Consider the following 56,174-nt stretch of genomic DNA (forward strand, 5'->3'; position numbering starts at 1 on the left):
AGTACAAGAAGCTATAGGCGGTCAACGTACCGTGGGACACACGGAATCGGGCTTCTGAAATGGGGCGAAAGTCTGTGGACTCTGTGTAAGACAGTACATGGTTTTTTAACTGTGGTATGCGACGGTGGTGGAAGCAGAAACCTAGATCGTGAGGTTTAGGAATCGCCGCACTTTTAGGGCGGCGAGGATGTCAAAATCATAGAAAGAATTGAAAAAACAGGAAGCGATCGAGTCTTCCTGATTTTTGTCTCTAAATCGTGCTGAGACGAAATTCTTGCCCGAATCGAGTCAGGTTTCACTATTTACCCAATCTATGCTAAATCCTAATCTCGCGGCGATCGAACTTTCCAAAGAGGAGGTTCAACGCTACTCTCGACACATTATTCTGCCCGAAGTGGGCTTAGAAGGTCAAAAAAAACTAAAAGCCGCCAGTGTTCTCTGCATCGGCACCGGGGGACTCGGTTCCCCGCTTTTACTCTATCTAGCGGCGGCTGGCATCGGTAGAATCGGTATTGTTGACTTCGATATCGTCGATAGTTCCAATCTGCAACGTCAAATTATTCACGGCACTTCTTGGGTAGGTAAACCGAAAATTGTTTCCGCTAAGGACAGAATTCTAGAAATTAACCCCTATTGTCAGGTGGATTTGTACGAAACCCGCATAAGTTCCGAAAATGCCCTTGACATTTTAGCCCCCTATGATGTAGTTATCGACGGGACCGATAATTTCCCCACCCGTTATCTGACTAATGATGCTTGTGTTCTTCTCGACAAACCCAACGTCTATGGCTCAATTTTCCGCTTTGAAGGACAGGCAACCGTTTTTAACTACCAAGGCGGTCCCAACTACCGCGATCTCTATCCCGAACCGCCACCACCGGGGATGGTTCCCTCCTGTGCCGAAGGCGGCGTTTTAGGGGTTTTACCCGGAGTAATCGGCACAATTCAAGCCACAGAAGCCATTAAAATTATCCTCGGCGCTCCGGATACCCTCAGTGGTCGTTTACTGCTTTACAATGCTTGGGAAATGAAATTCCGCGAGTTAAAATTGCGTCCGAATCCTATCCGTCCCGTCATTGAAAAACTAATTGATTACGAACAATTCTGCGGTATTCCGCAAGCAAAAGCACAAGAAGCAGCAGAACAGCAAAAAATGACAGAAATGACCGTAGTAGAGTTAAAAGCACTAATTGACAGCAATGCCAATGATTACATTCTCATCGATGTGCGTAATCCCAACGAGTACCAAATCGCTAATATCCCCAACTCGGTGCTAATTCCCCTACCCGATATCGAAAATGGTGCGGCAATTCCCAAAATTAAGGAATTAGTCAACGGTTATCGTCTTATCGCCCATTGTAAGATGGGGGGACGTTCCGCTAAAGCCCTCGCTATCCTCAAAGACGCAGGTATCGAAGGAATTAACGTCAAAGGTGGTATCAGCGCCTGGAGTCGTGAAGTCGATTCCACTGTACCAGAATACTAATTTTGGCCCTTGGGTTTTAGGAGTCAGGAGCCAGTAGTCAGGAGCCAGTAGTCAGTAGTCAGGAGCCAGTAGTCAGCCTTTTTTCTCCCTTCTCCCTTCTCCTTTCCCCCATCTCCCTGTTTCCTGTTCCTCGTGAATCTGTTAAGATCAAGGCCAGTTAGCCTTAAAATCTTGGGTGTGAGCAAACAATGAAAAACCATATTAAAAAAATTGCTAGTTGGAGCGCGATCGCTACTATTTCCCTTGGCTTAGTAGAAATAAACCGAGCAGCGATCGCATTTGGCAACAATAATCAATTCAGTGCCTGTATCAGTCAGATTGTCCGCACGGGGGTGAGTCCCCAAGATGCCGCCACCGCTTGTTCAGAAGCATTAATTCCTAAAGAATTATCCCGCTGTGTGGTAATGATTAAATCCAAAACCCCGATCGATGGTAATCTGGCTCTGCAAGCTTGTTTTCAAGTGCGTCGTCCCATCGACCTAGGTAATTGTGTGGTCGATATCCATCGCGCTGCCCCCTTGTTTGCCGCTAATTCCCTCAAACAAACGGAAACAGCCAAGGAACCTGATAAATTAGGGATTTCTAGACAGGTTTTAGATTCCTGTCGTCAAAGTTTATTACCCGGGCGCTTTTCCCAATGCGTTATCGCTGTCAGTCGTGATGTGGACAAAAATAATCCCTCCCAAGCTTTACAAACCTGTTTAAGTGCCGAGGATTTCCCCAGGGATCTATTCCCCAGTTATCCCCAAAATCAAGACCAGAGACCTTAATCAAGATTATTTGGCTCTCTTATTTTGGGAATATATGGAAAAACCAGAAAACGTTAAAGATTGAACCATCAATCAGACGAGTTCGGCGGCTTAGGAAAGGTACACTTAACCGTAATATTTAAATTACTTTTAGCGGTTCCTTTAGTAATATAAGGGATTCCTACCTCACCGCCGATTTCCACACCAAATTGTAAAGTGACTTCCTCAATGTTGGCAATGGCTAAATTGCGAAAAGCGTTTAAAGTGTAAGTAGTGTAAGTACGAATTGTATCTTCAATTGTCTGAAAATTCTGTAAAATTTGCTGTTTATCTGGTACATTAATTACCCCTTTAGCAACTCTTCCCTCCGTTTTTAATGTCTCGGTCGGAATTTCCAGGTCATCGGTGGACTCTATATAAATTAGAGTGTTTTCGTCAATTTGGATCGGAGTTAGTCGAGTCATAAATAATGCAAAAATTGAAAATTAACTTTTTTCTTAACTATTTCTTGGCTCTCCCGTACTTGTGATGATAAGAAAAGATTATCTAAGAGAGGGCCTATGCTTTCCTTGCAGTTTATCAAAAAATAACCTAACATAAAAAACATTTCTATCCCTTGCTGACTGTCTATGGCTCGCTACGCCCTTGTCATCGGCATTAACGATTACGATGACCGAAATTTCCTGCCATCTTTGAGTAAACCCGCCAAAGATGCGGAAGCTGTTGCTCAATTCTTGGAGAATACCAAGACATTTGAGAATGTAGAACGCCTACCCAATCGCTGGATTGCCGCAGAAAAACGCTTCGAAGTTGTTTCAGGAAAGGTGACGGGGAATGAAGTCTTGCAGGCCTTACAGCAAATTTTATCGGGAGAGCAGACCAAAAATCAAGAAGTCTTGATCTACTTTTCAGGACACGGGTTTCGCCTGATCAATCGCATCGGTGACGGGGAAGCCTATCTCGCCACCTCCGATAGCCAACCCGACGGCAAAAATGCCATTTCTTTAGACCGAGAACTCAATCCTTTATTACGGCGTTCTAGTTTGAGTAATCTGGTGGTAATGCTAGACTGTTGCCATGCGGGGGCGTTATTGCCCGAAAATCGGGAACTAGATCGCATTTTGCTAGAACCTAGCCTCTCAGCATTTAATGACAAGCAAGATTACTTCCTAATCACCGCCTGTCGGTCAGAACAGGTGGCTTGGGAAGATGAGGAATACAGTTTGTTCACCGCCGCCTTACTCGAAGGACTGTCCCCACAACAGGCGGACCCAAAAACGGGAGAAATTAGTGCCGATCGCCTGTTTGATTTCGTTTCGCGGGAATTGCGAGGGAAGGGTCAAGAACCGATTCGCATGGGAGTTGGGCGATCGCTAATTCTGGTCAAATATGGGGCGCAACCTCAAGTTAAAGAAGTGAACCCGTTACTAGATGAGAATGGAAAATTGCGCTGTCCCTATCAAGGATTGCTGGCGTTTACTAAGAAAGAACGTGATTTCTTCTTCGGACGCAAGCGAGTGGTAGAAGACATCAAATCTAAGCTAGATCGGCTAAATTTTGTCCCTCTGATTGGTGTTTCTGGAAGTGGTAAATCTTCGGTAGTTCTGGCGGGATTGATGCCCTGGTTGGAAGAATTAGGATGGCAAATTCTCGAACCGATCAAGCCTGGATTTAAGCCGTTGTCAAAGTTAGAAAGCCTACTGTTATCCTATTTTCCAGATCGCGAAAAATTGCTGGATCAATGTATCAATAATCAAGACAGGGAAGGCTTAAAACCGCTATTAGAACTTTTTCCCCGCGAACACAAATTCTTGCTGGTGGTGGATCAATTTGAGGAATTATTCACTTTTGCTCTAGCGGAACAGCGCGATCGCTTTATTGAATTGATTACTCAAGTTGCCACAATTCCAGACTCTCCCCTAGCAGTTGTTGCTACCATGAGGGCGGATTTCATTGAACCCTGTTTGCGTTACGATGGGCTGCGACAACTGATTCAAAATAACGCCGAATACCTGCCAGATCTAAGGGGATTAGATTTGCTAGAAGCTATCACGGAACCAGCCAAACTGCAAGGCTATGAAGTTAAGAAAGAATTGCTCAATAAAATCCTTGAAGATATTAAACAAGAACCAGGATTTTTACCATTATTAGAGTTTGCTTTAACCCAGCTTTGGCAGAAACGAGATGAAGCAAACCATCGGCTGACTTTAGATACTTATGAGGCGATAGGTGGGATAGTAGGAGCGTTAAATTGTCAAGCTGATAAAGTCTATCAATACAAGGATTATGAAAAAGACTCACCGCAGCAGGAGCGAACGGAAGCAGAAAAAGCTTTAATTAAGCGAATTTTCTTGAATCTTCTGCAAATAGGAGATGGGGAAAAAGATACCAGATTGCGTCAACCGAAAGCCTTTATCTTGTCTCTAGCTGGAGATAATCAAGAAGGACAAGAAATCTTAACAGAACTAATTGAAGGAAAACAAGGATTAGTAAAAGGTCGCCTTTTAGTGACGGGAAAAAGTGAACGAGAAGAAGAAGCTTGGGTAGATTTGGTCCATGAAGCTTTAATTGAAAAATGGGACAAACTGAATCAGTGGCGAAACGAAAATCGACAGGGAAGAGAATTAGCCAAACAGGTGGATAAAGATGCCAAAGACTGGCAAAAAAATAACAAATCTCAGTATTATTTGTGGTCGGGTGACAAGTTAGCAGATGCAGAGAAAATTCTGCAAGAATATCAAGACACTGTGGAGACTACGCAATTGGCTAAAGAGTTTCTCGAAGCTAGTAGCCAGCAAGAATTATATAATTACCTCCGCAGTTCAGACATTGATAATTTAGAGCGAGAGACATTAGAAAAGGAAGCAGCCAATAAATCATTTTTAAACCGAGAAAAGTTGAGAAATTTACTCGAAAATGAGAAGGAAAAACCACAGATAAGGCTGTCAGCTTCCTGGTTGCTGAAGCAGTGGGGAGAGGAGGTTCCTATCTGGACAGCAGAGGTTAATAAGCAAGGAAATATTGCCCTCTCAATCATCGCAGAAAACGACCTGCCAACCACAGTAATCGAAGAGTTAGAAAGTGGAATAAACCTAGAAATGTTGGAAATTCCCGGTGGTGAATTTTGGATGGGTTCTCGTGAAGGAGAAGAAGGAGCATATCCAAATGAACGCCAGCCACATAAGGTCAAGATTTCTACCTTCCTCATCAGTAGGGATGCAATAACTCAGTCCTACTGGTGGGTGGTGGCTTCTTCTTTCCCCAAAGTTGAACTAGATCTCAATCCAGATCCCTCACAATTTAAAGGCGACCTTCGCCGACCTGTGGAATCTATCACTTGGTATGAGGCGGTAGAATTCTGCCAGAGGCTATCGCGCTGGTCTCTGGAAAAAGGCCAAGGCTATCAATACCGCTTACCCAGTGAAGCAGAGTGGGAATACGCCTGTAGGTCAGTTATCAGTGAAGAATCAATTCAAAATCTAAAATCCAAAATCCAAAATCCGGCCTATCCTCCCTATCATTTTGGGCAGAAAATTGACCCAGCTTTGGCGAATTATGCAGAAACCGCTCGTGGAAGGACGACTCCCGTAGGAAGGTTTCAAGCGGCGAATAGTTATGGACTCTACGATATGCACGGGAATGTTTGGGAATGGTGTGCAGACCACTGGCATGATAGTTATGAGGGTGCGCCTGATGATGGCAGTGCCTGGCTGAGTGAGAACGAGAATAATTATCGGCTGCTGCGCGGTGGTTCGTGGAGCTACAACCCGCAACACTGCCGTTCTGCCACCCGCCACCGCAACTACCCCGTCAGCAGGACCTACAACATCGGGCTGCGGGTAGTTGCGTCGTCGAGGACGGTTTATTCAGTTAACAGTTAACAGTTAACTGTTAAGTAGTCGTGCAAAATAAATTTCCTAGTGAAGATAGGCAAAAGGCAAAAGGCAAGAGGCAAGAGGTGGTTAGATATGTGTAATTAATTTTGCTTAGGTACTTAACTGTTATGCTTGTGCCGCTGTTTCAATCCAGTATTATGCTATACTTATTACAAGTATAAACTCGTAAATTGGAGGAAAAAGCCATCAATAATGATACCCACTCCCGAACAGATGTTTACTTGCATTAGAATGTGTCAAACCCTGTCTAACTTCTATACCGATATTTATCTATTTCGGTATGATGAAAATAGTAATGTGAGCATCTTGCTCACTAATGTGGAGTTTGAAGATGAATCATCAACCTGATTTTTACCAAATGTCTCGCCCAGAATTAAGAAAATATGTCCTCTCCCATCGAGAAGATGATGAAGCCTTAAGAATTTATATGGATAGAATGCGAACTGAATCAGGTGTAACTAGATTTACCCTTACTCCTAGTCAAGAAGACATGAAGAAATTAGAAGAATTTCTCAAGGCAAAAATGGATAAATAAAATCAATTTAACTTGCTTGTACCAAGGCTCTGCTTTAATGTATGCTTCAGGTAGAAACTGGGAACGAGATGAAAAAGACGAATCACCGATTCTTCAACAGTACCAAAATCGCTGCATCTCTAATAATCATCAGTTATAATAAAAATGCCAGCAAAAGATATTTATCATGATACCGTGAGAACTGCCTTAGACAAAGATGGCTGGACAATTACCCATGACCCCCTAATTATTCGCTGGGGAAAAAGAGATTTATATATTGACTTGGGAGCAGAAAAAATTATTGCCGCCGAAAAAGACAATCAAAAAATTGCCATTGAAATTAAAAGTTTTGTTGGCAAATCATCTATCGACGACTTAGAAAAAGCATTAGGACAATATATTTTATACTATGATTTATTGACAAAGTTAAAATCTGAAAGAACTTTATATTTAGCAATTCATCAACAAGCTTTTGCCGATATTTTTGAAGATCCTATTGGTCAAGTTTTATTAGACAATAAACGATTAAAATTATTAATTTTTGACGAAATTGAGGAGGTTATTTTAAGATGGATAGTTTAGAAAAAATGAGAAAAATTATTATTGAATCTCTCCGTTATTATGCAAACTTGCGCTATGCTACTGGAGAGGTAAACCGCCTCCTCATTATTGACAAAGACTCTGATAACTATCTAATTCTCTTAGAAGGTTGGGATAACCGAGAAAGAGTACATGGCTGTTTACTGCATTTACAAATTATTAATGGTAAAATCTGGATACAACGAGACGGAACCGAAGACGGTATTGCCACTGATTTATTAGCCGCCGGTATTCCTAAAGAGCAAATTGTCCTTGCCTTTAAACCCGAACATATTCGACCCTATACTGAATTTGCGGTAAAATAAGCTATAGAATGAAATTCTAGAAGGTTATGAGTATGGTTCTGGTATCCAACGGGCAATCAGCTATTATTCGTACAGAGCGTGGATTGACAATCGCCGGTACGCGAATTACCCTTTATGATGTTATGGATTACCTACAGGCTCAGTATCCCCCCAAGCTGATTCGTGAAAAACTTGGTCTTAATGATAGACAGATTGATTCAGCCCTAGCATACATTGAGACTCATTGTACTGAGGGGCAGAGAAATTTTCCGTCTTTATACCTTTATCCTCTTCCTACCCAACCCGATTCTTGAGGCTATTTTTTTCTCTCTTATCTTCCCTCAAAAACCCTATATATATGGGCGCACGGATTTCCATTATATAAAAAGTCTAAAACAAGTCTCGCCATTTGTCAAGGGTTTGGGTAATAATTTTCCGGTTGCCGTTTGCCAAGCTCAGAACTAGGATAGGAAAGAATAAGGTATTATTGCAGCCAGAGAGGCTTAGACTGTGACCAATGTAGCGATCGATGTCCGATTAACCGAGACTTCTCTGTGGCAATGGCAAACATGGCAAGGATTGCCCTATCTTACCTGTAATCTCTTAGAGGACTGGTCCCACGGCTTTTTTACCCGTCATTATTACCCCCAAACCCCGGAAGCTTTTACGGCTGCTCTAGGGGCAAATGTACCAGTTTATCGGGTCAAACAGGTACATGGCGATCGCCTATTAAATCCCCAAGGGATTACTAACCCAGAAATAGCCGAAGCGGATGGAATTATTACCGATGCTTCCGGTCAAGGGATTTGGGTGGCCAGTGCTGATTGTACGCCTGTACTAATAGGCGATCGCTCTAGCGGTGTTGGGGTGGCGATTCATTCTGGATGGAGAGGGACAGCTAAGGGAATAGTTGTCAAAGCAGTTAAGCAGTTATTAAACTCCGGTAGTTGTTTAGATAACTTAGTGTTGGCCCTGGGGCCGGCAATTGCCGGGGAAGTGTATCAAGTAGATAGAGAAGTTGCCGCAGAAGTGGGTTTAAGTTTATTTCCTCAAGAAACCAATCCCGACCAAATTCTGGCGAATTTATTTAACCTCTCCCCTTCCCCCTTATTTGCTGACGAGGAAAAAGGAAAAGTTCGCTTGGACGTGCGAAGGGTGATTTATCATCAACTACAACAGTTAGGAATTAGAGATCAACAAATTGCGATCGCTCCTTTTTGTACCTATCAACAAGAGGAGCATTTTTTCTCCTATCGTCGGGAAAAAGCCAAAAAAATCCAATGGTCTGGCATAGTTAGTCGTTAATGATTACTGCACACTGATAACTGAAAAATCCCCCCTCTCCCATGCGTATTGTTTTTTTCGGAACCCCGACTTTTGCCGTCCCCACCCTCAAAAAATTATTAGCCAATCCCGATATAGAAATAATTGCCGTCGTTACCCAACCGGACAAGCGCCGGGGAAGGGGTAATCAATTAATCCCCTCACCGGTGAAACAAATAGCCATAGAACAGCAAATACCAGTTTTACAGCCTAAAAGTGTGAAAAAAAATGCTAAAACCTTAGATTTTCTCAGACAATCGCGAGCGGATGCCTTTGTAGTAGTTGCCTACGGACAAATCCTCTCCCCAGAAATTCTAGAGATGCCGAGATTAGGCTGTATTAACGTTCATGGCTCAATTTTACCGAAATATCGGGGAGCAGCCCCCGTGCAGTGGTGCATCGCTAGGGGAGAAAAAGAAACCGGCATTACCACCATGTTAATGGATGCGGGCATGGACACCGGACCGATGCTACTGAAAGCCTACACCCCGATCGCTCTTTTTGACAATGCCGAACAGGTGGGAGCAACCCTAGGCCAAATGGGGGCGGATTTGCTCCTAGAAACCCTCTCTAAGCTCGATCAAGCAGAAATTACCCCAATTCCTCAAAATAACGATGATGCCACCTATGCCCCTTTAATTCAAAAATCTGACTATCTAATCCACTGGCAAGATTCAGGCCGGACAATTCACGATCGAGTCCGGGGTTTTTATCCTCATGCGCTGACCACTTTCCGGGGACAACCCTTTAAAGTGATGGCCACTATTCCCCTAGACGATCCGGAGCAACTGCCTCGAGAATTACAGACAAAAGACCTTTCTCATCTAAGCGGAGAAGTGGGATCGATCGTGGCTCTCTGGAAAAATTTCGGGCCGGTGGTGCAGACGGGAGCGGGTTTATTATTATTAAAAGAAGTGCAATTATCGGGAAAACCTCCGCGTTCTGGTGGGGATTTGGTCAATGGTTCCCGTTTAACTATCGGTGAGATTTTCGGTCAATAGTTTTCGGGGTATGGCTTTCCTTTGCTCCTCTATGCTTCACCGGTGAAGATTTTTTTCAACTTGCGAAAGCGATCGGAATAACTTCTTAATACTTCGATCGCAAACATGGGGGTTTCCTGCACGGCAAATAAAAACTGCGGTTGATTGAGATAGGCTAATTTACAATCAGTTTTGGCAATAGCTGTGGATTCTCGCAGTTTATCCCCATGCAGGAGCGCTCCTGCTCCGAATACGTCCCCTTTTTGTAGAGTTTCTATCAATTGCCCCTTGATATACATCTCCACCTCTCCACTAAGAATACCGTACATTAAATCGCCCTCCGTGCCATCGGCAAAAATAACTTCACCAGCTGGAAAAGTGCGATCAGGATGATTTTCGAGAATTTTAATCGTCTCTACGGGACTTAACATGATTTAACAAGAATTTTTCGGGTTATCTCTCCCATTTTCCAATAGATTGAACTGCCCGATCATCGTTTTTGTATGTAAGAATACTTGAAACTTCTCTACCTGACAAAGATTCGGTTTGACTCTCAGAAATGCTTTGTTTAATGCTTGTCGGGGAGGGAAAATTTCCCTCTTCATACCTTTGTCCTCTTCCTACCCAACCCGATTTTTGAGTCTATTTTTTTCTCTCTTATCTTCCCTCAAAAACCCTATATATATGGGCAAACGGATTCCCATTATACATAAAGTATAAAGCAAGTCTCGCCATTTGTCAAGGGTTTTTCTGAAAATCTCCCCACTGCCTTGACAAAACACTGGGGTTAAAACTGTTCGATCGCTGCTTGGGTGATTTCTGCGATCGCGGCTAAACTGGGACTAACTTGGCCGATATCGGTGGATAACCAGAGAAGATACTCCACATTACCCGCAGGTCCGGTAATGGGAGACCAAGTTAAACCCCGATAGAACCATCCTAAGACTGCGGCGGCCTGTAAAACCTGAAAAATTGCCCCTGCTTGGTCTTGGTGGTCGCGAACTACCCCTTTTTTGCCGACTTTTTCCCGTCCCACCTCGAATTGGGGTTTGACCAATAAAATCGCCTCTCGCGGTGGATTTAATAGCGTCCACAGGGTCGGTAAAACTTTGGTCAGGGAAATAAAGGACAGATCCATAACTGCTAAATCGGCGGGTTTTTCCTGTCCGTATAACTTTTCTGGGGTTAAATAGCGAAAATTAGTTCTTTCTAGTAAAATAACTCGTTGATCCTGCCGTAAACTCCAGGCCACTTGTCCATAACCCACATCGACCCCATAAACCCGTTTTGCTCCTTTTTGCAAGAGACAATCGGTAAATCCCCCCGTGGAAATGCCTCCATCTAAACAAATGCGATCGCTGACATCGATGGCAAACAATTCTAAGGCCTTGGCTAATTTTTCGCCCCCCCTTGACAAATAGGGCAGTTTCTGCTTGACCTCGATCGCCGCTGACCGATCGATTTCTGTGGCCGGTTTATCGATGATTTGGTGATTGACTTTCACCTCTCCAGCGCGAATTAATCGCTGTGCCTGTTGACGGGAATCACAGAGATTTTTGGCTACCAATAATAAATCTAATCTTTCTTTCGGCAAGGAAGGCCTCCCAATAATCAGCGCCTAATTCTAAAAAATACCTTATTTTTCCCCAAGCAATCCCAGAAGGAAGATTATAAGTAAAGATAGGGACAAGCGGAACCCATCAGCCAAATTTTCGCTGCCATCACGATATTTTATGGATAAAGATACTCGATTCGCCATTTTAGTCATTGGCATTCCCTTTCTCGGACTAGCTTACTGTGGCTTGATCTTTGCCGTGATGATCTATTGGGTGTGGGCCCGGGAACATCCCGTAACCATGGCCACTTTTTTCGTCCTTGCTCCTTCTTTGATTTCTGGCTCTATCTGGCTGTTAGCTTCCTATAAAGCCCGTCAAAAGCAGCGTTTGGGTTTATAGTTCAATGTAGAGGCCGATGGCATTCGTCCAAAAAGAATCAACTGGATTTTAGAATTTACATTAAGTCTTTAGTGTCAACCTCGGCCTAACCGATGGCGATCGCTGTCAGGGATTGGGAAAAAAACCAAAAAGTTTAGCAGCCCCTCCTAAAATGGCGACAACTAGGGCGATAAAAATTCCCCGGTTGGTAAATTCCTGATAAGCAACCCGTGTCGTTAGTCCTTTAATTTCCGTAGTTAGTCGCTCATCTAAAGCTTTAATGTCCCCTCTGATCTCCGATTGTCCTATTTCTACTTTGGTTAACCGTTCATCGATTTTGTCGAATTTTTGATTGACATCTCTTTGTAGGGAGTCTATTTTCCCCTCGATCCTTGTCAGAACAGCTTCTAGGGAATAAGTAACGGTTTCGTTAGCCATTTTTTAATTGCGATCGCTGGTGAGATTGGGGATACCTAAATATGTCAGTTGTCTTGGCATGGTGCGATCGCTCCAGCTAGTTGTGCAAGTGAGCAGTTAAGGGATTGACATAGCTTTAATGTTTGAGATGGGTTCATTCTCGGTTCCCTGTAGCCTGTTTCCCAATTGCTTACGGTTTGCACTGTCACACCTAACCGTTCCGCTAGTTTTCTTTGAGTTAACCCAGCGTTTTCTCGTAATTTCTGCATACGCTGTCCTAGTTCCCTATCCGTCATTATATCTCAAAAATCATCTAAAAATACTGTTGACATTATATAACTATCATTATACATCAAGAATATAAAGGAAGACGACCGCCCTTCGCTGACTTGCTGCTAACAAAACAATGAAGTTGTTGAATAAATCGGTTTTACTTACCGTTTCTGACTTAGTGCGTCCAAAAAGAATTAATAATCATTCTTTAGTCAGAATCAGAGCAGCACAAGGCTGACATTTAGGGGCTGGGCGCGATAGGATAAAAAAGTGCTAGATAAAAACCCCTCTCCCTTACAGTCCCTAGTTGCGGGTCACTGGTTCAAGCTCATCTGTGGAGCTAGTTACCAAGATTTGCCCACGATTCGCAACCTCGCCTTGGCCTATACTATCGCCGGGGCCGATTGTATTGATGTGGCTGCCGATCGAGCCGTGATCCTTGCGGCCAAGGAAGGCATCGAAACGGCGGAAAAAATCGCCGGATTCTCCCCAAATCGACGACCTTGGTTAATGGTCAGTCTCAATGACGGTGAAGATCCCCACTTTCGCAAAGCTGTCTTTAACCCGCAACTCTGTCCGGTCGATTGTCCCCGTCCCTGCGAAAAAATCTGTCCCGCTTATGCTATTGATGGGGGGGGAGTGATTGAACAGCGCTGTTATGGTTGCGGTCGCTGTTTACCCGTTTGTCCCCCGCAGATAATCGAGACAAGATCCCGTGTCTGTCAACCCGCAGAAATTATCCCCTTAATTATCGAAATGGGAGTAGATGCGATCGAAATTCATACCCAAGTCGGTCATGGAGAGGCATTTGCTCGACTCTGGCAAGCGATCGCACCTTTAACTAAAAACCTAAAAATCCTGGCCATAAGTTGCCAAGATGATGAATATATCATTGATCACCTCCACTATCTGCGAGAAACCATTTCACCCCTAAGCTGTCCTCTGATTTGGCAGACGGACGGCCGACCGATGAGCGGCGATATCGGCAAAGGGACCACCCACCCGGCCATTAATATGGCCAAAAAAGTCCTTTCCAGCAATCTAGCCGGATTTGTGCAGTTAGCCGGGGGAACCAATGACCACACCGTGACCAAATTACAGCAACTGGGACTGAGAAAAAAAATCGCTGGTATTGCCTATGGAAGTTACGCCCGTTCATTGATTTTGCCAATTTTAGAGCATTTAGACCAGCTTAACCTTGAAAATGACCCCCAAGCCTACAAAGAAGCCCTTAAAGCCGCTTCTATGGTGGTTGCTCAATTAAAAGCCTAGCCTTGGTCAAAAAACTATAATATTTTTTTAATTGACAACTAACCCATAAATGTGTTAGACCCCAAGAAAATCTTGGAAATAAAAACGGCCAATTATCGCCAAAACCCTTTACTATTAATGCCAGAAACCCTACCCTCCTCTCGGATGCCAGTGACCGACGATTTAAACAAACTCTTGGCAATTCTACCGGCTCGGATTCGCGGCAAAATCGAGGAACACCCGCGGCAGCATCAACTAATCGAAGTAGTTATGGATTTGGGACGCATACCAGAAGCGCGTTTTCCCGATGGGGCGATCGATCTGGGAGACGAACCGATCTCAAAAGAAGAAATCCAGTATTCGATCGCCAGGGTGGGCAGTTTTAGCGGCGATAATCGCGCTGGGATTGAACGCACCCTGCACCGGATCAGTGCCATTCGCAATCGAGACGGGGAAATTATCGGTTTAACCTGTCGTATCGGTCGGGCTGTTTTTGGTACGATCACCCTGATTAACGACCTAGTGGAAACAGGAAAATCCCTGCTGCTGCTCGGTCGTCCGGGGGTAGGAAAAACCACCGCTCTCCGGGAAATAGCCCGAGTTTTAGCCGACGATCTTAACAAACGGGTAGTAATTATCGACACCTCCAACGAAATCGCCGGAGATGGAGATATTCCCCATCCGGCCATCGGTCGCGCTCGTCGGATGCAGGTGTCCCGTCCGGAATTGCAGCATCAGGTCATGATCGAAGCAGTGGAAAACCATATGCCAGAGGTAATCGTGATTGATGAGATCGGTACGGAATTAGAAGCTCTGGCTGCTCGCACGATCGCCGAACGCGGGGTGCAGTTAGTGGGAACGGCCCACGGCAATCAATTGGAAAATTTAATTAAAAACCCGACTTTATCGGATTTAGTCGGGGGAATTCAGGCAGTAACTCTCGGAGACGAAGAAGCACGCCGCCGGGGTTCTCAGAAGACCGTTTTAGAACGCAAAGCACCCCCCACCTTTGATATTGCCATCGAAATGTTGGAACGTCAGCGCTGGGTCATCCACGAGGACGTATCCACCACTATCGACCAACTGCTGCGGGGACGGGAAGCAATTGCCCAAATCCGTTGGGTAGATGAGGAGGGAAAAATACAGGTCGCTCAGGAAGAACCAAAACCGGAAAACCTCACCCCTTTGCGCGGCAATTATCTGCCAGAAATGGATAAACCCAAGGGATGGCGGGCCGATGGCCGGATGACCCCCGTGGCCCGTTTCCCTGCGGGCCCTCTCAACCGGGAAAACGATTTTGATCGCCTCCTCGAACAATCTTGGCTACAGGAGGAACCGGAAACGGAAAAAGTCCGCGTCCCCGGTCCCAATGGCGAAGATTGGCCGGTTTATGTCTATCCCTACGGAGTCAGTCGCGCTCCGATCGAGCAGGTAGTACAGGCCCTAGATTTGCCGATCGTTTTGACCAAAGATTTACAGGAGGCCGACGCGGTGCTGGCCCTGCGTTCCCACGTTAAAAATCAGTCAAAATTGCGGCAAATTGCCAAAGTAAGACAAATTCCCATCCACGGCATCAAATCCAATACCCTGCCCCAAATTTCTCGCGGTTTAAAGCGGATTTTGGGCATTGATGACCCGATGAATCAGGAAGGTGCGGATCTGCGTTTATTTGCCCGCAGCGGTAGTGATGACGAGATCGAAGCTTTGGAGGAGGCCCGGTTAGCGGTGGAACAAATCGTTATTCCTACCGGCCAACCGGTGGAGTTACTGCCCCGCTCGGCGAAAGTGCGGAAAATGCAGCACGAATTAGTGGAACATTACCGTCTCCAATCCGATAGCTTCGGAGAGGAACCGAATCGCCGTATTCGCATCTATCCAGCTTAGGAGTCAGGAATTTGCAGCGACGCACCCTCATCATTATCGGTACAGGGACGGCGATCGGTGCGGTGGCCTCCCTGATTATCCATCGTCCCCAATCGGGGGCGGAATTGCGGGCTAAAATGCCCCTAGCTGAAAGAATTAAGCTCTGTCTCGATCTGGCTAGTTTAATTCTAGCCAGATCGACTATCTCGATGGTTATTTGGGGAATTCTCTATCCCTATCTTACCCATCCAGAGCCATCGGGTTTTAACAATGCCTTGGCTGAATACCAAGATTTACCCTTTTTGATGGGGGAAGTGGCAAACTATTAACTGTTACCGTTGAATGGGAAAAGACTGTGGATATTCGCTTAATCGTTGTCGATGTGGATGGAACGATCGCCGGGGATAACAATCAGGTTGATCCGGCCGTGGTGCAAGCTGTCTCAGCCGTCCAAAAAAAGGGGATTTCAGTCGCTATTGGCACTGGTAGGATGTACCGCTCGGCTTTACGCTTTCATCAACGCCTTAAATCCACTTTACCTATAATTGCTTACAATGGCGCTTGGATTCAAGATCCTGTTTCCCAAGTTCACCATCGACATACCCCTATTTCCCCCGACTTGGCGATCGATCTTTTGGATTATCTCGAACAACCCCAATGGAAGGAGAAAATCTCCCTTAATTTTTATATGGACGATGTGCTTTATGTGCGGCAATTAAACGCGGAAACGGAATTCTATCGCCAGCGATCGGGTATTATTGCCGAAGCAGTGGGGGATTTACGCAAAGTCGCCCACAAAACCACTAAAATCCTGGCCATGGGGGAAGATAAGCAATTTATCGCCGAGATTTGGCAGCATTTACAGCAACGCTATCAAAATCAAGATTTATACTTTACCCAATCGAGTCCGACTTTTTTTGAAGTTACCCACGTTGAGGCTACCAAGGGAAGCGCCACCCAATTTTTGGCCGAAGATATCCTAGGATTACAACCAAAAAACGTTATGGCGATCGGTGATAATTTTAATGATGTTTCTATGCTCACCTATGCGGGTGTCGGTGTTGCCATGGGTAATGCTCCCCAAGCCGTTAAGGATCAAGCCGATTGGGTTGCCCCCAGTGTAGACTTAAATGGGGTGGCTGCGGCCTTGGCAAAGTTTGTTTTAATTTGAGCAAGATTTGACTTTTTACTAGAAAACCAACATCCTTTTCACCGAGAAAATTATGACTATTAATACGCAAACTGTTACGATTTCTAACAAAGATATTGACATAGATGCCTATTTAGCCATTCCCGATCGAGTGGGAATTTATCCAGCAATTATCGTGATTCAGGAAATATTCGGCGTAAATGACCATATTCGAGATGTCACCCGCAGAATTGCCCAAGAAGGCTATATAGTGATCGCTCCTGCCATTTATCAGCGATTTGCTCCTGGTTTTGAAACGGGGTACAGTATGGCAGATATCGAAATCGGTCGTCAGTACAAGGAACAAACCAAAGCAGCCGAATTAATCAGCGATATCCAAGCCACCATCGATTATCTTTATAGTTTGCCACAGGTGCAAAAAACCGGTGTCGGCACGATCGGTTTTTGTTTTGGTGGTCATGTGGTTTATCTTGTCTCCACTCTAGAGGATATCAAAGTTAGTGCCTCTTTTTACGGTGCGGGAATCACCACGGGAACCCCTGGGGGTGGTCAAGGGACAGTGAAGGTGACTCCCCAAATCAAAGGGACAATCTACGCATTTTTCGGGGTGTTGGATACCAGTATTCCTCAAAAGCAAGTGGATGAGATAGAAAACGCATTAACCCGTTATCAAATCCCCCATCGAGTTTTCCGCTATGAAAACGCCGACCATGGCTTTTTCTGCGACCAAAGGGCTAGTTATAATGCTAAGGCGGCCAAATCTGCCTGGAATCATGTGCTAGAGTTATTTAGCCTTCTTAAATCTTAATGGTCTGACTCCTTAAGCTTCAGCTTACACTGGAAGCAGTTCGAAATCACATTTGTAACCATTCTATTTATCATGACACCGAACCCAGCCTTTTCCATGGACGATTTTGCCAAAGCTCTTGATCAATACGATTATCAATTTGAAAAAGGGCAGATCGTGCGCGGGAGAGTCGATCAACACACCTCCGATGGAGCATACATCGATATTGGCGGCAAATCCTCCGCTTTTATTCCTTTAAGGGAAATTTCCCTGGAAAATGTTATTTCTATTGCTGAAGCTTTACCCATAGGTGCAGAATTCGATTTTCTGATTACCCGTGGACAGGATGCGGAAGGACAAGTTACCCTGTCTCTGCGGCAATTATTACTACAAAAAGCTTGGGAAAATGTCAGGGAAATCTCTGAAAGTGGCAAGTCGGTGCAGCTGCGCGTCACGGGGGTGAATAAGGGAGGAGTGACGGGAGAAGTGGAAGGATTAAAAGGATTTATCCCTCGCTCCCATTTAATCGAAAAAAATGATTTAGATTCCCTGATCGGACAACTTTTAACCGCAACTTTTATTCAAATCGATCAAGAAAATAATAAATTAGTTTTATCTCAGCGAGAAATTGCTCGCGCTAACGCTATCAGTCAATTAGCTGTGGGTAAGTTATTAAGTGGCACTGTGGTTAAATTACAACCCTATGGTGTCTTTGTCGATTGCGGTGGAGTGACGGGATTACTCCATGCTAAACAGGTGACGGGAGCCTCTTTTAATTCTCCCATGACTTTCTTTAAAGTTGGTCAAGCAATTCAAGTGGTAGTCGCGGAAATTGACGAATATAAAAATCGCATTTCCCTATCTACAAAAATTCTCGAAGCGCATCCCGGGGAAATTCTCGAAAACTTTGCAGAAGTCATGGAAACAGCAGCAGAAAGATTAAAACAAGCTCAGGGAAAAAACCCAGAAAGTTAGCGTAGGGTGGGTTAGGCGACAATAACTTAGATATTTTACCACCTATTTAGTATTCGCCGTAACCCACCATCAGTTATCAGGTGAATTTGTCTCCTGTCTCCTGTCTCCTGTCTCCTTTTTACTTGACAAAGATGTTTCAAGATCGGATAGCAATTTTAGGGACTATGCACGGAAAAGAGCGGGTAATAGCGCAGATTTTAGCGCAAGAAATAGGTCTTAAGGTGATTGTACCCGATAATTTTAATACCGATCGCTTTGGCACTTTTACCCGGGATATTAAGCGCATCGGGACACAAATTGAAACCGCTCGCAGGAAAGCACAAGAAGCGATCGAGCTTTCGGGATACGAGATAGGAATTGCCAGTGAAGGTAGTTTTTATCCCTATCCCAACTTGCCGCTAGTTTCCTGTAATCGTGAATTGATTTTATTACTCGATCGAGTCCATAATCTAGAAATAATTGGTCAAGCAATAGTCACGGAAACTAATCACGCTCACCAAACTGTAACTAATCTAGCAGCTGCTTTAGAATTTGCCGAAAAAATCGGGTTTCCTAGTCATGGTTTAGTGGTGATGTTTGATAAAAATTCTCTCGACTCCGAGCAGATTTTTAAGGGAATTACTGACGAGAAAAATTTAGTTAAAATTGTTGAAGATATTCTTGACAAAAACGGCAAAGTACACCTAGAAACCGATATGCGCGCTATGCACAATCCCACGCGGATGAAAGCAATTGCAGCTGCGACAGCAAATCTGGTGCAGAAACTTAATCAATTATGTCCTAATTGTGGTTGTCCGGGGTTTGATATTATCGAAAGAACATCGGGTTTACCCTGTGGTTTATGTCACTTTCCCACCTCTTTAATTAAACTGGAACTATACGGTTGTCAAAGGTGTGATTATCGAGAGGAAAAACTCTTTCCCAACGGTGAAAAAACCGCCGATCCGATGTATTGTCAATATTGTAATCCCTAAAGATAGCTTTTCTATGGAAAGAATTTTAGAACCAGAAGTAATGGATGATCGGGAAGAAGCGATCGAATATGATGCCATGGACTTCACGGAAGTTAATACTAATTTTGCTAAAGAAGTCGTACAATTGGCCGGTATTAATGCTAGGGTCTTAGATGTAGGAACTGGTACTGCACGCATTCCGATTATGATCAGTCAACTACGTCCCCAATGGCAAATTATCGCTATTGATCTGGCCGATTCTATGTTAGAAATTGGTCAAAAAAATATCCTTAATGCTAACTGTCAAGAACAGATCAAATTGGAGAAAGTTGATGGAAAAAATCTTCCCTACCAATCCGAGCAATTTGATTTAGTTATTTCTAATAGTTTAATCCATCATCTCGAAAATCCTCTGCCTTTTTTACGGGAAATTAAGAGAGTTTTAAAACCCAATGGTGGCATTTTTTTAAGAGATTTATTCCGTCCCGATTCCGAGGAAATAATCCAGGGGATGGTGAGGGAAATCGATCCTAATTTTTCTCCCCGACAAGCGCAACTATTTAAAGATTCTCTCCATGCCGCTTTTACCCTAGCAGAAATCGCCGATTTAATCCAGCAGTCGGGATTAAAAAATATTAAAATTTATCAGTCTTCTAATCGTCATTGGACAGCCATAAAAACAAGTAAAAACTAATCACTAAATCAGGGGAAAATTGAGTCATGAAAGTTGGATTTTTGGGAACAGGATTAATGGGAACGCCAATGGTAGAAAGATTATTAAATCAGAAAATTTCTGTTATTGCCTATAATCGCACCTTAGAAAAATTAGCACCTTTACAGCAGTTGGGAGCCAAAACAGTTAACTCTCCTGAACAAGTCATTCAAGAGGCAGATTGTCTGATTTTAATGTTAACTAATGCCGCCGCTATCCAAGAGGTTTTAGGATTAAATTACGAGCAATCTAACTTCAATAATCGGACTATTATCCAGATGGGAACCATTGCCCCTTCTGAAAGTAAACAACTGCGAGATCAAATTGTGGCTAAAGGGGGAGAATATCTAGAAGCACCCGTGTTAGGAAGTATTCCCGAAGCTAAAAATGGCACTCTCTTAGTTATGGTGGGAGCAACGGAGAAACAGTTCCATCAATGGTCAAATTTATTAGCACATTTTGGTCAAAAACCGATGTTAATCGGGGAAGTGGGAACCGCTGCGGCATTAAAATTAGCTTTAAATCAATTAATTGCCACTCTAACCAGTGCTTTTGCTTTGAGTTTAGCTTTTTTATCCCAGCAAGGAGTAGATCTAGAAAAATTCATGACTATCCTGCGTCAAAGTGCCTTATATGCGCCTACTTTTGACAAAAAATTAACCAGAATGTTAGAGAAAAATTATGCTAACCCTAACTTTCCCACTAAACATTTACTGAAAGATGTCAATCTCTTTTTAGAGGAATCGGAGAAGTTAGATTTAACCACTTTTCCCCTAACAGGAGTAGAGCGTCTTCTGGAAAAAGCCTTAGCAATGGGATTAGCAGAGGAAGATTATTCAGCTTTATATGAGGCGCTGAAAAAAGAATTATAAACCGCTTACCCACATCAAAAAGACTCTCTTTGGTTTGTGTAGGAAGAAAAACCGATAAAAGGCTTTAAATTTTCCTTAAGCTTTGTTGAGGTGGCCGGAAGAGGGGGTTAGAGTGGGAAGTGATGGAATTTTGGGCATATTTTCCTATGACGTTGACTGAATTTGGATTATTAGCGGGTTTACTTGTCCCCGGTATCCTGCTCTCGATTTTGGTGATGGTGAGTTTTGCCAAAGGGGGTTAAAAACTGATAGAGACACCGATGAAAGTGTCTCTATCTTTTTGGGGTGAGGATTAATCTATTTTTGGTTTTTTGCCCAATTTAATTGATTCTGTAGCTAACAAAATTGATTCTAAATGATGGCGCTTCTCCACTTGACCGAGGAAATAACCTGTCATCATCGCTGAAGCGAGAAGATTCGCCAAATTCTCGCGGTCGGTGGTAATTTGTACCGCAAAATCCTCTGAGGGCAACATTCCCACCAATCCCCTGACGTTTTGCGAGATAATATCTTTAATTTCGCTACTGACGGATTGGGCTATTCTCTCAAGGGTTTCAGGATGCTGCTGCTGGAGATACTGCATCAGACAGTTATCATTTTGTTCTTCGGTTTCCCAGGGAAAAAAATCAGGATTAAAAGTCATCAGAACTTCCACGCTGTAGTGGTTATTGGATCTAGGTTAACAAATCGCTCTTCTTGATTGCCCGAAGTCCCCCCTATCTTCTTCAAGTTTAGCTCAGTGATCAGAAATATTTACCCTTAATATACCCTCTCCCTCCTTATTCCTGATCGGTAGCTTCTAGAATACCCTGTTCCCTAAGATTGTCAACCTCGAAATATTGATGAAATTTATCGGTTACTTCTAACCAATAGGATCTACCTTCATTTTGCTTGCGTTTTCTCACAAATCCTCGTTCTACCAAGTCCTGAACCTGTTGATAGGCCGTACTGCCCCGCAAATTAATTAAATCCGCTTGCAAAATCGGTTCTTTTATTGCGATCGCTGCTAAAGTGCGGAGGGTTCCCGTGCCTAATTCGGCCGGGATCAGGTCTTCGATCAAATTCTGATAAGCTGACCGCAATTGTAAACTATAACCGAGGGGGGTTTCTACCACTTCCAAGGCACTATCCCGGTGAGCATAATCGGACATTAACTCGATCATGGCATCTTCCACCGTCAAGCGATCGCTGTTGGTTAATGTCACCATCTCGGTTAAGGGGACAGGCTGCCCTTTTAGGTAAAGTATCGCTTCTAGACGGGTAGCTAGTCTGATCTCTTGGTGGGCTTCCGCGCTCAATCTCGACTACCTAAGTTTAGACACTAAGCTAATATTCTACTAGAAAACGAACGAGAAAATTATGGAAACTTTTTGGAGTCAGGTTTTAGACTTTTGTTATCAGGCTACCGAGCAGGTGGGCGATCGCCTAGTAGCTGATTTTGGCAAATTACAGGCCACCAATAAAGCAGATGGGACTTTAGTGACGGCTGCCGACCGTTGGTCCGATGGCGAATTGCGATCATTAATTGCCCGCACTTTCCAGGATCATGGAGTCTTAACCGAGGAAACTACCCATATTTTCCCGGATCAAGAATGGTCTTGGGTAGTGGATCCAATCGACGGCACGACTAATTTTACTCGCGGTATTCCCATCTGGGGCATTTCCCTAGGACTTCTCTACCGGGGGACTCCCGTGTTCGGATTTGTTTATCTCCCCTGCCTGAAACAGTCCTATTATGGTTATTGGTACGGTGAGACGGGTTTAACCGGTCCAGAGGGGGCCTACTGCAACGGTCAACCGATTCACACCAGCGACGATTTTCCCAGCAAAAATCATCTGTTTAATCTCTGCGCTCGTAGTACAGGTGTATTAAAAAAACCCTTTCCCTGCAAAGTGCGGATGATAGGAGTGGCTAGTTATAATCTGCTTTTGGTTGCCGATGGCACTGTCTTGGGAGGAGTGGAAGCAACCCCAAAAGTCTGGGATATTGCTGCGGTTTGGGCAATTCTACAGGCCGCCGGCGGGGTATTTATCTCTTTAGGAGAAAAGATTTTTCCCTTACAGGTGGGGGAAAATTATAGTGATCGATCCTATCCCTGTTTAGCCGTGGCTCGATCGAATTTAGCGCCAGTTTTCTTGCCTTTAGTCGGTTTTCTCAAGGATGTTGCTTGAATGGAGAATTGCTCAGGTTAGAATAGCTGCATTTATTGGTTTTATCTCTATTTAGGGCTTGCTGAATAAATCTAAAAACCTTGTTGGATAATATCTTTAAGCTTGTTTGAAATCAAAAACTGCCAGCCCTTGGAGTGATCAGGGGGGAAATTTAGGCACTTTTTGCCTGAAAATTAGGTAATTGACCCCCTGAAAATCGGTAAAACCCTACATTCCACACCCTACACCCCACACCCTGCCCCCACGAATTTATTTCATGAGTTTTGATACTTCCTCTCTCAGCGAACGCAACGATAAAGCCGAAGTCTATCAGCCGGTAATTATTCGCCTCGAAAATGTGTCTAAAATCTACGGCAGTGGCGAAACCATAGTTAAAGCCCTCAATAACATCAATTTAAGCCTAAAAAAAGGGGAATATTGCGCTATTATGGGGGCTTCAGGTTCGGGAAAATCCACAGCCATGAATATTATCGGCTGTCTTGATCGTCCCACCTCGGGGTCTTATTATCTAGAAAATCTGGACGTTTCCACGCTGCCGGATGGGGATTTAGCTCAGATTCGCAATCGTAAAATCGGCTTTGTTTTCCAGCAATTCCATCTTTTACCCCAGATGAGTGCGCTGGAAAATGTCATGTTACCGATGATTTATGGTGGGGTTTCTCCTCAAGAAAGAAAGGAAAGAGCGATCGCTGCTTTAACGAAGGTAAAATTAGATAATCGACTGCACAATAAACCCAATCAATTATCGGGAGGACAACAGCAGCGCGTCGCTATTGCTAGGGCAATTGTCAATCAACCCATATTATTACTTGCTGATGAACCGACGGGGGCGCTAGACTCGAAAACTACCCAAGAGGTGATGGCTATTTTCTCAGAATTGAATAACAGTGGTATTACTATCGTGATGGTAACTCACGAGGCTGATGTGGCGCGTCACTCTCAGCGCATTATTTGGTTTAAGGATGGTGAAGTGGTTTATCCTAATCTCGCACCGACGGATTTACACGAGGTGATTGGGTAGGGTAGGGATTTTTCAGTTATCAGTGAAAAGAAAACGGCAACTTCCTAATTAGATATCTGTTAGGGATTGGGAAGAAAACCAAAAAGTTTGGCTGCCCCTCCTAAAATGGCAACAACCAAAGCGATTAGAATCCCTCGATTGGTAAATTCCTGATTAGCGACTCTTGCAGTTAATCCTTTAATTTCTGTGGTTAGTCGCTCATCTAGGGCTTTAATCTCCCCTTTTAACTCCGATTGTCCTATCTCTAGCTTGTTAACATCCCTTTGTAGAGAGTCTATTTTCCCCTCAATCCTTGTTAGAACAGCTTCTAGGGAATAAGTCACGGTTTCGTTAGACATGAGCTAAACTCCTATATTTTGCCATGTTGCGGTCTCGCGTAGCGAGCGCGTTGCGACCGCCTAATCTTCTTTGGGCGCGATTGCTCCAGTGGGGACTAATTCTAATAATTCTACAGGCTGTACTCAGTAGCGATCGCATTAAAATAATCACACAATCAATTAAAAGTATAATAATACTAAATCCATTGAGTACAGGCTAGTTATGAGGAGAGGCACTCATGCAATAGGCAATAGGCAAAAGGGAGAATAAATAATCATTCTTTAATAACCGGATTTAATATTAGTAAAAATTATCAATTGAATGTTAAGAAGTGCGGAAATTGGGATTTAATACTGCTCACTTAAAACTCAAATCTGATAACTGGTAACTGGTAACTGGTAACTGATAACTGATAAATCCTTAGATTTCGGGGGCTTTTAGGGAATAAAGGGAGAAACTGGGGGTTTTTGCCTTTGCCTGTTGCACTAAACTGGGGACAGAATTACGCGCTAGGGCGGTTAATTTATTGGTAGTAGCATCGTAAATCGTCGTGGCCACTTTGGGATAGAGTCCAATGCCGATAATTGGCACTAATAGAGAAGCGATGATAAAGACTTCCCGGGGTTCCGCATCCACTAGGGCATGGTGTTCTTCTAATTCCTTATTTTCCGGCCCGTAGAGAATTTCTCGCAACATGGACAAGAGATAAATCGGAGTGAGAATGACACCGATAGCCGCTAAAAAGACGATGATGACGCGGAAAGTGGGACTATAGGCATCACTGGTGGCAAAACCGATAAATACCATTAATTCCGCCACAAAACCGCTCATCCCGGGCAAAGCGAGGGAAGCGAGGGAACAGGTGGTCCACATGGCAAAAACTTTCTTCATTTTCTTGCCGACACCGCCCATCTCGTCTAACATCAGGGTATGGGTGCGATCGTAGGTACAACCGACCATAAAGAATAAACTCGCCCCAATCAGTCCGTGGGAAATCATCTGTAACATCGCCCCACTTGTGCCAATATCGGTAAAGGAAGCCATGCCAATCAGCACAAATCCCATGTGAGAGATGGAAGAATAGGCAATTTTGCGCTTAAGATTGCGTTGGGCAAAGGAGGTTAAGGCGGCGTAGATAATATTAACTACCCCTAAAATCACCAAAACGGGGGCGAAAACGGCGTGAGCATCGGGTAACATCCCCATATTCATCCGTAAGAGCGCATAACCACCCATTTTAAGCAAAATTCCCGCTAGTAACATATGGGCAGGGGCAGTGGCTTCGCCGTGGGCATCCGGTAGCCAAGTATGAAGAGGGAAGATGGGCAGTTTTACCCCGTAGGCAATCAGAAAACCAGCGTAGAGGAATAATTGCAGTTTCAGGGGGAAATCCTTGCCGGCAATAGTCACCATGTCAAAGGAGACGGTATCGCCATAAAAAGCCATCGTCAGCGCCGCTACAAGGATGAAGAGAGAGCCTCCGGCGGTGTAAAGGATAAATTTGGTGGCCGCGTAGAGACGGCGTTTACCGCCCCAAATAGAGAGGATCAGATAGACGGGGACTAATTCTAATTCCCAGACGAGGAAGAACAGTAACAGATCCTGTACGGCAAACACCGCAATCTGTCCCCCGTACATCAACAGCATCAGGAAGTAGAATAGTTTCGGTTTAAAAGTCACCGGCCAAGCCGCTAAGATAGCTAGAGTGGTAATAAATCCCGTTAAGATAATCAGAGGCATGGAGAGGCCATCGGCTCCTAATGACCATCTTAGGTCAATTTCGGGCAACCATTGGTAACTTTCCACTAATTGCAGATTGGGATTAGCGAAATCGTAACTGCTATAGAAAGCGTAGATAATTAGGGCAAAGTCGATTAATCCCACCGTCAGAGCAAACCATCTCACGGTTTTACCGTCTTTATCGGGAATTATGGGAACCAATAAAGCGGCGACGATAGGAAAAAGGATGATGACAGTTAACCAAGGAAAGTTCGTTAGATTCATCGGCTGTTTTAATATTTATTTAATCGTCAGAATCGAGAAATTAAGCTAGGGCTTTTTGGCGGTTTTACCTAGCAAAACCGCCTTTTTTTCGCTTGTTCTCGCGGTTACATTTGACTGTACCTAAATCAATCTAGCAATTATTTTCCTGTCCTTGTCTGTTAATATTGTTAAGTTTCAAGAGACTTCTGGCCTAATTAGGGTTTGCTAAAAAAGTTTTTCGGTGGGGGCAGGGTGTGGGGTGTGGGGTGTAGGGTTTTATACCATTAACCCATCCTACAAATAATTGTGCCTCCCTACTTAATCGGGCAAATCAAAGAGAACCCCCGTCATATAACGCTCTGCCCATTCCCAACCGAAGGCTTTTTCTAGTACACGCCGAGTTTTATCGTTTTTTTGCTGTTGACTACAATAATCCCGTTGTCCCTGTAAATAAATGCGTGCTTCTTCCCCAGAAAGAGGCTGACTTTCCCTAGCACATTTGCAGTGAATTGTCAAGAAATCTGTAACTCTTTGTAAAAATTGTCGTTCCTCGGCGGCGGTTTCGGGACGAATAAACAGACAATATTGGGAGAAAATATGACCCCAAGGGGGCAAATCACGAGCCTGGGCGAAATTAGCCGCAGGTAAAGCCGCTAAAGCTTGATTATAGGCACTAGAGAGGGTTTTATCGCCACTGGTGGGAGAAAGATCCACAATAGCGGCACTGATTCCCGCTTTGCCGGAGACTATATCACATCCAAACATCGGCAGCGGATATTCTGGACGGGGGAACATGACACAGTGAAGTATATCCAAACCATTGCCCAGTTTAGCCAGTTCTAGGTGCATTTTGCGGAACTGGGGAGTTTGATAGCAGCGATTCTCGATAATCAATTTTTCCCCTTCTAAACGTCCCTCCACATAGCCTAAACCTTCGGGTAACTCAAAGGGCGACAAATCAAGATAATTTTCCCAGTGGGACAGAATTGCTGTGGCTAATTGTCCAATCAGGGGATGAAGTAACGGTAAAATTTCAGGGTTGGTAACGGCTATCATAGGTCAGTTATCAGTAATCAGTAATCAGTTATCGTCTCCCTATCTCCCTATTTTCCTATCTCCTGACATCTAAAATCCACTTTACCCCATGGAGCGATCGAGATTAGAACTGGGAAACATAAAATTAACTTCTTTGTCCTTCTCCCAATTTACCCTATGGTTAGCAGTGCCGCTCGTCCAAGACCTTCCTTAAAAACCCTCTGGCAAAAGATAGAATCTTCTCCGTTGCCAGAAACCGAGGAATCGATTATTTTAAGAATTCTGGTGCAAGCGTTAGTAATCGTCGGTATTATCGCCACCGATGTGGCTACCGATAGTTATACCAGTATTTGGGCGGTTCCTCTCAGTATTATCGGCGGAATCTGGAGTTGGCGACGCAGGAAAAAGCGCAATATCGGGGCAAAATTTTGTATAGCGATCGGAATGTTGGTAGTGTTGGCGCTATTCTTGGGGGATATCGTTGCGATGCAGGATAGTCGTATTGCTCTAACACAATTACTAATTCAACTGCAAATTCTCCATAGTTTTGACCTGCCCCGACGCAAAGACTTAGGGTATTCTATGGTAATCGGTTTAATTCTCTTGGGAGTCGCCGGGACAATCTCCCAAACCCTCGCTTTTGCGCCTTGGTTAATCCTATTTCTGTTTTTATCCCTACCTACCCTAGTTTTAGACTATCGTTCTCGTTTAGGTTTAGATAATCTCAATCAGAGTCTCCCTTTCTTCTCAAAGAAATCCCCGCGTCTAGCCACAAAAAAATTAGTTTCCCCGCAAAATTCTTCCCTTTCTCCCAAACGTTTCGGGATTTTCTTTCTGACAATTCTCCTCTTGGGATTGACAATTTTTGCTCTGATGCCGCGTTTTCCGGGTTATCAAATTCAATCTTTTCCCGTCAATAGTCCAGGAGGTATGGAAAATCAGGGTTTTGAACAGGGAGACCGACAAATCGTTAACCCCGGCTATGTGCGCGAGGGTGAAACGGGGAATGGTGGCGTAAATGGCGGTAATAGTCCCACTACAGGGTCAGGACAGTTAGATTCTACCTTTTATTACGGTTTTAACCGCCAAATCAACCAAAATTTGCGGGGAAGTATGACTCCCCAGACAGTCATGCGGGTACGTTCTCAAGCCCCCGGATTCTGGCGGGCCATGGCCTTTGATCGCTATACTGGTCAAGGGTGGCAAATCTCGCGAGATCAAGAAGTAGAGGATTTAAATCGCAGTAGTTGGTCCTATCGCTTTTTTGTGCCGCTACCCGCAACCCAAGCCAAAACCCATCAGGTAGTCCAAACCTACAGCATTGTCTCCAGTTTACCGAATATTATCCCTGCTCTTACTTCGCCCCAGTTTCTCTTTTTTCCCACTCGACAGGTATCTCTGGACCGAGAAAATAGCTTAAGGTCGCCGGGAAGATTAGCAGAATGGCTAACTTATACTGTAATCTCACAAGTGCCGGAACGCAATCGCAGCCAATTGCGATCGGCCCCAGAAACCTACCCTAAGTCTATTCTCAAGCATTATTTACAAATTCCTGCCGAAATTGCCCCGAAAGTCCGCCGAAAAACCGAGGAATTGCTGGCCAAATCTCCCAAACCTTTAACCTCTCCCTACGAGAAGGCCCTATATTTAGCCCAAGTATTAAAGCAAAACTATGAATTAAAAACCGATTTGCCCTTTTTAGCCGAAAATGAGGATTTAGTCTCGGCCTTTTTGTTTCGTTTTCAGGGGGGTTACGCCGATCATTTTTCCACCGTGTTAACGATTATGTTACGCTCGATCGGTATTCCTGCCCGATTAGCCACCGGTTTTGCCCCTGGCCAGTTTAATCCTTTCACTGGCTTTTATGTTGTCCAAAATACGGACGCTTACGCCATCACAGAGGTGTTTTTTCCGGGTTACGGTTGGTACACTTTCGATCCTATCCCAGGCCACGAATTAATTCCCCCATCCTTTGAGGAAGTGGAACCTTTTAGCGTCCTCAAGCAATTTTGGCAATGGGTAACCGGATGGTTGCCTTCCCCAGTCACGGGTTTTCTCGGTCTGATTTGGGAAAATGTTATCGTTACTATCGGTCAGTTATTGGCCTGGTTATGGCGCTTTATTTCTGGCAGTCTTTTCGGGGGAATTCTCGGCGGTTTATTGGGGGTCGTCTTCGCTTACGCTGGTTGGTTAGGATGGCGACAGTTCCATCGTTGGCGTAGGAGTCGCAAGTTAGCAAAACTACCACCAATCGAGCGTTTATACCAGCAAATGTTAGGAATCTTAACAGAAGCCGGTTATGGTAAACATCCCGCTCAAACTCCTTTAGAATACGCCGCCGCCGCCCGCCGCGTCCAACCGTCCCCGGTGGCGAATATTATCGAGGAGATTGCTCGCGCCTACGTTGATTGGCGTTATGGCGGGAAATCGGCTAATATCGAGAGTTTACGCCAACGTTTTCGAGAGTTGCTCAAGCTAGTGAAAAAGTGAGCTTGAGCCTATAGTTAGGGTTTGCGGCAAAAAGTTTTTCAGCAAATCCTAAATAATTAGTCTTTAATAACTGGATTTAGTATTACTTGGCGATCCTTTGATAAATGGCGATCGCATTGCGCTAATCCGATGGCTTCGACTAAAATAAATATGCTAGGATTGCGGTAAAGAAACCGAGAAAACGGGTTTCTTAAAGAAACCCGTTTTCTGGAAGAAACCTTGAATATGAAATTAATATGAAAAGACAACTTTGGCAGATTGTGACTTGGACGATTTGTGGAGCAATTGGATTATCCGCGGTCGATGCTTCCACTGGAAATCAATTAGGGTCAATGGTGACACAAAATGAGAATATCAAAACTGAAGTAAATTTTTATCCTAAGTCATTGATAATTTCCTCGGGCGATGGTCAGGGCGAGAACTATGTTTCACCACCTTCACCATTATTAATTTTTTACGGTGGTTTTCGTGATGAAAATACACAAATTGTTAAAAATCTAAAAGAAAAAATAGAAAAAATATACACAGAATCGCCCAAAATGAAGTATCTAGCGGTTGAATACTATCCTTGGGATAAATATACTCAATCAATCAATTATATTCAGAATCATTTGAAAAACCATCCAAACTCACCTATTGTTTTAGTTGGGCATAGCTACGGTGGTGATACTGCTTATGTAGTTGCACGTTCTTTAGGGGCAAAAGTGCAATTATTAGTTACACTTGATCCTGTTGGTAAATCAGGTATTGATAATAAAAAAGATTGTTCATCTGACTATCCTTCTAGTTCTAATCGACGTACTCAATCTCAGATTGAGTGTGAGCAGGCAAAAAAACAGCGTTCAAAACCTTCAAATGTAGTAAATTGGGTTAATATATGGGTCACTGGTGCCGGTACAGGAAGTGATGTCATTGCTCAAATAGGAGAACCATGGAACAAGCAAAAGAATGCGGATCAAGATATTCCTCTAGCTAATGTACCTCATAGTGAAGCGCTAAAAATGTACATTGAAGTTAATGATCGAGTGTTCCGTGCCCTTGAAACAATTTCGTCAGATTCGTCAGAGCCAAAACTAGGCTGTCAAGCTACTGTTGATAAGGTACTTCAAGAAATTCGTTCTAAGGGAGTTAGACGAGCTTATATTTTCCGTCTTTCTCGAGGAACTGCTAATGAAGGTAGAACGGGTAATCCGACAAACAGGACAGATGAATTATCGATTGCTTTAAGTCCATTTAATGAGACCTATACTAATAGAGACCCAAAAAGTGATAATATTATTAATAATATAATGAGTTCCGGAGTTTTAATGAAAAGTTGGGCGGATAGAATCGTTGTTAATTGTAGTAATACAGCGATAGTTAGTTTCGGTCTTGATAAATCAGATTTGGTTGTTTATTACTATATTCAATCTGATGGTAAAACAAAAGAAATGGAGTGTGTTAGCTATATGCAAACACCACCATTACGCTGGGGTGAAGAATTTGGACCATATTGTTAGTTAGCGTGTGCGTTGGGTCAATGTAAGAAACCTAACACAACCAACGGTTAGTTTTTTAACATCAACTCAACTACTCAATTACTAACAAAAAAATTCATTTTAATGAGGTTCCCGAACAATCGATTTTAGAACTTCCAAGGCTGTTTTGGGAGAATTGGCAATGCCAACACAAATAAAATCAGATTGACTTTCAGATTCCTTCTCAAATACACACCAGGAAGGTTTCCATTCAAACTGATTCCATTTCAAAAAGAAAGCTTTTCTCCCATCAGGAAGTTCTGATCTTTGAGAGGTTTTAACCTCCCTGCGAAGTTCTGGTCCATCTATTCTGCCACCACAAGCCCTAATATAAATAAGGGAACCTGAATTGTAGAGTTTCTCAGGTAATCCATCTTTAAGAGCAGCATAATTAGACAATGGAGGAAAACTGTTACCAACGACTCCATAAGCATCCATAGTTGGGTATCGCTTGAAGGGAATTAAGGGAAGTCTAGTTAAATTAATACCCTCTTTAGCAATAATATAGGATATGCAAGAATTACCGAATTGTGTAATAACAACTTTCCCTTGATCAAAAGCAGCAGGTAACTTGCTAGGCAACATACCATTAAATAACGAAAGATTATTTTGTTGATTAATATCTTTAAATTTTGGGTAGGTCATGATCTGCTGTGCAACAGCAACGGTACTACTAGCAAGAACAATAATTGAAGCTAAATCAATTTTTAAGGTTTTCATGATCGATTTTCCGTTAAACATATTGTATCATTCATTATACATCAATGTAACGACAGGAGAAATTGCCGCTCATGCTCAGGAACTATTTAAGGCGGTAGAAATGGGAAGCGCTAAACAGAGAAACATGGATATCAAATTTAAGAAAAGGATTTTCCTGACAAAAAATAACTTTTTTCGGCGGCTTAACCTAACGGAAGTCCACGATTTAACGATGTCTTAACGCTACCCATAATGTGTCCACATCCGCAGGATTTTTTAAATGACTAGAATTAAGCTTCTTAGGGTCTTTCTGCGCCTGTTTGGTGTAAACCAATTTCCACCTCACCATTCTAGCTCCTCAGCACATTCTTCAACCGGCGTTGCCAGTCCCTCCCGAATGGATTCTCGCATCCCCGGAATTGAGAGGAGATATAACGTTTCTTGTACCGATTTCCAATCCCCTTCAGATAGCAAAACTGCATTACCATCGCATCCCTCAATAATAATGGGTTCGTGGGAAACAGTCACTGAATCAATCAAATCCTGCAACTTTTGTTGAGCCTCATTAACCGGGATCATAAATCCTCCTAATTGTTTTCTACCAGTGCCGAAAGAAAATCCTCCGATAATCCTAGCGCCAATTACCCAAACCTGACTCCATTCGTAACTATCTCGGTGCTTACCCTAACGGCACTGGTAAGGCGATATTCTGACTTCATTCCAAACGACAAGTTTAAACAAATCTAAGCGCTTTCCTCACTAGATAATCGTCCTTCAATCGGTTCGTATTCATCTTCCAAGAGCCAGAGTTGAGCCTCTTCATAATCTGGAAACGCCTTGACGAGACGGTACTTTTCAGCAGGATCAAAAACATAACACCCCCTCGCCTTATCGATCAACACTAGCAGGATATAGGGAGGGGACTGCATGGAATCCACCCAAACTTCTAGGAAGCGCCAATTATCCTTCACTAGGTCGGGTTCGAGGAATTGCGTGATATTCGTTGTTTGCATTAATCTTAACCTCGCCGTAGAATAAAGAAGACTTTAAACCATCTGGGCTGATACGACAACCAATCGCTTCGGCAAAGAATAGCCCATAGCGCTCATAGTTTCGAACATTGCCCGTGTATTCACCCCTTTCCATGATAGCCTGAATAACTCGTAGCATTGTATCTTCATCTTTAAACACATGAATAGCTCGTCCTCGTAACAGTAATCTCCGTGATTGTGGAGTATTCGGTAGATGTTTAGAAATATGCTTAGTGTCAAGAAAAATCTCGCGATTAATTCCGCTCATAATGGTTAGACTTCAACGTCTCTAATAATTGCTGGAATCGGCAGGCCGTCTTCCGCTAAAGCCGCAATATAACCGGCAATCGCCTCTTTTATATTAATCAAGGCTTCTTCTTTCGTTTTTCCTTGACTAACACAGCCTTTGAGACTTGGACACTCCACAATCCAATAGCCGTCTTCGTCTCGATATACAATGACTTGCCTCATTTTTCCACTCGCTTTTTAAGAAGTGTTAATAATTACCCCTAATCATAGCAAACAACTCAGCCAAATTTATTTACCGTTCCTGCATTAGCCTTCCCCCCAACGTCATCTTTAGATTTAGCCCCGGCGCTGGAGAATACTTACACTAGCGGCGTTGGTTTTTCGCAACCAAAGTAAATTACATATCTTAAATTGAGAGTAACTAAACTTGACAATCGGTTTAACAATGCGCTAGAGTAACTGAAACTTCTAGATTGTAACGCTGGCGGAAGGGAGGCTATTAATTTCGACTGAATTTCTTTATTACTAAACTAAAAAAATATAATTATGACAAACTATCAAACGGAAATTAAAATCAAAGTTCCTTTAGATGTTGCTCAAACTTATTGGAATGCAACAGAAGAAGAGCGTCAAAAAATAGAAAAAAAATCGCTTTTTATGTTCAATCTTCAAATTTATCTATAAAAGAATCTCTGGACAAATTATATAAAACGATGGATACTATTGGACAAAAAGCACAAGAGAGAGGATTAAACCCTGAAATTTTAGAATCTCTCTTAAATGAAGATGACTAAACGTTTTGTTATCGATACCAATGTTATTATCAGTTAATATCGAGAGATTACGCCAACGTTTTCGAGAGTTGCTCAAGCTAGTGAAAAAGTGAGCTTGAGAGCAGTTATCTTAATGGTGAGGTAGGAAGTTTTCGTTTTGGGGGGTCGATCGCCGGTCGTCCATAGCAAATTAGGTTACACTTCATCTTGATGAGAAAGGCTATAAACAAGACTATGTTAAGAAATGTAACCAAGGCCGAAACCCTTACTGTTGCCTTGTCTGCACAGTTAACTTTATTTTTGTCCGACTACCGATAATTCTCAGCCAGTAATTTATAAGCAGATCAATGTCATCTTGTCAAGTATTTGAACAATCAATTCAGATTAAAGCTAGTGCCACGACGGTGGAGCGTTGTATCACGGATTTAGAGTTAATGCGTCGTTGGTTGAATCCGGTGTTAGTTTGTGAACCTATCGGCGATTGGAAGACCGATATCGGTGGGAGAAGTCGTTTTTTGATTCAAATTCCCCTAATTCAGCCAACGCTGAAAAGTACGGTGATTGAGAGGGAACCGGGATTAATTGTCTGGCAATTTGAAGGCTTTTTTCGCGGTTGCGATCGCTGGGAATGTCAACCCAATGATGACGGCACTTGTTTAATCAATCGTTTTGAGTTTGCGATTCCTAATCCGGTTGTGGGGTGGGGATTCCAGCAATTCGCCGCCAAATGGACTAAAAAGGATATGGAAGCGCAATTAAGACGCTTAAAACGAGTAGCCGAGGAAATTTATCTACTTTCAGCAACAAGTTAAGCTGATGGGGTGGTAAGCGGGGGGTTTTGGGGATGGGAGAATACCCTCACCCCCAACAGCTAACCCCCGATCCCTAATCGATCGAGATCGACTGGGGACTGTTGCCGTTATCCTGATTATTGTCGTTAAAACTGACTAATCCCTGCTCTTCTAACCATTTTTTGAGGGGATCGTCCGAAAGTTTCAAGCGCAGTAATCCAGAGGCAAAACCACCGAAAAAAGCGATCGGTTGTTGAATCAGTTCTTTAACAACGGGTTGTAATTCATCGAGAAACATCTTATTCTATCTCCTGATATTGTCACACCTATCAATGTTAAGTTAATTGAAGTGATTCTGTAAGACTAGCATGACTGAAACTCCCAACACGGTGAAAAAATCTTTCCGGCTAACCCCGTTTATTTTTCTAGGAATACTGCTCATTTGGCTAGGAATTAGGTTAATCGCTCCCGATAGCGTCAGTTTATTCGCCGGTACTCGTCCCGATTATTTGGGAGTCAGGGAGGGTAAACTGGCCCCTTGTCCAGTCACTCCTAATTGTGTTAGTAGTCAGAGTCAGGATCAGGCTCATGCGATCGAACCCCTTAGTTATCAGGGTAGCGGTGAAAAAGCGATCGAGCAATTAGCTAAAATTATCGCCTCCCAACCGAGAACTAAAATTATTAACCAAGATAGTAACTATCTCTACGCCGAATTTAGCAGTCAATGGATGGGATTTGTCGATGATCTAGAATTTTCTCTTAATCCTAGCAAAAATGCGATCGATGTTCGCTCAGCCTCCCGGTTAGGAGAATCGGATTTAAATGTCAATCGAGAACGAGTGGAAACCCTGAGAAAACTCTTTTCAGTGATCAGTAAACAGTAATCAGTGAAAAGTAATCGGGTGCATCTCAATTTTGTAGAAATATCTATACTACATTTGGGCGCACGCGATGCGCCCCTACCATTGGTGCGATAATATTATTATTGTAGGGGCGAATTGCATTCGCCCTCTTTAAATGACTTCTGCTGCTCACCTATATGTCAGAGAAAGTCACCAATAGGAGATGCACCCAATCAGTAATCAGTAATCAGTAAACGGTGAAATGACTCAGAGAATACTGACTCGGAGAATAATATAAGAAAAATTATGTTTCGTCCCCAACCGATACCAGCAAAAGCAGGACAGGAATCCGTCTGGGATTATCCTCGTCCCCCGCGCCTAGAATTATCGCCTAAACACCTAAAAATTATCTTTAATGGGGTGATAATTGCCGATACTAAAAGCAGTTATCGAGTTCTAGAAACCAGTCATCCTCCAGTTTATTATCTACCGCCCCAAGATATTAAAATGGAATACCTGCAAGCCACAGCAGAAAAGTCTTTTTGTGAGTGGAAAGGTCTAGCGGGATATTACAATATCACCGTTGGGGATCAACAGGCAATTAACGTCGCTTGGTATTATCCGGATCCAACACCAGAGTTTCAAGCAATTAAGAATTATCTGGCCTTTTATCCTGCCAAAATGACCGCTTGTTATGCCGACGGGGAATTAGTACAACCGCAACCGGGCAACTTTTATGGGGGATGGATAACCTCCGATGTGGTTGGTCCGTTTAAAGGGGTTCCCAATAGTTGGGGCTGGTAATCACGTTAAGTAAGTAGTCGTGCAAAATTAACTTCTTGGTTAGGAAAGGCAAAAGGCAAAAGGCAAAAGGCAGCTACTGGCCAAAATTAATTAATTTTCTCCCCAAAACCCCACACCCCACACCCCACACCCTACACCCCACATCCCCTTAACTCCTAGTTTCTACTTTTTACGAGAAATTATGACTATATCCCAACCCGATCTAGAACCCACTTGGATGACGATTATTCGCCTCTTGCGCTGGGATAAACCCGCCGGTAGGTTAATTTTGATGATTCCCGCTTTATGGGCGGTATTTTTGGCGGCAGACGGGGTGCCACCACTACCCTTGATCGGGGTGATCATTTTGGGAACTTTGGCCACTAGCGCCGCCGGCTGTGTGGTTAACGATCTTTGGGATCGGGATATCGATCCACAAGTCGATCGCACTCGTAACCGTCCTTTAGCGGCCAGAGCTTTATCGATCAAGGTTGGTTTGATTATCGCTCTGATTGCTTTCTTTTGCGCCGCAATTTTAGCTTTATATCTCAATTTCCTGAGTTTTTCCCTATGTGTGGCCGCCGTTCCCTTGATTATCTGCTATCCTCTCGCCAAGCGTTTTTTTCCTGTACCCCAATTGGTTCTTTCTCTCGCTTGGGGTTTTGCGGTTTTAATCTGTTGGAGTGCCGTCACCGGGTCGTTAGATAGTAATACATTTATATTATGGGGAGCGGTGATTTTTTGGACATTGGCATTTGATACAATTTATGCTCTGTCCGATCGAGAGGATGATCTCAAGGTTGGTATTAACTCTAGTGCCATATTTTTCGGCAAATACGCCCCGGAAGCCGTGGGGGTCTTTTTTGCCCTAACAGTGGGTTTATTGGCTTGGGAGGGGCAAAAAATGCAGTTATCAGCCTCTTTTTGGCTAGGGTTGGGTCTAGCGGCGATTGCTTGGTTGCGTCAATACTGGTTGTTACGTCAATCGGATTTACCCAAACCAGTTTATGGTCAAATGTTCGGTCAAAATGTTTGGGTCGGTTTTATTTTATTAGCGGCTATGATTGCGGGGAGTTATTTTTAAATAAGTAAATCGAGTAATTTTTGACTCTTTCGGTCTTCCCAAGCGTTTTTTAAGCTCGATCACTATAAAATCAAGTTAGTAAATTACCGCCCCTTAACTAATGTCTAACTCGAAATCCGATAACGTTTGGAATCACAAACCCCGTTGGTGTCAACCTTGGTCGATTTTATTGACAGGAATTACCCTAATTGCTGGGTGTTGGTTTTTAACTCAGCGTCTCTGGTTAACCCTACTCCTATCTATTCCTATACTCCTCTGGTGGTTTGTCTTCCTAATTCTTTATCCGCGGACGCTGCAGCAACAGTTAAACACAGAAAGAATCGGGGAAAGCATTGATTAAAACAGGAAAGACAGGACAGGGATTTTTATCCTGTAATTGACTACTTTCATCTCCGCGAAAAGTGTTCCAACGGAAGGGAGCTTTTTTTTCACTCGACATCCATAAAAGTCTTTTTGCTCGCGTCATCGCTACATACAAAAGTCGGTATTCTTCAGCTTTTTTAAGTTGTCCAGCTTCTAACCAAGCGCTTAAAGGTGGGGGAATAATTGGTATGCTGTCGGGGTTTAAATAGCGTTGATGAACCGCTGCTCGAATTTGCGCTCGTGCCACTTCTGCGAGGGTAAAATCTCCCAAAAATTTTGCCCCATTGGGTACCCAAGGTTTGCCTGGGATAATATCTTCGTGAAGAAAGGGAATAAAAACATAATCCCAGTCTAAACCCTTGGCTTTGTGCATAGTAATAATCGTCAGTTGTCCAGGACGAGTATAACAATCGTCGTTATCTTCTTCCACTCCTTCAAAGCGCTCAGAGGCGATAATTTCATTAAGAGTATTAATTGTATTTTTCAGAGAACTATTACCAGCAGTTTCCTGATAAATACGGGCGGTTAATTTTTGCAAAGTTGCTAATTCTGACCCCGAATATTGGAGAGTCATAGCGAAAAAAGACAGGAGTTGATAATGGGGTAATTCTAATCTAGCTTTTAGTAAACTGCAGCAATAACGACGGGCGATTTTTTCGTTAGATTTCAGTTCAGGATCGAGGGGAGTGGGATAAAGAAATTGTTCGGGATAGGTAACTAAAGGATTTAAGTCTTGGGCAGTAATTAAACCCCTAAATTGTAGCACTTCTAAGGCCGCTTTGAGATAATCGGGAGAGTGGGGACGTTCGACAAAAGCCAATAGTTTCAGCATTTCGGCGGGAATTTGGGAAAAGCGATCGATCTCATTAGCTTCAAAAATTCTGATCTGATAACTTTTATAAAAATGGGCAAATTTTTGAGCAAAAAAGTGTCCTTGTCGATTTTCTCTAACGAGGATAGCGGCATTATGTTGAGGGTTTTCTTGGAGTAATTTAACTAGACGTTTTTCGATTAATTCTACTGTTTGATAAATGTCATCGGGTTGATAAATTTCTAATCCTTTTCCCTCCTTAACTGGATTAGGTTGGGGATCTTCAGCACCGACGGGAATAATCGCTTGAACCCGAAAAGGAGCCTCGGTAACTTTATGATTATCTTTTCCCTGTTTCCAATCTCGATCGACCCATTGTAAAACTAAATTAGCAGCTTCAATAATTTTAGTATTGCTGCGACCTGCTTGGTTCATAGTCGATAAATTGCCTTCGCTTTGACAACTTTCACAAAACCAATTAAAGTAAACAGGATCGGCGGGGGTAAAGGTGGAATTAATGGCTTGATTGGGATCGCCGACGCGAATTAAATTAGGTATTTCCCCGTCATTATTTTTTGCTAAAATAGTAATTAGTTTTTCTTGGAGAGGACTAGAATCCTGTGCCTCATCTTCAAAAACTCCAAAGACAGATTTTTGCCATTGTCGGCGAATTTTTTCTTCCTCTAATACCCGCAAGGCTCCTAAAATCATGTCATCATAATCTATATAGTTTTTCTGACGCATCAGGATTTCATACTGTTGGTACAAACCACTAGCAATAGCGAGAATTTGATAATTATCGTCGCTATAGTGGCTTAATTCCCAGACTTGCTGCGGTGATAATCCCGAACTTTTTAGCTCATGAATGGCCGCATAAGCAAGACTAGGTAAAATTTCGGTTCTCAGCACCGATTGACGGCGTAATCTTTCGGTTTCTTCCCCATCAAATTCCACTCCTTCTAATAACTTTTGATAACGAATTGGGTCAGCAATTAGCCATTTTTCCACCGAGTTTCTAATAATTCTGTGGCTAGGAGTCGGAATAACTAAGGTAGAAGATTCGAGGTCTAATCCCGATAATTCCGGGTAACGGCGGGCCAATTGTAGAGCCAGTCCGTGCAGAGTTTGAACGCTGAAACCTTGAGCAGAAAGCTGTAAATCTTGCAAGCGTTGTTTAATTTTAGCTTTAATACTAGCGGCAGCCGAGCGGGTGTAGGTGACAATAATTAACTGTTTTTTAGCGTGCAGTTGCTCACGAGCAATAACCATGGCGGCAGCTACGGCCAAACTGTGGGATTTTCCTGCCCCCGGCACCGCAGAAATGGCCATTTTTCCCCCTTGCCAATCGGCTAATTCCTGTTGTCCGGCGCGTAGTTGTTGCCGGAGATTTACCAGTAAATTTTCTCGATTAATTACTTTAGTTTCGCTCATTATGCCCCGCCAATTTTATTTTTAGTTTAATTGTATTACTATTTTAGTTGATCCTTAAACTAATTGCTGTAAAAGTTAGCTACAGATAACTAGAATGGGGAGATGGGTTTTTTCAGTGAACAGTAAACAGTAAGCAGTAATCAGTGAAAAAGAAAGTAGCGAAGTTTTCACCTAACACTGTCCACTTAAAACTGTAATCTGATCACTGATCACTGATAAGTAGGTAGGTATTGAAAACTTTCAGATCCCCCCGCCTATCGGCACCCCCCTTATCAAGGGGGGCAGGGGGGATCGAACCTAAAATCCATTTGTAATTTAATTATAACCAGCTACTTAACTGATCACTGATAACTGATATATAGCCAATTTTGTTGGACTTCTACCCTAATTTTGCCGCTTAAGGAGGAAGTGGCATCGCGATTAACACCAGTAATAAGATTAACCACTGACTCAACTTCGGCAAAATTAGGCGATGAGGGTAAATATTGAGCTAAAAATAAACGAATCACTCGTCTTTGTATCGCTAGAGGTAAAATTTGTAAAGGGGAGCGATCGAGTCTTTGTTGATCTAGATCGATAACCTGACGAAAAATATCCCGGGCAATACTATCTAAATAATCGCTTTCTGCTTCCAAAATTTCGGCAGTTTGGGCGAGATGTTTTTCAATTTGGGGGTTTAAATTAGTTTGCAGGTAGGGTAATAATTCCAGACGGATACGATTGCGAGCATAGCGTAAATTTTCATTAGCTCGATCGTACCAGATCGGTAATTCTCGACTTTGACAAAAAGCGAAAGTTTCCCCGCGAGTAACATTTAAGAGGGGACGGACTAAAAAAATATCCGGGGTTAAACTTGTCAACCAAGTTAAGGCAGAAAGTCCATCACTACCCGCCCCGCGCATGAGATTATAAAGAAAAGTTTCCGCTCGATCGCTCCTCGTGTGTGCCGTGAGAAGATAATTAAAACCCTGTTCTTGGGCGATTGTTTGTAAAGCTTGATAACGCCATTGTCGGGCCTTGGCTTCCGTTTCCGCCATGGGGGGTGCGGTGGTAATATAAACAGGTAATTGCCAAATTTCGGCGATTTTCTGCACATGATCCACTAATCCTCGGTCCTGGGACCAACGGTGATCACAATGAGCGATCGCTAGTTGCCAACCCCAACGAGGGCGCAAATCCAGCAATAATTGACCTAAACATAGAGAATCCTGACCTCCCGACAATGCCACTAACAGAGACGCATTTTTAGGTAGTAATTGTCCCTTTTTCACCGTGGTTTCCAGACGAGTATGGAGAGGTGTCCAAAAATTAGCCAAAATTTTTAGATTTATTTACTTGACAAATGACAGATAACTAGAACGGGAGAAGGAATTATGAATTATGAATTATGAATTATGAATTATGAATTATGAATTATGAATTGGGAAGAATAAATAAAAGCAATCTTCTGATAACTGATAACTGATAACTGATAACTGATAACTGATAACTGATAACTGATAACTGATTTAACCTTGCCAATTAACCCAATCTTGGGGTTTTAGGAAGACATCATAGAGTTTTGCTTCTGGGGTATTGGGTGCAGGTTGATAACAGTATTCCCAACGGACTAAAGGAGGTAAAGACATCAAAATTGATTCGGTACGACCGTTAGTTTGCAACCCAAAAATTGTGCCACGATCATAAACTAAATTAAATTCTACATAACGACCGCGACGATAGAGTTGAAACTGACGTTCTCTGTCACCGTATTCCGTCGAGTGCCGTTTCTGGACAATGGGAACGTAAGCGGGTAGAAAAGCTCGGCCACAGTCATTAATAAAACTAAAAATTTCTTCCCAGTTGCGGGGTTGTTGGGGAGATAATTTTTCTGAATAGATAGCGGCATCACTTTCGGCAAAGGGACCCCGATAGAGAGGGTCTAAACCGTCTTGGTAATCAAAGAAAATCCCGCCGATGCCTCTGGCTTCCTGACGATGATTGAGATAAAAATATTCATCACACCAGCGTTTAAAAACGGGATAATATTCGGGATGATGTTGGTCGCAAACCTGTTTAAAAGTGCGGTGAAAATGACTAGCATCTTCTTCAAAGCCATAGTAGGGAGTTAAATCAGCGCCGCCGCCAAACCACCAAACTGGACCGGCTTCAAAATAGCGATAATTGAGGTGAACCGTGGGAATATAAGGATTGTGAGGATGCAAAACCATCGAGGTTCCCGTGGCGTAAAATTGATGACCGGCAGCCTCGGGCCGTTGTTTGGCAATGCTAGGAGGTAATTCTTTCCCCCAAACTTCCGAAAAATTCACCCCTGCTTGTTCAAAAATTGCCCCTTCCCGCAAAACTCGCGAACGTCCGCCGCCACCTTCAGGCCGTTGCCAACTATCTTCGATAAATTTTGCTTGTCCATCCACTTCTTCTAATCCCTGACAAATTTCATCCTGTAGGGATTTCATAAATTCACTGACGCGGCTACGGCTGTCACTGGCGGGCAAATTAGCAAGGGTGGGGGTTGTGGTGAATGCAGTCATACTCAAGGATCAAAGTTGATAACTCAGTGATTATATTACTACTGGGTGATGAAACTGCCGATCTTCGATACTTAACTTAACATTTAGACCGGTTAGGTGTTGGGTGATGGGGTTTTAGTTGAATTCCCCCATTTCCCCTAAATCAATGTTAATTTCTAAGTCTCAACTGGGCATATTAGAATTAGTCCCGACCAAGGGACGATAACACAGACCCCCAATTTTTACCACTATGCCCTCCCGTCGAATCATCATCGGTGACGTTCACGGTCAATACGATCCTCTTTTGCAGCTAATAGAAGCAATCGCGCCTCAAGAAAAGGAACCAGTTTATTTCTTGGGCGATTTAATTGATCGTGGTCCCAATAGCGCCCAAGTGGTTGAATTTGTTCGTCAACACCGCTATCGTTGTCTATTAGGCAATCATGAACAGATGCTGCTAGAGGTGTTGGGCAGCCAAAGAATGATGGGGGAAATGTTGCCGGCTTGGCTTTATAGTGGCGGTCATGCTACTCTCGTGAGCTATAACCACAAAATACCGCAAGATCACATCGATTGGCTGAAAACCTTGCCTCTTTACCCCGATTTAGGTGATATTTGGCTGGTTCATGCCGGGGTTTATCCCCATTTACCCCTAGAAGAACAAGATGCTACTCATTTTTGTTGGATCCGCGATGAATTCCACAGTATGCCGGAACCTTTTTTTAGTGATAAATTAATTATCACCGGCCACACGATTACTTTTACTTTTCCGGGGGTAAGTCCGGGGCAATTAGTCGCCGGTGCCGGTTGGTTAGATATCGACACGGGAGCCTATCATCCCCACAGTAATTGGTTAACTGGATTAGATATCACTAATCGTTTGGTTTATCAGGTCAATACCAAAGATAAAACCCTGCGAAAATTCGATTTAGAAGATATAACCACCTCAATTAATCCCGCCGAAGTCTATACTAAAAGAGTGCAGCCCACCCCTTAAAAATAACTGTTATTAACAAAAATATAATTCTCGGACAAGGAATGATAATAAATCCGTTGAGCATAGGCTACTTATAAGGACAGGCAAAAGGCAAGAGGCAAGAGGCAAAAGGGGGAATACATAATCAGTTTTTAATAACTGGATGTAGTAGGATATAAAATCCACCTAGATAGCTCAGATGTTAATCCCTGGGTTGGATAACGGGAACTAGCAGCTTAGGCCATTGGGATTCTTTGATCCTAGGTTCTCAAGAGCGGTAAATTGAATAAAGAATTGTCCAGCTTTCCTTCACCCATGACTCTCCCCTCGGATTTTCCCTTAGAACCACCGGCTACCAATAAGGATCCCCATCGTGATTATCGCGGACTCGATCGCGATAAACTCACCCCCATGTACCAGCATTATGTGGAGGTAAAAGAAACCTATCCCAATGCTCTTTTACTCTATCGTGTGGGCGATTTTTTCGAGTGCTTCTTTCAGGACGCGGTGATTATCTCCAGAGAATTAGAATTAGTTCTCACCAGCAAGGAAGGGGGTAAAGGGATTGGGAGAGTCGCCATGACCGGGGTTCCCCACCACGCCCTAGAGCGCTATAGTCGTTTATTGGTGGAAAAAGGCTATGCGGTGGCGATTTGTGACCAAGTAGAGGATTCAACGGAAGCAGCCGCCGAAAAACGACTCGTAGAACGCGCTATCACCAAACTGCTCACCCCCGGAACCCTCACCGATGAGGGAATGTTAAACGCAAAAAAGAATAATTTTCTAGCTGCTGTGGTTATAACCGGAGAAAATTGGGGATTAGCCTATGCAGACATCTCCACCGGAGAATTCTACACCACCCAAGCCAGCGATTTAACGGCTTTAAGCCTAGAATTAACCCGTTTACAGCCCTCAGAAATCCTTTTTCCCATCAATGCCCCCGATTTAAACCGTATTTTGCGCCCCGGGGAAAAATCCGACCATCTCCCCCCCTGTTTACCCGATAGTTTTTGTTATTCTCTCCGTCCCCAAAATATCTTTACTCTCACAGAAGCGAAAAATCGTCTCCTAATCACCTATAAAATGCGTTCCCTAGAGGGGATGGGCTGCGAACATTTACCCCTCGCCATTCGCGCAGCCGGAGGCCTATTAGAATACATTGAAGATACCCAAAAAGCCAATCAAGTCCCCCTACAACCTTTAAAAACCTACTCTATCTCCGAATTTTTGATTTTAGATGGGCAAACCCGTCGTAACCTTGAAATTACCCAAACGGTGCGCGATGGTAGCTTCTATGGTTCTCTATTATGGGCGATTGATCGCACTTGCACGGCCATGGGTAGTCGCGCTTTACGTCGTTGGTTACTGCAACCTCTCTTAGATTCTCGCGGTATTCGCGCCCGTCAAGATACTATCCAAGAGTTAAAGGATAATCCCGCCCTGCGCCAAGATATTCGGCAAAAATTAAGGGAAATCTACGATATAGAACGTTTAAGCGGTCGTGTTGGCGCAGGAACGGCTAACGCCCGCGATTTACTTTCCCTAGCGGCATCTTTAGTCAAATTAGCCGATTTAGCGGCTTTGGTTGCTTCGGGAAATTCGCCCTATTTGAAAGCTTTACAGCAAATTCCCGCCGATTTAGAAAAATTAGGCCAGCAGGTGATAGCGCATCTGGTGGAATCTCCTCCGCTGCATCTGAAGGAAGGGGGGGTGATTCGCGAGGGAATTGATGCCCAATTGGATGCCCTGCGGCGCGACTATCAGGAAGTAATCGATTGGTTTAAGAATCTGGAGACGACAGAAAAAGAAAGAACGGGTATTAGTAACCTTAAGGTTAATTATAACAAAACTTTCGGTTATTATATCAGTTTACCCCGCAGTAAAGCCGATTTCGCCCCAAAAGAGTATGTTCGTAAGCAAACTTTAGTCAATGAGGAACGTTATATCACCACCGAGTTAAAGGAGAAAGAAAATATAATTCTGACGGCAGTAGATGAATTAAATAACCTAGAATACGAGATTTTTAGCGATTTACGCCGTCAAGTAGCCGAATTTTCCCCAGAAATCCGGGAAGTTGCCACAAAAGTCGCCGCTTTGGATGTGTTGGCAGCATTGGCAGAAATCGCCGTTTATCAGGGATATTGTCGCCCAGAAATCGCCGATGGTCGTCTTATCGATATTAAAGATGGTCGTCATCCCGTGGTGGAACAATCCCTTGGGGCTGGCTTTTTTGTGCCGAATTCGATTAATTTGGGCAATCAGGAAGGTTTAGAATACCCCGACTTGATTATTCTCACCGGTCCCAATGCTAGTGGCAAAAGTTGTTATCTGCGACAGGTGGGATTAATTCAATTGTTGGCCCAAACCGGCAGTTTTGTCCCGGCAAAGTCGGCCAAAATCTCCATCTGCGATCGCATTTTCACCCGGGTGGGGGCTGTGGATGACCTCGCTACCGGCCAATCCACCTTTATGGTGGAAATGAACGAAACTGCCAATATTCTCAATCACGCCACAGACAGATCATTAGTATTATTAGACGAAATTGGCCGGGGGACAGCCACCTTTGACGGTTTATCCATAGCTTGGTCTGTGGCCGAGTATTTAGCCACGGTACTGCAATCGCGGACGATTTTCGCCACTCACTACCACGAACTGAACGAATTAGCCTCAATTTTAGAGAATGTGGCTAATTATCAGGTAACGGTCAAAGAACTACCCCATGAGATAGTATTTTTGCACCAAGTACGACCGGGAGGTGCGGATAAATCCTATGGTATCGAAGCGGGGAGATTAGCCGGTTTACCAACTTCTGTGATCGATCGTGCCATGCAGGTGATGGGTCAAATCGAAAAACATAGTAAAATTGCGATCGGTTTGCGTCAAGGAATTAAGAAAATTAAACCGGTTAAGTCGGATAATTCCCCCTCTCTGCAGCAGTTAGATATTTTTGATGACAGTAAGTAGTCGTGGAAAACTCAACTTTGTGTCCTTTGTGGTTAACGAAAAGGCTGCATCTCGATTTTGCAGAAACACCGATAATCAGCAATTATCAGTGACTCTTAAACTGGTACAAATATATGAACAATCGCGTGTAAGCATCCCACCGAAAAACTAATGCGCGGGGGGTTTGGGGGCGGCGCCACGCCCCCAACGGGGGGTTTGGGGGGTAGAACCCCCCAAAAGCTTGGATTGAGGGAAAAAATCGAAAGTAACGCCCGATTTTAGAAGAGAGTTTTCCCCTTAAAAATCTTCCTTTTTCAACACTATTAAAACTGTAAAAACTTTTTAACTTGTGTCCAAAGATTGGTAAAAGACTCTTTCATTTCCTCCTTAATTTTCCAGCGTTTAAATGCCTCTTCGTAGGCAATACCTTGATTTTGGAAAGTTTTCCAAGCCGAGAGAGAAAGAGGTAAACCCATCAGCAAAAGCAGATAAATTGCCCAAGAAATTGTTCCCGCACTAATTAAATTAATGATAATAAAAAAACTATTAATAATCAGATAGCGAACAGTTTTATTTTTTAGCTCCTCGCGACGAAAGCGATCGAATTCTTGCCGTTTATAACTGAGCATTTTTGACTCTTGCCAGTCCTTTTCTGCCGCTTCTAAGTCTTTAACTTCAATAGCTAAATCGTCGGCAATTTCTAACAACTGTTGACGGGTAATTTCTCCCTTATCCCCTTGACGGGAGATAGCCAAATAGAGAATTTCCTGCACATCCTCTTGACTGTAGGATTGGGGAGGGAAAAAATCGGGGTTTGGCATAGCGATAGAGAAAGAAATAGTTTCCTTCTCTATTATGGGCGATCGATTTAGCGATTGACAGTTAGACGAGACAGGGAGTTTTTAACTGATTCATCCATGCTTCTAAATCCTGCAAAGAGCGATCGGCATATTGACCGTAACGTTCCCGTTTATTGCGGATTTTTCTGGTAAAATTCGGCAAAATGCCAAAATTTGGCGGCATCGGTTGAAAATGTTTCGGTTCGGCACTGCTGATAAACTCAAATAATGACCCCATCATTGTTGTGGTTGGCAATGTCACCGTTTCTAATCCTAAAGCTAAACGAGCGGCATTAGTTCCCGCTAACCATCCCCCAGCGGCCGCAGCCGTATAGCCTTCCGTACCGATTAACTGTCCTGCCGCTAATAGCGTCGGTCGCGATTTAAACTGGAGACTGGAGGATAATAACTGGGGAGAATTAATAAAGGTGTTTTTGTGCATCACCCCCATGCGGACAAATTCGGCCTTTTCTAACCCCGGAATCAGACGGAAAACCCGTGTTTGTTCACCCCATTTTAAATTAGTTTGAAATCCCACCATATTCCACAATTGCCCCGCTTTATCTTCCATTCGCAACTGTATAACTGCGTAGGGACGTTGATCCGGATATCTGGGATCCGCTAATCCCACCGGTTTCAGGGGACCAAAACGCATGGTATCTTCTCCCCGACTGGCTAATTCTTCGATTGGCAGACAAGCCTCGAAAAATTTGGCATTTTCTCGCTCAAAATCCTTTAATTCTGCTTGTTCTGCCTGTTTTAACTCTTGCCAGAAATGCAGGTATTGTTCCCGATCCATGGGACAATTGAGATAGGCGGCCTCACCTTTATCGTAACGGGAGGCCAGAAAAGCGATCGATTGATCAATAGATTCCCCTAGAATAATCGGACTAGCGGCATCAAAAAAGCTCAGATAGTCCAGGCCGGCAAAATTTTGCAGATCTGCGGCCAAAGCAGCACTGGTTAAGGGTCCAGTGGTTAAAACGACGATACCATCCCGGGGAATTTCCGTGATCTCCTGACGTTTTAAGGTGACTAGAGGGTGGTTAGCCAAGATTTCCGTCAAATTTCGACTAAAGACCCCTCGATCGACCGCTAAAGCCCCTCCTGCGGGGACACTGTGCTGATCGGCCTGGGCAATAACTAGAGAATTTAAGCGTCGTAATTCTTCATGGAGTAACCCAGTAGCGCGATCCACCGCCATGGCACCAAAGGAGTTACTACAGACTAATTCGGCTAAAAATTGGCTATGGTGGGCGGGACTAGAGCGAATTGGGCGCATTTCGTACAGGATCACGGGAATACCGGCTTGGGCTATCTGCCACGCCGCCTCAGTCCCCGCTAATCCTCCACCAATTACATGAATAGGGCGATCGATCATAGTTGGGAGAAAATGGCTAGAGTAGGATTATTTTAGCGTTAGTTCCGAGTCACCAAAAAATAGGGCCAGCCTAGTGCGATCGCATAAAGATTGGGGCTGATCACAAACTCAGGTTATAATCAAGGAAGGGATAGAATATTATATTTTATCTCGTCACGGTTTTTGCTTTCGAGAAGGTGGCAACACCGCCCCACTTTCTCACCATCTCCTTCCAGATGGGCTAGTTAGCGGTTTGACTTCTATGAACACCAATTATCTTGAGGAATACCAAAAATACCTAGCCGAATGGCAGAAAATGCTTCTGTCCGCTTGGGGTAATGGTCTTCCCACGACTACACCAGTGTTTGAGTTTCCGGAAACTTTGGTTAAATCCCTCGAATATCAACAAGAATGGGTGAAATCCTACCTAACCGCCCAAGAAACCGCCACCAAAGTTGCCCTCGATAGTCAGAAACAATTCTGGGATAGTTATTTCGGTTTTGCTCGTCAGTCCATGGCTGTAATCAATAAACCAGCTTAATTAGGTATCAATTGACTAGATAGGGTTTGCTGAATAAATCTAAAAACCTTGTTGGACAAGGTTTTTAGACTTTTTTTCCCTCAAAAAGTGCCGACCTTTGGAGTGATTGGGGGGAAAATTCCTGGACTTTTTCCCTGAAAATTAGGTAATTGACCACCTGAAAATGGGTAAAACCCCACACCCCACACCCTACACCCCACACCCTGCCACCAGGAAAAACTTTTTTAGCAAACCCTAAATAGTTCGATTGGTGACTTAACTTCCCTTAAAAAATAAAATACCTCAAATACAATCCCCTCTGGCTCTGTATTTGAGGCTTTTTTGGGTTTTATTACCTTTAGGCAATCAGGGAATTTTGGGGTTTAGCAAAAATCATCCGTCCGGCCGAGGTTTGCAGTGCAGATGTCACCACTACCCGCAATTCTCCCCCTAGATAATCTTTTCCTTCTTCTACCACCACCATCGTGCCATCTTCTAGATAACCGATGCCTTGGGTGGGTTCTTTTCCTGCTTTGAGAATTTTCAGATCTAACGTATCCCCAGGCAAGTAGATCGGGCGTACTGCTTGGGCGAGATCGTTGACATTCAAGATGGTGACTTTTTGCAGATTGGCCACTTTACTGAGATTGTAATCGTTAGTGAGCAAGGTGGCGTTAATTTCTTGGGCAAGATGGACTAATTTAGCATCTACGGTGCTAATATCCTCATAATCGGCGGGATGAATGATAATGCGCTCGGGTAATTCTTGCTGCATCCGGTTTAGGATATCTAATCCGCGTCTTCCTCTAACTCGTTTTTGGTCGTTACTGCCATCCGCTAACTGTTGCAATTCCTGAAGGATAAATTGGGGGATGAGTATCTGTCCCTCGATAAATCCCGTGTCTAACAATTGTTCGATACGACCATCGATAATACAACTGGTGTCCACAACTTTGGTGGCGGCCGCTTGTAGGGTCCCTTCTGCCACTAAAATTGATTCCATACTATTGGGGTTAATCAGACGCAGAAAAGTGCGACCGTGGGTATCAGCTAAACTAACCCCCAGATAGGAAAACATAATACTGCCTAAAATAGCGATTATCGGCTTGATAAACGAGAATTCTCTGGGAATCGGGAGGAAGAAAATCGGAGCTAGGATCAGATTAGCAATCAACAAACCAATAACTAGACCGACCGAACGGGTTAAAATAACTTCGATCGGAGTTTGCCGTACTTGGGTTTCTAGACGACGATAGGTAGTTTGGGCAACTAAACCAAGAGCTAAACCAATAATTGAGGCAAAACCCGCCGATAACCAGCGTAAAGCTTCAATATTGCTGATTTGAGACTGGACAGTAACCGGCAGCAAGTCAACACCACTATAACCAATACTGGCAACAGCGAAGACGAATAGTAAAATTATGACAGCATCAAGCATGGGTATAATACCAGAGAGGATAGGGGGGAATGATGATAGAAAAATAATGAGTATGGATGCTTTTTTATTATATCTGTGGGTTTCTCCTAATTTGTGTCGGGAAAGTTGCCTCCATTCTAGGAGATGTTCTCCCCAGCCATAATACATCTTAACGAAGATAAACGAAATTACAGTAGGAGGCAGGAGGCAGGAGGCAGCTTTATTCTCCCCACACCCCACACCCCACACCCCACACCCCACACTCCCTTTTTTCCTTTTTCCTCATATAATGCCCTATTTTCACCCCGTAACCTCGGTTTATATTCATATTCCCTTTTGTCGTCGGCGCTGTTTTTACTGTGATTTCCCGATTTTTGTCCTTGGTAATCGCACCAATCCGGCGACTTTTCCCCCTGTGGTGGAGTATGTGGAAATATTACAGGAAGAAATTAGCCTTAGTCCGGGGACGGGGAAACCCCTAGAAACAATTTTTTTTGGGGGGGGGACTCCTTCCCTGTTACCGGTGGAACTATTAGGATCGATTCTGGATACTTTAGCCAAAAAGTTTGATTTTGCAGCCGATATAGAGATTTCTATGGAGATTGATCCGGCTACCTTTAGTTTAGAACAATTACAGGGTTATCTTAGTGCGGGAGTCAATCGGGTTAGTTTAGGAGTACAGGCTTTTCAAGAACCATTATTACAGGTTTCTGGTCGATCGCATACCGTTAAGGATATCTATCAGGCAGTGGAATTAATTCAGGGATTGGGAATAGTTAACTATAGTTTGGATTTGATTTCAGGATTGCCACAACAAACCCTGACAGATTGGGAAAATTCCCTAGAAAAAGCGATCGAACTGCAACCGGCCCATCTTTCCTGTTACGATTTGGTCTTAGAAGCGGTTACTCCTTTCGGTAAACAGTATCAACCGGGGAAAAAACCCTTACCCGATGATGAAACTACGGCAAAAATGTATGTTTTAGCCGGTGAAAAACTAGCTTTAGCCGGTTATCAACATTACGAAATTTCTAACTATGCCAAACCGGGTTATCAATGCCGACATAATCGAGTTTACTGGGAAAATCGTCCCTATTATGGCTTTGGTATGGGGGCTGCTAGTTATCTTCATCAACAACGTTTTACCCGTCCGCGCAAAAGTCGCGACTATTTCGCTTGGGTAAAAGAAGGCTGCCCAATTGACGTGGAGAAAAATAGTTTTATCGATGATCTTCTCGAAACCTTAATGCTAGGGTTAAGGTTAGGGTCAGGGGTGAGTTTACCCGCGATTGAAGCTAATTTTGGTCCGGAAATCAAAAAAGCAATTTTAGAGGTCTTAGAGCCGCATAAACAGCGTAATTTAGTAATAATTGAGGGGGATAGCAGGGTCAGATTAAGCGACCCCGAAGGTTTTTTGTTTTCTAATCTAGTTTTAACCGATTTATTCGATCGCTGGCAATAGTTAGAAACTATATTTTACTAGCGATAATGGATAGCTAACCAAATACAAGGGGGATTATTGCTAGTAAATTCGACGCGATGTTTTTGGTGAGGAGGAATCAGCAGATAATCCCCCGCTTGCAGATTAACTTGGCTGCCATCTTCATAACTAATCTCAGCGAATCCCTGTAATAAAATCACCCATTCAAACTCAGATTGATCGTACCATTGACCCCGGGGAGTGGTTTGACCAGTGGAAATAATTCTTTCCAGACGAATAGCCTGACTTTGGGCTAAAATTTCCAGAATTTCTCGGTCGGGAATTAGTTCAGGTAAATCAAAAATTGAAGCTGCTATCATTAGTTATTGTCTCTTTCTGGATGAAAATCTTTAATCACCGTCGGTATTGCTGTTAAAATTTTCTCAACGATATCAGTAGGTCTATCTAGGTCATAAACAACAATCCGAAGATCTGCTTCTGCATAAAGTCCTCGTCTTTGTTCTAATAATAATTCCAGTTTACTTTCTAAATCAGTGGACTCCAACAAGGGACGAGAGGTATCTTGTTTTAAACGTTTAACCAAGATTTCTAGGGGAACATCTAACCAAATCATTAAACCGTGACGAAGATAACTCCAATTCATCGGTTTTAAAACCATCCCTCCCCCGGTGGCAATCACAGTTTTAGTCAGAGAGGATAATTCGGCCAAAACTTGGGTTTCTAACTCCCGAAAAGTCGCTTCTCCCTCGTCGGCAAAAATTTCCCTGATTTTCTTTCCCGCGACCCTTTCTATTAATATATCTGTATCAAAAAAACGATATTGTAACCGTCGGGAAAGCAACTCTCCCAGGGTGGATTTGCCAGATCCCATCATTCCTAGCAAAAAAACACTTAATCCCCGTAAGGAGTTAAAATCCGTTGAATTGTCCATAGTTAAAATTTGGCTGAATGTAGTCCTCGCTACTAAGGGACGATGTTTTGATAAGCATTTGGGAGTGAAAACCGCCAGATGGAATCAGAAAATCTTCTCAGAACCCCCATTGACACCGACATCGTGTCAGAATCTGGATAACCATGATACCATCTTGGTAATTCATGGACAAAATCAGCTTGATTAATTTAATCAAGTGGTGTGGGGAGTGTGAACACAGGAGTCTAAAATTCATGTCCAATCAACCAGCAAACTTTCCGGGTAATAGAAATCAACTCAAACCGATTAAAGTCGGGGTTATCGGGGTCGGTAACATGGGACAACACCATAGTCGCATCCTGAGTTTATTAAAAGACGTGGAATTCGTCGGGGTGGCCGATGTCAACGTCGAAAAGGGACTGGAAACTGCCAGTAAATACCGAGTCCGTTTTTTTGAAAATTATTTAGATCTCTTACCTAGGGTAGATGCGGTTTGTCTCGCTGTCCCCACGCGGTTACACCATCGAGTCGGGATGGACTGTCTGCAAGCGGGAGTACATACCTTGATCGAGAAACCGATCGCCGCTAGTATTAGTGAAGCGGAATCTTTAGTCAACGCGGCAGCAGATCATGATTGTATTCTGCAAGTGGGTCATATCGAGCGTTTTAATCCCGCTTTCCAAGAGTTATCGAAGGTCTTGAAAACCGAGGAGATTTTAGCGATTGAATCCCATCGCATGAGTCCCTATTCCCAGCGCGCTAATGATGTGTCGGTGGTGTTAGATTTAATGATCCACGATATAGATTTAATTTTAGAATTAGTCGCCGCTCCCGTGGTGAAATTAACCGCTAGTGGTAGTCGCGCTGCCACTGATTCCGGTTATCTCGATTATGTCACTGCAACCCTTGGTTTTAGTAATGGAGTGGTGGCTAATTTAACCGCTAGTAAGGTGACTCATCGCAAGATTCGTCGTTTAGCAGCCCACTGTAAAAATTCTCTCACGGAAGCGGATTTTCTCAATAATGAAATCCTCATTCATCGGCAAACCACCGCTAACTATAGCACCGATTACGGTCAAGTTCTCTACCGTCAAGATGGTTTAATTGAAAAAGTTTATACTAGCAATATTGAACCTCTACACGCGGAATTAGAACATTTTGTTCATTGTGTGCGCGGTGGGGACCAACCTTCTGTCGGTGGGGAACAAGCTTTAAAAGCTTTACGATTAGCTAGTTTAATCGAACAAATTGCCCTTGATGGTCGCGTTTGGCAACAATCGGACTGGAATTATCAATATCTTAATTCTCCCGTGATTACTGCTTCTTAATTGTTTTCACCCCGATTCTTTAAGTGAGAGAATTGGGGTGAGGAAACAAAATTAGTTATCTGGAGAACTTTCCCAACATTTTTCTGAGGATTTTTTTCCACACCATTGACTTTCACAGGGAACTCCATCACCGTCTCCATCCATTTTGACATTGGGGCAATTTCTCAAGAAAAAAGTCGCTTCTGCACAGGAGGTCATCTGGGAACAGTGAGTTCTACCATCGCACCGAAATTTGGGACGATTATTGTTGTTAGCTACGGCTAAATTATTGAGGGTTTGATTGCCAGAAATTGGTGATTTTATTGATATTTGTTCGCTCAGAAAAGACAGAATTAAAATAACAATTACTTTTTTCATAAAATGCTTGCCTGATTCTCTGCTCTTATCATAGTAGCAGATAGGAGACAGGATAATAAATCAGAGTTATTCCCCGTTTCCTATTACCCCTATTTAGAGTAAAGTTTCCCTTTGTTGAATTGCTAATTTATGGGCGGGAAAACCTTCGTACTCGGCTAAAGTTTTCGTGGTTTCTTTTAACTTTTCAAAGCCTTCGGAGGTGACATAAGCCAAAGTGGAGCGCTTGAGAAAATCATAAACTGAAACTGCGGAATAGGAACGGGCAAAACTTCCCGTCGGCAGCACAGCATTGACTCCGATGGCATAGGTAGCCATAGAGGAAGGAGTATGATTGCCTAGGAGAATTTCGCCAGCATTTTTAATCTTGCCCAGAATGGCAAAAGGATTACTAACTAAAAGCTCTAGATGTTCCGGGGCGTACTCATTGACAAAATCGAGGGATTGCTGCAAACTATCGGTTAAAATTATGCCCCCATAGGCGGCTAAACCCGCCTCACAGAATTCCCGTCGCCAATCTGGGAGTTTTTGCAGGTATTCCTGAGCGTATTCACTAGCAGCGATCGCCACCTGTTCACTGTGGGTGACTAATAAAGCCGCCGAATCCGCCCCGTGTTCCGCTTCAATTAATAAATCCAAGGCCGCTAAACGGGCATCGGTGGACTCATCGGCCAAAACTATCGACTCACTTGGACCTGCTGGTAAACCCACATCCACAGTGCCGAACAGTAACCGTTTGGCCGCCGCCCCATAGACGCTGCACGGACCTGTAATTTTGTCAACCCTTTTGATATTTTTTGTTCCTAAAGCTAAAGCAGCGATCGCTTGTACGCCCCCTAACTTATAAATTTCTCTGACTCCAGCCATGCGTGCCGCCACCAGAGACACTGGCTCCACGTTGCCCTGTTTATCGGGGGGAGTGCAAACGACAACTCTTTCCACTCCTGCCACCATTGCTGGTATAGCTAACATTAACATCATCGAGGGAAAAGCACCACGGCCCCGGGGAACGTATAAACCCACATTGGGGATAGGAGAGATTTTTTCGCCAGCAAAGACACCAGCTTCAATTTCTGCCAGTTGTATTTCTTCCGGCATTTGGCGACGATGTACCTCTTGAATATTCCGAAAAGCCTGTTCAATGGCGGTTTTTACTTCTGGTTC

60 protein-coding genes and 2 pseudogenes (1 of these 62 running past the window's edge) are annotated in these 56,174 nt (G+C 43.5%); 36 read left to right on the forward strand and 26 right to left on the reverse strand.

What is annotated here, in order from left to right; all coding sequences use genetic code 11:
• The first annotated feature begins 313 nt into the window (after window positions 1-313).
• Complete coding sequence (gene moeB, locus PN470_RS05910) at window positions 314-1,486, forward strand: molybdopterin-synthase adenylyltransferase MoeB (RefSeq protein WP_012266195.1); 1,173 nt, start codon at window positions 314-316, stop codon at window positions 1,484-1,486.
• A 188-nt stretch (window positions 1,487-1,674) separates the two neighbouring features.
• Window positions 1,675-2,256, forward strand: coding sequence for a hypothetical protein (locus tag PN470_RS05915; protein WP_272104021.1), 582 nt, complete (start codon window positions 1,675-1,677; stop codon window positions 2,254-2,256).
• Between the two features lie 68 nt (window positions 2,257-2,324).
• Here the strand turns inward: PN470_RS05915 and PN470_RS05920 are convergent, their stop codons facing one another.
• Window positions 2,325-2,699, reverse strand: a complete 375-nt coding sequence (locus PN470_RS05920) for a CU044_2847 family protein (RefSeq protein WP_016516358.1) — start codon at window positions 2,697-2,699, stop codon at window positions 2,325-2,327.
• A 165-nt stretch (window positions 2,700-2,864) separates the two neighbouring features.
• Here PN470_RS05920 and PN470_RS05925 point away from each other — a divergent pair, with 165 nt between their 5' ends.
• The 8 genes and pseudogenes from PN470_RS05925 to fmt all read left to right on the forward strand — a co-directional run bounded on the left by PN470_RS05925 (window position 2,865) and on the right by fmt (window position 9,853).
• Window positions 2,865-6,116: an nSTAND1 domain-containing NTPase gene (locus PN470_RS05925; RefSeq protein WP_272104023.1), complete on the forward strand. Its 3,252-nt coding sequence runs from the start codon at window positions 2,865-2,867 to the stop codon at window positions 6,114-6,116.
• 207 nt (window positions 6,117-6,323) lie between these two features.
• Window positions 6,324-6,479 carry a DUF6888 family protein gene (locus tag PN470_RS22315; RefSeq protein WP_442929969.1) on the forward strand — a complete coding sequence of 52 codons (156 nt, stop codon included), beginning with the start codon at window positions 6,324-6,326 and terminating at the stop codon, window positions 6,477-6,479.
• Complete coding sequence (locus PN470_RS05930; protein WP_002758886.1) at window positions 6,463-6,666, forward strand: DUF6887 family protein; 204 nt, start codon at window positions 6,463-6,465, stop codon at window positions 6,664-6,666. Before PN470_RS22315 ends, PN470_RS05930 begins: the two co-directional genes overlap by 17 nt.
• Window positions 6,667-6,810: 144 nt before the next feature.
• Complete coding sequence (locus tag PN470_RS05935) at window positions 6,811-7,227, forward strand: element excision factor XisH family protein (protein WP_002773633.1); 417 nt, start codon at window positions 6,811-6,813, stop codon at window positions 7,225-7,227.
• Window positions 7,215-7,550 carry a XisI protein gene (locus tag PN470_RS05940; protein ID WP_002736025.1) on the forward strand — a complete coding sequence of 112 codons (336 nt, stop codon included), beginning with the start codon at window positions 7,215-7,217 and terminating at the stop codon, window positions 7,548-7,550. Before PN470_RS05935 ends, PN470_RS05940 begins: the two co-directional genes overlap by 13 nt.
• Before the next feature lie 32 nt (window positions 7,551-7,582).
• Window positions 7,583-7,798: pseudogene (locus PN470_RS05945) on the forward strand (DUF433 domain-containing protein); the annotation flags it as partial.
• A gap of 241 nt (window positions 7,799-8,039) precedes the next feature.
• Entirely contained in the window at window positions 8,040-8,834 is a 795-nt protein-coding gene (gene pgeF, locus PN470_RS05950; RefSeq protein WP_002736685.1) for a peptidoglycan editing factor PgeF, read from the forward strand.
• 41 nt (window positions 8,835-8,875) lie between these two features.
• The gene (gene fmt, locus PN470_RS05955; RefSeq protein WP_272104026.1) at window positions 8,876-9,853 is read left to right on the forward strand and encodes a methionyl-tRNA formyltransferase; all 978 of its coding nucleotides are present in this window, start codon (window positions 8,876-8,878) and stop codon (window positions 9,851-9,853) included.
• Window positions 9,854-9,882: 29 nt separating this feature from the next.
• Here the strand turns inward: fmt and PN470_RS05960 are convergent, their stop codons facing one another.
• Both PN470_RS05960 and PN470_RS05965 read right to left on the reverse strand, forming a co-directional pair.
• A complete protein-coding gene (locus PN470_RS05960) occupies window positions 9,883-10,263 on the reverse strand; it encodes a cyclic nucleotide-binding domain-containing protein (RefSeq protein ID WP_271935045.1) in 381 nt (126 codons plus the stop codon).
• A 356-nt stretch (window positions 10,264-10,619) separates the two neighbouring features.
• Complete coding sequence (locus tag PN470_RS05965; RefSeq protein ID WP_271935044.1) at window positions 10,620-11,426, reverse strand: TlyA family RNA methyltransferase; 807 nt, start codon at window positions 11,424-11,426, stop codon at window positions 10,620-10,622.
• A 139-nt stretch (window positions 11,427-11,565) separates the two neighbouring features.
• Here PN470_RS05965 and PN470_RS05970 point away from each other — a divergent pair, with 139 nt between their 5' ends.
• Window positions 11,566-11,787, forward strand: a complete 222-nt coding sequence (locus PN470_RS05970) for a hypothetical protein (protein ID WP_002736250.1) — start codon at window positions 11,566-11,568, stop codon at window positions 11,785-11,787.
• 105 nt (window positions 11,788-11,892) lie between these two features.
• Here the strand turns inward: PN470_RS05970 and PN470_RS05975 are convergent, their stop codons facing one another.
• Both PN470_RS05975 and PN470_RS05980 read right to left on the reverse strand, forming a co-directional pair.
• Window positions 11,893-12,204 carry a DUF4164 family protein gene (locus tag PN470_RS05975; protein WP_002737935.1) on the reverse strand — a complete coding sequence of 104 codons (312 nt, stop codon included), beginning with the start codon at window positions 12,202-12,204 and terminating at the stop codon, window positions 11,893-11,895.
• A 44-nt stretch (window positions 12,205-12,248) separates the two neighbouring features.
• A complete protein-coding gene (locus PN470_RS05980; RefSeq protein ID WP_016516364.1) occupies window positions 12,249-12,479 on the reverse strand; it encodes a helix-turn-helix domain-containing protein in 231 nt (76 codons plus the stop codon).
• A 247-nt stretch (window positions 12,480-12,726) separates the two neighbouring features.
• Between PN470_RS05980 and ldpA the strand changes: the two genes are divergently transcribed.
• The 9 genes from ldpA (at window position 12,727) to PN470_RS06025 (ending at window position 21,019) form a co-directional block, all read left to right on the forward strand.
• Window positions 12,727-13,728: a circadian clock protein LdpA gene (ldpA, locus tag PN470_RS05985; RefSeq protein WP_016516365.1), complete on the forward strand. Its 1,002-nt coding sequence runs from the start codon at window positions 12,727-12,729 to the stop codon at window positions 13,726-13,728.
• 51 nt (window positions 13,729-13,779) lie between these two features.
• Window positions 13,780-15,591 (forward strand): R3H domain-containing nucleic acid-binding protein, encoded by a 1,812-nt coding sequence (locus PN470_RS05990; RefSeq protein ID WP_004159135.1) that lies wholly within the window; start codon window positions 13,780-13,782, stop codon window positions 15,589-15,591.
• An 11-nt stretch (window positions 15,592-15,602) separates the two neighbouring features.
• Window positions 15,603-15,899 carry a hypothetical protein gene (locus tag PN470_RS05995; protein ID WP_272104028.1) on the forward strand — a complete coding sequence of 99 codons (297 nt, stop codon included), beginning with the start codon at window positions 15,603-15,605 and terminating at the stop codon, window positions 15,897-15,899.
• A gap of 26 nt (window positions 15,900-15,925) precedes the next feature.
• Entirely contained in the window at window positions 15,926-16,741 is an 816-nt protein-coding gene (locus PN470_RS06000) for a Cof-type HAD-IIB family hydrolase (RefSeq protein ID WP_272104030.1), read from the forward strand.
• 52 nt (window positions 16,742-16,793) lie between these two features.
• Entirely contained in the window at window positions 16,794-17,528 is a 735-nt protein-coding gene (locus PN470_RS06005) for a dienelactone hydrolase family protein (protein ID WP_272104032.1), read from the forward strand.
• A gap of 96 nt (window positions 17,529-17,624) precedes the next feature.
• Entirely contained in the window at window positions 17,625-18,482 is an 858-nt protein-coding gene (locus PN470_RS06010) for a S1 RNA-binding domain-containing protein (protein ID WP_272104090.1), read from the forward strand.
• A 131-nt stretch (window positions 18,483-18,613) separates the two neighbouring features.
• The gene (locus PN470_RS06015) at window positions 18,614-19,456 is read left to right on the forward strand and encodes a DUF6671 family protein (protein WP_272104035.1); all 843 of its coding nucleotides are present in this window, start codon (window positions 18,614-18,616) and stop codon (window positions 19,454-19,456) included.
• Window positions 19,457-19,469: 13 nt separating this feature from the next.
• On the forward strand, window positions 19,470-20,129 hold the full coding sequence (locus PN470_RS06020; RefSeq protein WP_271939026.1) for a class I SAM-dependent methyltransferase: 660 nt from the start codon (window positions 19,470-19,472) through the stop codon (window positions 20,127-20,129).
• Between the two features lie 26 nt (window positions 20,130-20,155).
• A complete protein-coding gene (locus PN470_RS06025) occupies window positions 20,156-21,019 on the forward strand; it encodes an NAD(P)-dependent oxidoreductase (protein ID WP_271939023.1) in 864 nt (287 codons plus the stop codon).
• A gap of 292 nt (window positions 21,020-21,311) precedes the next feature.
• Here the strand turns inward: PN470_RS06025 and PN470_RS06030 are convergent, their stop codons facing one another.
• The gene (locus PN470_RS06030) at window positions 21,312-21,662 is read right to left on the reverse strand and encodes a DUF760 domain-containing protein (RefSeq protein ID WP_002735620.1); all 351 of its coding nucleotides are present in this window, start codon (window positions 21,660-21,662) and stop codon (window positions 21,312-21,314) included.
• Window positions 21,663-21,798: 136 nt separating this feature from the next.
• Window positions 21,799-22,317, reverse strand: coding sequence for an SMC-Scp complex subunit ScpB (gene scpB, locus PN470_RS06035; RefSeq protein ID WP_016516372.1), 519 nt, complete (start codon window positions 22,315-22,317; stop codon window positions 21,799-21,801).
• Between the two features lie 61 nt (window positions 22,318-22,378).
• Between scpB and PN470_RS06040 the strand changes: the two genes are divergently transcribed.
• Both PN470_RS06040 and PN470_RS06045 read left to right on the forward strand, forming a co-directional pair.
• The gene (locus PN470_RS06040; RefSeq protein ID WP_123230532.1) at window positions 22,379-23,191 is read left to right on the forward strand and encodes an inositol monophosphatase family protein; all 813 of its coding nucleotides are present in this window, start codon (window positions 22,379-22,381) and stop codon (window positions 23,189-23,191) included.
• Window positions 23,192-23,447: 256 nt separating this feature from the next.
• Window positions 23,448-24,212: an ABC transporter ATP-binding protein gene (locus PN470_RS06045; RefSeq protein WP_016516373.1), complete on the forward strand. Its 765-nt coding sequence runs from the start codon at window positions 23,448-23,450 to the stop codon at window positions 24,210-24,212.
• 59 nt (window positions 24,213-24,271) lie between these two features.
• On the opposite strand, the gene PN470_RS06050 is transcribed toward PN470_RS06045, so the two are convergent.
• The 3 genes from PN470_RS06050 to PN470_RS06060 all read right to left on the reverse strand — a co-directional run bounded on the left by PN470_RS06050 (window position 24,272) and on the right by PN470_RS06060 (window position 27,569).
• Complete coding sequence (locus tag PN470_RS06050) at window positions 24,272-24,550, reverse strand: hypothetical protein (RefSeq protein ID WP_002735949.1); 279 nt, start codon at window positions 24,548-24,550, stop codon at window positions 24,272-24,274.
• A gap of 400 nt (window positions 24,551-24,950) precedes the next feature.
• Window positions 24,951-26,534 carry a photosynthetic/respiratory NAD(P)H-quinone oxidoreductase subunit D1 gene (gene ndhD1, locus PN470_RS06055; protein ID WP_103112747.1) on the reverse strand — a complete coding sequence of 528 codons (1,584 nt, stop codon included), beginning with the start codon at window positions 26,532-26,534 and terminating at the stop codon, window positions 24,951-24,953.
• A 297-nt stretch (window positions 26,535-26,831) separates the two neighbouring features.
• Complete coding sequence (locus tag PN470_RS06060) at window positions 26,832-27,569, reverse strand: phycocyanobilin:ferredoxin oxidoreductase (protein ID WP_272104040.1); 738 nt, start codon at window positions 27,567-27,569, stop codon at window positions 26,832-26,834.
• A 156-nt stretch (window positions 27,570-27,725) separates the two neighbouring features.
• Here PN470_RS06060 and PN470_RS06065 point away from each other — a divergent pair, with 156 nt between their 5' ends.
• Entirely contained in the window at window positions 27,726-30,038 is a 2,313-nt protein-coding gene (locus PN470_RS06065; RefSeq protein ID WP_272104044.1) for a transglutaminase TgpA family protein, read from the forward strand.
• A gap of 236 nt (window positions 30,039-30,274) precedes the next feature.
• Window positions 30,275-31,537, forward strand: coding sequence for a hypothetical protein (locus PN470_RS06070; protein ID WP_272104046.1), 1,263 nt, complete (start codon window positions 30,275-30,277; stop codon window positions 31,535-31,537).
• A 99-nt stretch (window positions 31,538-31,636) separates the two neighbouring features.
• On the opposite strand, the gene PN470_RS06075 is transcribed toward PN470_RS06070, so the two are convergent.
• Entirely contained in the window at window positions 31,637-32,275 is a 639-nt protein-coding gene (locus tag PN470_RS06075) for a hypothetical protein (RefSeq protein WP_272104048.1), read from the reverse strand.
• 22 nt (window positions 32,276-32,297) lie between these two features.
• Between PN470_RS06075 and PN470_RS06080 the strand changes: the two genes are divergently transcribed.
• Window positions 32,298-32,495, forward strand: a complete 198-nt coding sequence (locus PN470_RS06080) for a hypothetical protein (protein ID WP_272104050.1) — start codon at window positions 32,298-32,300, stop codon at window positions 32,493-32,495.
• 101 nt (window positions 32,496-32,596) lie between these two features.
• Here the strand turns inward: PN470_RS06080 and PN470_RS06085 are convergent, their stop codons facing one another.
• The 4 genes from PN470_RS06085 to PN470_RS06095 form a co-directional block, all read right to left on the reverse strand.
• On the reverse strand, window positions 32,597-32,833 hold the full coding sequence (locus tag PN470_RS06085; RefSeq protein WP_002762994.1) for a type II toxin-antitoxin system Phd/YefM family antitoxin: 237 nt from the start codon (window positions 32,831-32,833) through the stop codon (window positions 32,597-32,599).
• 164 nt (window positions 32,834-32,997) lie between these two features.
• Window positions 32,998-33,267 carry a hypothetical protein gene (locus tag PN470_RS06090; protein WP_002736772.1) on the reverse strand — a complete coding sequence of 90 codons (270 nt, stop codon included), beginning with the start codon at window positions 33,265-33,267 and terminating at the stop codon, window positions 32,998-33,000.
• Complete coding sequence (locus tag PN470_RS22320; protein ID WP_002762993.1) at window positions 33,215-33,553, reverse strand: DUF6972 family protein; 339 nt, start codon at window positions 33,551-33,553, stop codon at window positions 33,215-33,217. Before PN470_RS22320 ends, PN470_RS06090 begins: the two co-directional genes overlap by 53 nt.
• A gap of 5 nt (window positions 33,554-33,558) precedes the next feature.
• Entirely contained in the window at window positions 33,559-33,756 is a 198-nt protein-coding gene (locus PN470_RS06095; RefSeq protein ID WP_002762992.1) for a type II toxin-antitoxin system HicB family antitoxin, read from the reverse strand.
• A gap of 324 nt (window positions 33,757-34,080) precedes the next feature.
• On the opposite strand from PN470_RS06095, the pseudogene PN470_RS22105 reads away from it, so the two are divergent.
• Window positions 34,081-34,328, forward strand: a pseudogene (locus PN470_RS22105) (hypothetical protein).
• Window positions 34,329-34,654: 326 nt separating this feature from the next.
• On the forward strand, window positions 34,655-35,119 hold the full coding sequence (locus tag PN470_RS06105; protein WP_002736419.1) for an SRPBCC family protein: 465 nt from the start codon (window positions 34,655-34,657) through the stop codon (window positions 35,117-35,119).
• 73 nt (window positions 35,120-35,192) lie between these two features.
• On the opposite strand, the gene PN470_RS06110 is transcribed toward PN470_RS06105, so the two are convergent.
• A complete protein-coding gene (locus PN470_RS06110) occupies window positions 35,193-35,396 on the reverse strand; it encodes a hypothetical protein (RefSeq protein WP_002778572.1) in 204 nt (67 codons plus the stop codon).
• A 70-nt stretch (window positions 35,397-35,466) separates the two neighbouring features.
• On the opposite strand from PN470_RS06110, the gene PN470_RS06115 reads away from it, so the two are divergent.
• The 4 genes from PN470_RS06115 to PN470_RS06130 all read left to right on the forward strand — a co-directional run bounded on the left by PN470_RS06115 (window position 35,467) and on the right by PN470_RS06130 (window position 38,147).
• A complete protein-coding gene (locus PN470_RS06115; protein ID WP_002778574.1) occupies window positions 35,467-35,982 on the forward strand; it encodes a DUF1499 domain-containing protein in 516 nt (171 codons plus the stop codon).
• 264 nt (window positions 35,983-36,246) lie between these two features.
• Entirely contained in the window at window positions 36,247-36,744 is a 498-nt protein-coding gene (locus tag PN470_RS06120; RefSeq protein WP_002779848.1) for a DUF427 domain-containing protein, read from the forward strand.
• A gap of 181 nt (window positions 36,745-36,925) precedes the next feature.
• Window positions 36,926-37,807, forward strand: a complete 882-nt coding sequence (locus PN470_RS06125; RefSeq protein ID WP_272104057.1) for a 4-hydroxybenzoate solanesyltransferase — start codon at window positions 36,926-36,928, stop codon at window positions 37,805-37,807.
• A gap of 100 nt (window positions 37,808-37,907) precedes the next feature.
• Window positions 37,908-38,147, forward strand: a complete 240-nt coding sequence (locus PN470_RS06130; RefSeq protein WP_002736158.1) for a DUF6737 family protein — start codon at window positions 37,908-37,910, stop codon at window positions 38,145-38,147.
• On the opposite strand, the gene PN470_RS06135 is transcribed toward PN470_RS06130, so the two are convergent.
• The 3 genes from PN470_RS06135 to hemF all read right to left on the reverse strand — a co-directional run bounded on the left by PN470_RS06135 (window position 38,112) and on the right by hemF (window position 42,943).
• Window positions 38,112-40,412: an ATP-dependent helicase gene (locus PN470_RS06135; RefSeq protein WP_271939000.1), complete on the reverse strand. Its 2,301-nt coding sequence runs from the start codon at window positions 40,410-40,412 to the stop codon at window positions 38,112-38,114. The two genes, PN470_RS06130 and PN470_RS06135, sit on opposite strands and share 36 nt — an antisense overlap.
• Window positions 40,413-40,753: 341 nt before the next feature.
• Entirely contained in the window at window positions 40,754-41,728 is a 975-nt protein-coding gene (gene tilS / locus PN470_RS06140; RefSeq protein ID WP_272104059.1) for a tRNA lysidine(34) synthetase TilS, read from the reverse strand.
• A gap of 192 nt (window positions 41,729-41,920) precedes the next feature.
• Window positions 41,921-42,943, reverse strand: a complete 1,023-nt coding sequence (hemF, locus tag PN470_RS06145) for an oxygen-dependent coproporphyrinogen oxidase (RefSeq protein ID WP_272104062.1) — start codon at window positions 42,941-42,943, stop codon at window positions 41,921-41,923.
• A gap of 229 nt (window positions 42,944-43,172) precedes the next feature.
• On the opposite strand from hemF, the gene PN470_RS06150 reads away from it, so the two are divergent.
• Entirely contained in the window at window positions 43,173-43,919 is a 747-nt protein-coding gene (locus PN470_RS06150; protein WP_272104064.1) for a metallophosphoesterase family protein, read from the forward strand.
• Window positions 43,920-44,213: 294 nt separating this feature from the next.
• Window positions 44,214-46,862 carry a DNA mismatch repair protein MutS gene (mutS, locus tag PN470_RS06155; protein WP_272104093.1) on the forward strand — a complete coding sequence of 883 codons (2,649 nt, stop codon included), beginning with the start codon at window positions 44,214-44,216 and terminating at the stop codon, window positions 46,860-46,862.
• Between the two features lie 302 nt (window positions 46,863-47,164).
• Here mutS and PN470_RS06160 read toward each other — a convergent pair whose 3' ends face one another.
• Both PN470_RS06160 and trmFO read right to left on the reverse strand, forming a co-directional pair.
• Window positions 47,165-47,662, reverse strand: coding sequence for a 2TM domain-containing protein (locus tag PN470_RS06160; protein WP_002781713.1), 498 nt, complete (start codon window positions 47,660-47,662; stop codon window positions 47,165-47,167).
• 61 nt (window positions 47,663-47,723) lie between these two features.
• Window positions 47,724-49,061: an FADH(2)-oxidizing methylenetetrahydrofolate--tRNA-(uracil(54)-C(5))-methyltransferase TrmFO gene (gene trmFO, locus PN470_RS06165; RefSeq protein ID WP_052277635.1), complete on the reverse strand. Its 1,338-nt coding sequence runs from the start codon at window positions 49,059-49,061 to the stop codon at window positions 47,724-47,726.
• Window positions 49,062-49,302: 241 nt separating this feature from the next.
• Here trmFO and PN470_RS06170 point away from each other — a divergent pair, with 241 nt between their 5' ends.
• A complete protein-coding gene (locus PN470_RS06170; RefSeq protein ID WP_002736942.1) occupies window positions 49,303-49,581 on the forward strand; it encodes a hypothetical protein in 279 nt (92 codons plus the stop codon).
• A gap of 337 nt (window positions 49,582-49,918) precedes the next feature.
• Here PN470_RS06170 and PN470_RS06175 read toward each other — a convergent pair whose 3' ends face one another.
• Window positions 49,919-50,998: a PIN/TRAM domain-containing protein gene (locus tag PN470_RS06175; protein WP_002737661.1), complete on the reverse strand. Its 1,080-nt coding sequence runs from the start codon at window positions 50,996-50,998 to the stop codon at window positions 49,919-49,921.
• Window positions 50,999-51,266: 268 nt separating this feature from the next.
• On the opposite strand from PN470_RS06175, the gene hemW reads away from it, so the two are divergent.
• Window positions 51,267-52,439, forward strand: a complete 1,173-nt coding sequence (gene hemW / locus PN470_RS06180) for a radical SAM family heme chaperone HemW (RefSeq protein WP_272104068.1) — start codon at window positions 51,267-51,269, stop codon at window positions 52,437-52,439.
• A gap of 17 nt (window positions 52,440-52,456) precedes the next feature.
• Here the strand turns inward: hemW and PN470_RS06185 are convergent, their stop codons facing one another.
• Together PN470_RS06185 and PN470_RS06190 are read right to left on the reverse strand one after the other, a co-directional pair.
• Window positions 52,457-52,777: a cupin domain-containing protein gene (locus PN470_RS06185; protein ID WP_004266823.1), complete on the reverse strand. Its 321-nt coding sequence runs from the start codon at window positions 52,775-52,777 to the stop codon at window positions 52,457-52,459.
• Window positions 52,777-53,349 carry a shikimate kinase gene (locus PN470_RS06190; protein ID WP_002778600.1) on the reverse strand — a complete coding sequence of 191 codons (573 nt, stop codon included), beginning with the start codon at window positions 53,347-53,349 and terminating at the stop codon, window positions 52,777-52,779. Before PN470_RS06190 ends, PN470_RS06185 begins: the two co-directional genes overlap by 1 nt.
• Before the next feature lie 233 nt (window positions 53,350-53,582).
• Here PN470_RS06190 and PN470_RS06195 point away from each other — a divergent pair, with 233 nt between their 5' ends.
• Window positions 53,583-54,656: a Gfo/Idh/MocA family protein gene (locus PN470_RS06195; RefSeq protein WP_002737757.1), complete on the forward strand. Its 1,074-nt coding sequence runs from the start codon at window positions 53,583-53,585 to the stop codon at window positions 54,654-54,656.
• 51 nt (window positions 54,657-54,707) lie between these two features.
• Here PN470_RS06195 and PN470_RS06200 read toward each other — a convergent pair whose 3' ends face one another.
• Both PN470_RS06200 and hisD read right to left on the reverse strand, forming a co-directional pair.
• Window positions 54,708-55,013 (reverse strand): excalibur calcium-binding domain-containing protein, encoded by a 306-nt coding sequence (locus PN470_RS06200; RefSeq protein ID WP_272104072.1) that lies wholly within the window; start codon window positions 55,011-55,013, stop codon window positions 54,708-54,710.
• Between the two features lie 93 nt (window positions 55,014-55,106).
• Window positions 55,107-56,174: the 3' portion of a histidinol dehydrogenase gene (gene hisD, locus PN470_RS06205; protein WP_272104074.1), read on the reverse strand. The gene runs 237 nt beyond the window's last position; the window shows 1,068 of its 1,305 coding nt (coding positions 238-1,305); the start codon falls outside the window, past its right edge; the stop codon is at window positions 55,107-55,109.

It is taken from the genome of Microcystis sp. CS-574, from assembly GCF_028329095.1.
Taxonomy (GTDB): Bacteria; Cyanobacteriota; Cyanobacteriia; order Cyanobacteriales; family Microcystaceae; genus Microcystis; species Microcystis ichthyoblabe_A.

What these genes read in the sequence shown, in the direction of transcription:
- moeB (WP_012266195.1), top strand. Translation starts at nt 314, where the DNA reads ATGCTAAATCCTAATCTCGCGGCGATCGAACTTTCCAAAGAGGAGGTT.
- PN470_RS05915 (WP_272104021.1), top strand. Translation starts at nt 1,675, where the DNA reads ATGAAAAACCATATTAAAAAAATTGCTAGTTGGAGCGCGATCGCTACT.
- PN470_RS05920 (WP_016516358.1), bottom strand. Translation starts at nt 2,699, where the DNA reads ATGACTCGACTAACTCCGATCCAAATTGACGAAAACACTCTAATTTAT.
- PN470_RS05925 (WP_272104023.1), top strand. Translation starts at nt 2,865, where the DNA reads ATGGCTCGCTACGCCCTTGTCATCGGCATTAACGATTACGATGACCGA.
- PN470_RS22315 (WP_442929969.1), top strand. Translation starts at nt 6,324, where the DNA reads ATGATACCCACTCCCGAACAGATGTTTACTTGCATTAGAATGTGTCAA.
- PN470_RS05930 (WP_002758886.1), top strand. Translation starts at nt 6,463, where the DNA reads ATGAATCATCAACCTGATTTTTACCAAATGTCTCGCCCAGAATTAAGA.
- PN470_RS05935 (WP_002773633.1), top strand. Translation starts at nt 6,811, where the DNA reads ATGCCAGCAAAAGATATTTATCATGATACCGTGAGAACTGCCTTAGAC.
- PN470_RS05940 (WP_002736025.1), top strand. Translation starts at nt 7,215, where the DNA reads ATGGATAGTTTAGAAAAAATGAGAAAAATTATTATTGAATCTCTCCGT.
- fmt (WP_272104026.1), top strand. Translation starts at nt 8,876, where the DNA reads ATGCGTATTGTTTTTTTCGGAACCCCGACTTTTGCCGTCCCCACCCTC.
- PN470_RS05960 (WP_271935045.1), bottom strand. Translation starts at nt 10,263, where the DNA reads ATGTTAAGTCCCGTAGAGACGATTAAAATTCTCGAAAATCATCCTGAT.
- PN470_RS05970 (WP_002736250.1), top strand. Translation starts at nt 11,566, where the DNA reads ATGGATAAAGATACTCGATTCGCCATTTTAGTCATTGGCATTCCCTTT.
- PN470_RS05975 (WP_002737935.1), bottom strand. Translation starts at nt 12,204, where the DNA reads ATGGCTAACGAAACCGTTACTTATTCCCTAGAAGCTGTTCTGACAAGG.
- PN470_RS05980 (WP_016516364.1), bottom strand. Translation starts at nt 12,479, where the DNA reads ATGACGGATAGGGAACTAGGACAGCGTATGCAGAAATTACGAGAAAAC.
- PN470_RS06005 (WP_272104032.1), top strand. Translation starts at nt 16,794, where the DNA reads ATGACTATTAATACGCAAACTGTTACGATTTCTAACAAAGATATTGAC.
- PN470_RS06010 (WP_272104090.1), top strand. Translation starts at nt 17,625, where the DNA reads ATGGACGATTTTGCCAAAGCTCTTGATCAATACGATTATCAATTTGAA.
- PN470_RS06015 (WP_272104035.1), top strand. Translation starts at nt 18,614, where the DNA reads ATGTTTCAAGATCGGATAGCAATTTTAGGGACTATGCACGGAAAAGAG.
- PN470_RS06020 (WP_271939026.1), top strand. Translation starts at nt 19,470, where the DNA reads ATGGAAAGAATTTTAGAACCAGAAGTAATGGATGATCGGGAAGAAGCG.
- PN470_RS06025 (WP_271939023.1), top strand. Translation starts at nt 20,156, where the DNA reads ATGAAAGTTGGATTTTTGGGAACAGGATTAATGGGAACGCCAATGGTA.
- PN470_RS06030 (WP_002735620.1), bottom strand. Translation starts at nt 21,662, where the DNA reads ATGACTTTTAATCCTGATTTTTTTCCCTGGGAAACCGAAGAACAAAAT.
- PN470_RS06040 (WP_123230532.1), top strand. Translation starts at nt 22,379, where the DNA reads ATGGAAACTTTTTGGAGTCAGGTTTTAGACTTTTGTTATCAGGCTACC.
- PN470_RS06045 (WP_016516373.1), top strand. Translation starts at nt 23,448, where the DNA reads ATGAGTTTTGATACTTCCTCTCTCAGCGAACGCAACGATAAAGCCGAA.
- PN470_RS06050 (WP_002735949.1), bottom strand. Translation starts at nt 24,550, where the DNA reads ATGTCTAACGAAACCGTGACTTATTCCCTAGAAGCTGTTCTAACAAGG.
- ndhD1 (WP_103112747.1), bottom strand. Translation starts at nt 26,534, where the DNA reads ATGAATCTAACGAACTTTCCTTGGTTAACTGTCATCATCCTTTTTCCT.
- PN470_RS06060 (WP_272104040.1), bottom strand. Translation starts at nt 27,569, where the DNA reads ATGATAGCCGTTACCAACCCTGAAATTTTACCGTTACTTCATCCCCTG.
- PN470_RS06065 (WP_272104044.1), top strand. Translation starts at nt 27,726, where the DNA reads ATGGTTAGCAGTGCCGCTCGTCCAAGACCTTCCTTAAAAACCCTCTGG.
- PN470_RS06070 (WP_272104046.1), top strand. Translation starts at nt 30,275, where the DNA reads ATGAAAAGACAACTTTGGCAGATTGTGACTTGGACGATTTGTGGAGCA.
- PN470_RS06075 (WP_272104048.1), bottom strand. Translation starts at nt 32,275, where the DNA reads ATGAAAACCTTAAAAATTGATTTAGCTTCAATTATTGTTCTTGCTAGT.
- PN470_RS06085 (WP_002762994.1), bottom strand. Translation starts at nt 32,833, where the DNA reads ATGATCCCGGTTAATGAGGCTCAACAAAAGTTGCAGGATTTGATTGAT.
- PN470_RS06090 (WP_002736772.1), bottom strand. Translation starts at nt 33,267, where the DNA reads ATGCAAACAACGAATATCACGCAATTCCTCGAACCCGACCTAGTGAAG.
- PN470_RS22320 (WP_002762993.1), bottom strand. Translation starts at nt 33,553, where the DNA reads ATGAGCGGAATTAATCGCGAGATTTTTCTTGACACTAAGCATATTTCT.
- PN470_RS06095 (WP_002762992.1), bottom strand. Translation starts at nt 33,756, where the DNA reads ATGAGGCAAGTCATTGTATATCGAGACGAAGACGGCTATTGGATTGTG.
- PN470_RS06105 (WP_002736419.1), top strand. Translation starts at nt 34,655, where the DNA reads ATGTCATCTTGTCAAGTATTTGAACAATCAATTCAGATTAAAGCTAGT.
- PN470_RS06110 (WP_002778572.1), bottom strand. Translation starts at nt 35,396, where the DNA reads ATGTTTCTCGATGAATTACAACCCGTTGTTAAAGAACTGATTCAACAA.
- PN470_RS06115 (WP_002778574.1), top strand. Translation starts at nt 35,467, where the DNA reads ATGACTGAAACTCCCAACACGGTGAAAAAATCTTTCCGGCTAACCCCG.
- PN470_RS06120 (WP_002779848.1), top strand. Translation starts at nt 36,247, where the DNA reads ATGTTTCGTCCCCAACCGATACCAGCAAAAGCAGGACAGGAATCCGTC.
- PN470_RS06125 (WP_272104057.1), top strand. Translation starts at nt 36,926, where the DNA reads ATGACTATATCCCAACCCGATCTAGAACCCACTTGGATGACGATTATT.
- PN470_RS06130 (WP_002736158.1), top strand. Translation starts at nt 37,908, where the DNA reads ATGTCTAACTCGAAATCCGATAACGTTTGGAATCACAAACCCCGTTGG.
- PN470_RS06135 (WP_271939000.1), bottom strand. Translation starts at nt 40,412, where the DNA reads ATGAGCGAAACTAAAGTAATTAATCGAGAAAATTTACTGGTAAATCTC.
- hemF (WP_272104062.1), bottom strand. Translation starts at nt 42,943, where the DNA reads ATGACTGCATTCACCACAACCCCCACCCTTGCTAATTTGCCCGCCAGT.
- PN470_RS06150 (WP_272104064.1), top strand. Translation starts at nt 43,173, where the DNA reads ATGCCCTCCCGTCGAATCATCATCGGTGACGTTCACGGTCAATACGAT.
- mutS (WP_272104093.1), top strand. Translation starts at nt 44,214, where the DNA reads ATGACTCTCCCCTCGGATTTTCCCTTAGAACCACCGGCTACCAATAAG.
- PN470_RS06160 (WP_002781713.1), bottom strand. Translation starts at nt 47,662, where the DNA reads ATGCCAAACCCCGATTTTTTCCCTCCCCAATCCTACAGTCAAGAGGAT.
- trmFO (WP_052277635.1), bottom strand. Translation starts at nt 49,061, where the DNA reads ATGATCGATCGCCCTATTCATGTAATTGGTGGAGGATTAGCGGGGACT.
- PN470_RS06170 (WP_002736942.1), top strand. Translation starts at nt 49,303, where the DNA reads ATGAACACCAATTATCTTGAGGAATACCAAAAATACCTAGCCGAATGG.
- PN470_RS06175 (WP_002737661.1), bottom strand. Translation starts at nt 50,998, where the DNA reads ATGCTTGATGCTGTCATAATTTTACTATTCGTCTTCGCTGTTGCCAGT.
- hemW (WP_272104068.1), top strand. Translation starts at nt 51,267, where the DNA reads ATGCCCTATTTTCACCCCGTAACCTCGGTTTATATTCATATTCCCTTT.
- PN470_RS06185 (WP_004266823.1), bottom strand. Translation starts at nt 52,777, where the DNA reads ATGATAGCAGCTTCAATTTTTGATTTACCTGAACTAATTCCCGACCGA.
- PN470_RS06190 (WP_002778600.1), bottom strand. Translation starts at nt 53,349, where the DNA reads ATGGACAATTCAACGGATTTTAACTCCTTACGGGGATTAAGTGTTTTT.
- PN470_RS06195 (WP_002737757.1), top strand. Translation starts at nt 53,583, where the DNA reads ATGTCCAATCAACCAGCAAACTTTCCGGGTAATAGAAATCAACTCAAA.
- PN470_RS06200 (WP_272104072.1), bottom strand. Translation starts at nt 55,013, where the DNA reads ATGAAAAAAGTAATTGTTATTTTAATTCTGTCTTTTCTGAGCGAACAA.